The following is a 43520-nucleotide window of genomic DNA, read 5'->3' as shown; positions in this document are numbered from 1 at the left end:
GCTACCGCTTCGAGCGAACGGGAGAGATCAGCTTCCGGACGCCAGATTCAATATACAAGTAACCAAAGAAAGCAGCTTTTCAGGCCCGCGGTCACACGCACGTTGGGTAGTCCTCTCGTCACAGGCGGCACTCGCCTAAAGAGTGCCCTCAAACACCTAATCGGGCTTGGATCGCGCACGGTCTGCCGCCCGAAGGTGTTGAGGACACTGGTTCAGCACGAAACAGCTTCGGCACAGCGCTACGCGCTGCCGCCGGGTCCGCAAGGAAAACCAAAGGGCGGCGATTGCAGTGAGATGGAGACGTTAGTAGAGAAGCACATGCATCCCCGATGGACCGGTCGGCCGCGAAGCGGGCTGGAGCTATTTGGTGCTGAACCCGTTTGGTGTGTGGTGCGATGTGACGGACCGTGCGCGATCCAAGCCCGGTTGGGCCTATGAGGGCACTCTTTAGGCAGCCCACGATGGACGAGAGGACTACCCAAATTGCGTGTGACCGCGGGCGTATCAGTAGCTGCTTTCTTTGCTTACTTTCTTTGCAGCAGCAAAGAAAGTGAGTGCCGCCCCGCACAGGGGCAACGCTAATAGACCGCCGCGAACACAGGATTTCATAGAAGAAGCCGAATCTCCAAACATAAGGAACCCGAAATGAACATCACCCAAGGAACATTCTCCTTCCTGCCACCATTAACCGACGAAGAAATATCCGCACAGATCAATTACGCGTTAGAGCAAGGCTGGGCCTGCTCGGTGGAATACACCGACGATCCCCATCCAAGGAATACGTATTGGGAAATGTGGGGCCTCCCCATGTTCGACCTCCACGATGCCGCCGGCGTGCTGATGGAAGTGAACGAATGCCGCAAGACGTATCCGAACCACTACATCAAAGTAAACGCCTTCGACTCCGTCCGCGGATTCGAAACGATGCGCCTCTCGTTCATGGTGAATCGCCCAGCGGAAGAACGAGGCTTCCGACTCGAACGCCAGGACGACAGAAGCCGCATCCAGCGCTATGCGATCCGCACCTACGCAACCGATCGCCCGAGCGGCGAGCGTTATTGATGAGGAACACCGACCATGAACGCCGAAGCCACGCTCGAAGAAGCGCCGCAAGCGAAAGCGATGCACGCCGACCTGATGGCGCTCTATCGCGAATCGCGCATCGGCGAAGTACTGGCGGAACTGGACCGCGATCTCATCGGCCTCGCGCCGGTCAAGACGCGCATCCGCGAGATCGCCGCCCATCTGCTCGTGGAGCGCGCCCGCGAGACACTCGGTATCGCATCGGGTGCGCCCACGCTGCACATGTGCTTCTCGGGCAATCCCGGAACCGGCAAGACCACGGTTGCGCTGCGCATGGCGCAAGTGCTGCATCGCCTGGGCTATATCCGCCGCAATCATCTCGTCTCGGTGACACGCGACGATCTCGTCGGCCAGTACATCGGCCATACCGCGCCCAAAACGCGCGAAGTGCTCAAGCGTGCGATGGGCGGCGTGCTCTTCATCGACGAGGCCTATTACCTGTATCGCCCGGAAAACGAACGCGACTACGGACAGGAAGCCATTGAAATCCTGCTGCAAACGATGGAGAACCAGCGCGACGACCTCGTCGTGATCCTCGCGGGATACGAGTCGCGCATGGAGACGTTCTTTCATAGCAACCCGGGCTTTCGTTCGCGCATCGCGCATCACCTCGTATTTCCGGACTACGCGCCCGGCGAGCTTCTGCAAATCGCCGAGCACATGCTGAGCGACATGCACTACCGCTTCGACGACGCCGCCCGATGCGCCTTCGAAGACTATCTTGCGCATCGCATCAGACAGCCGAACTTCGCCAACGCGCGTTCGGTGCGCAATGCGCTGGATCGCGCGCGACTGCGTCAGGCGAACCGGCTGTTCGCCGCGGCCGAAAGCGGCAACGGTGTCGCCGATGCCAACGCGCTGATGCAACTCGACGCCAGCGATATCCGCGCGAGCCGCGTGTTCACCGATTCATAACTCGAAGGAGAACGCGATGCAGGATGGACGCACGACCTTATCGAAGTTCCTGATCGACACGCTCGACCGCAAGCCCGGACCCGAGGCGGCGAGCGGACTCTCCGCGCTGTTGATCGACGTGGCCGCATCGATCAAGACGATCGCGGCCGCATTGACGCGCGGTGCGTTGAGCGGACAGCACGGCTCGGCACAATCGATCAATACGCATGGCGAGGAACAAAAGAAGCTCGACCTCGTGACCAACGATATTTTCCTGCAGCATTGCGAATGGGACGGTCTGCTCGCGGGCATGGTGTCGGAAGAAATGGACGACGTCTACGCGATTCCCGAGCCGTATCCGCGTGGCGAGTATCTGCTCGCGTTCGATCCGCTCGATGGCTCGTCCAACATCGATATCAACGGCGTAGTCGGATCGATCTTCTCGGTGTTGAGGCGCGCGAGCGACGAAAGCGACGCGCCCAACGATGCAGCGTTTCTGCGTCCGGGCCGCGAGCAGGTTGCGGCAGGCTATGCGATCTACGGCCCGTCGACGATGCTCGTGCTCTCCGTCGGCAATGGCACGCACGGCTTCACGCTCGAACGCGATGTCGGCAACTTCGTGCTCACGCACTCCGATATTCGCATTCCCGAGGATTCGTGCGAGTTCGCGATCAACGCATCGAACGAGCGCTTCTGGGAACCCCCCGTGCGCCGCTACGTGCAGGAATGCAAGGACGGCCGCACCGGATGCCGCGCGCAGGACTTCAACATGCGCTGGATCGCATCGATGGTCGCGGAAGTGCATCGCATCCTCATGCGCGGCGGCGTGTTCATGTATCCGCGCGACTTCAAGACGCCAGCGATGGAAGGCCGCCTGCGTCTCCTGTATGAAGCCAGCCCGATGAGCTTTCTCGTCGAGCAGGCGGGCGGGCTGTCGATCACCGGGCGCGAACGCATTCTCGATGTCGAGCCGAAAGCGCTGCATCAACGCGTGCCCGTGATACTCGGCTCACGCAACGAAGTCGACCGCATTCAGCGCTATCACGGCGAATACGATCGCGGCGAGGACAAGCCGTTCACGTCGCCCTTGTTCAAGGAGCGCTCGCTGTTCCTGCCGGAAACGGAAGCCTGATCCCGCATCTGAAACGGCGCTCATCGATTACATTCAGGGAGACAAGCGCATGTCAGTCAAACATCCGATCGTTGCAGTGACCGGTTCGAGCGGCGCCGGCACCACCACCGTCATGAAGAGCTTCACGCATATCTTCAGGCGCGAAAAAATCAACGCGCAGATCGTCGAAGGCGATGCGTTCCATCGATACGATCGCCTCGGCATGCGCGAAGCGATGAAGCAGAGCGAACGCGACGGTCTCGTCAACTTCAGCCACTTCGGGCCGGAAGCGAATCTGCTGCTTGAACTCGAAACGCTGTTCGATACCTACGGCGAAACCGGCGGCGGCAAGTTTCGCCACTACGTGCACGATGAAGGCGAAGCCGTGCATTACAAGCAGGAAGCGGGCACCTTCACGCCATGGGAAGACGTCACGCCCGGCACGGACATGATGTTCTACGAAGGCCTGCATGGCGCAGCCGTCACCGACAAGGTCGATATCGCGCGTCATGCGGACTTGCTCGTCGGCGTGGTGCCGATCATCAATCTCGAATGGATTCAGAAGCTGCATCGCGATCAGACGATGCGCGGATACTCGCATGAAGCCGTCGTCGATACGATCCTGCGCCGCATGCCCGATTACGTGAACTACATCTGCCCGCAATTCTCGCGCACGCATGTGAATTTCCAGCGCGTGCCGACCGTGGATACGTCGAACCCGTTCACGTCGCGCGAGATTCCGCAGCCCGACGAGAGCTTCGTCGTGATCCGCTTCGCGAAGCCGAAGGGCATCGACTTTCCGTATCTGTTGACGATGCTGCACGACTCGTTCATGTCGCGGCCGAATGTGATCGTCGTGCCCGGCGGCAAGATGGGTCTCGCGATGCAGCTCATCTTCACGCCGATGATCCTGCAGCTACGCGACCGGCGCGCGCGCGCATGAAAGGTTTCTCATCATCGCATCCAAGGAGGCATCACATGAATGCCGTCGCTGAAGCATTGCCCCGACTTCATCGCTCACCCGACACGCGGCAGATGGCGAACGCGTTGCGCATGCTCGCCGTCGATGCCGTGAGCCAGGCCAACTCCGGTCATCCCGGCATGCCGATGGGCATGGCGGAGATCGCGGTCGCGTTATGGGGACGTCATCTGAAACATAATCCCGCCGATCCCGACTGGCCCGATCGCGACCGCTTCGTGCTGTCGAACGGGCACGGCTCGATGCTGCTCTATGCGTTGCTGCATCTGAGCGGCTATGACTTGTCCATCGACGAGATCAAGCGCTTCCGGCAGATGGGCAGCAAGACGCCCGGACATCCGGAATTCGGCGTGACGCCCGGCGTCGAAACGACGACCGGACCGCTCGGGCAAGGGCTGACGAACGCAGTCGGCATGGCGCTTGCCGAAGCGTTGCTCGCGCGCGAGTTCAATCGGCCGGGGCATGAGATCGTCGACCATCGCACGTATGTTTTCGCGGGCGACGGCTGTCTGATGGAAGGCGTGTCGCACGAAGCGGCGTCGCTTGCGGGCACGTTGCGGCTGAACAAGCTCACCGTGCTTTACGACGACAACGGCATTTCCATCGATGGCCACGTCGACGGCTGGTTCACCGACGATACGCCGAAGCGCTTCGAATCGTACGGCTGGCATGTCGTGCGCGCGGTGGACGGCCACGATGTCGACGACGTATCGCATGCGTTGCAGCTCGCGCGCGAGTCGGACCGGCCGACGCTGATCTGCTGCAAGACGGTGATCGGCCTCGGCGCGCCGAAGATGGCCGGCACGCACGATGTGCACGGCGCGCCGCTTCCCGCCGACGAAGTGGAAGCGACGCGGCACGCGCTTGGCTGGATGCATCCGCCGTTCGAGATCCCATCGCCGATACGCGCGCTGTGGGACGCGCGCGAGGCGGGCGCGGCGGCACAGGACGACTGGAAACGTCGCTTCGGTGCGTATCGCCGCGTGTTTCCGGGCGAGGCCGCCGAATTCGAGCGGCGCGTGCGCGGCGCGTTGCCCGCGAACTGGCGCGACACGGCGCATACGCTCGTGCGCGATGCGGATCGCGCGCGACAGAGCATCGCGACCCGCAAGGCGTCGCAACTCGCGATCGAAGGACTGGCGCGCGCGTTGCCCGAACTGCTCGGCGGTTCGGCCGACCTGACCGGCTCGAATCTCACGCGCTGGAAGGACGCGGTCGATGTAAGCGCCGCGCCGGAGAAGGGCAACTACATCCACTTCGGCGTGCGCGAGTTCGGCATGAGCGCGGTGCTGAACGGCGTTGCGCTGCATCGCGGGTATCTGCCGTTCGGCGGCACGTTTCTGACGTTCTCCGACTATTCGCGCAATGCGCTGCGCATGGCCGCGCTGATGAAGACGCGAACGGTGTTCGTTTTTACGCACGATTCCATCGGACTCGGCGAGGATGGCCCGACGCATCAGCCGATCGAACACGCCGCGACGCTGCGCATGATTCCGGGCCTCGACGTGTGGCGTCCGTGCGATACGGTCGAGACGATGCAGGCGTGGATCGGCGCGATCGAGCGCGACCGGCCTTCGTGTCTGCTGTTGTCGCGGCAGAATTTGCCGTTCGTGCCGCGCGACGAAGCGCAGATCGACGGCATCGAGCGCGGCGGCTACGTGCTCGCCGACTGGCCTTCGACTTGCGAGCGCGATGCGCGCCGCGTCGTGTTGATCGCGACCGGCTCGGAAGTCGCGCTTGCGCTCGCCGCCGTCGAGCCGCTGAAGAAAGAGGGCATTCTCGCGCGCGTCGTGTCGATGCCTTCGACGACCGTGTTCGATCGCCAGTGCAACGCGTGGCGCGAACGCGTGCTGCCCGAAGGCGTGCCGCGTGTCGCGATCGAAGCGGGCGTCACGGCGTTCTGGCGGCAGTACGTCGGGCTGAATGGCGGCGTGATCGGCATCGATCGCTTCGGTGAATCGGCGCCCGCCAGCGAACTGTTCGCGCACTTCGGCGTGACGACCGATGCGCTCGTCGACGAAGCGCGCCGCGTGGCCGCATGATTTTCGCGTTTTGCATGGAGACATCACGATGGCTTTCATCGCATTGAGGCAGTTGCTGGATCACGCGGCGGAGCACGGTTACGGCGTGCCCGCGTTCAACGTCAACAACATGGAGCAGGTCCACGCAATCATGCAGGCGGCCGAGGCGACGAGAAGCCCGGTCATCCTGCAGGCGTCGGCGGGCGCGCGCAAGTATGCGGGCGAGCCGTATCTGCGGCATCTGGTGTTGGCGGCGGTCGAGGCGCATCCGGATATTCCGGTGGTGCTGCATCAGGATCACGGCGCGAGCCCGTCGGTTTGCCAGCAGGCGATTCGTTCGGGCTTCACCTCCGTGATGATGGACGGCTCGCTCATGCCCGATCAGAAAACGCCCGCGGAATACGACTACAACGTGGACGTGAGCCGGCGCGTCGTCGAGGCGGCGCATTCGGTGGGCGTGTCGGTGGAGGGCGAGCTGGGTTGTCTCGGATCGCTGGAGACGGGGCGCGCCGGCGACGAGGACGGCGTCGGCGCACAAGGCGCGCTGAGTCACGATCGCCTGCTGACCGATCCCGACGAAGCGCGCGCGTTCGTCGAGGCGACGGGCATCGATGCGCTCGCGATCGCCATCGGCACGTCGCACGGCGCTTACAAGTTCAGCCGCCAGCCAACCGGCGATATTCTCGCGATCGATCGCATCGCCGAGATTCACGCGCGCATTCCGGATACGCATCTCGTGATGCACGGTTCGTCGTCAGTGCCGCAGGAATGGCTCGCGATCATCCGCGAGCATGGCGGTGAGATTCCGGCGACGTTCGGCGTGCCCGTCGATGAAATTCGGCGCGGCATCGCGAACGGCGTGCGCAAGGTGAACATCGATACGGATATCCGGCTCGCGATGACCGGCGCGATGCGGCGCGCGATGGCGTCGGCGAAGTCGGAGTTCGATCCGAGGCATGCGCTGAAGGCGGCGACGGCGGCGGCGCGGGATTTATGCGTCGAGCGGTTCGAGGCGTTCGGCTGCGCGGGACACGCGGATCGCATCAGGCCGATGGGACTCGAGGCGATGGCGAAGCGGTATCACTGAGAGGAGCGCCGCTCGGTAAGACGGGCGGCTTCAGGCAGATCCTTCTGCGCTTCTTCGACACTGAAAATATACTCATGTCCTCGGATAGTTAAGGAGAACTTCGATGCTATCCGAGTGCAATCGCCCCACCAATATGCCAAACCGCCAATCGAAACAATTGGGACCTATTTCATGCCTACCGAATCACCGACAGCCATCCCCGCATGTTCCATCTCGGCCCTGCGCAATCGAAGATCGTACGACATGAGCAGCGCCCGCATCTGCGGCGACATGCCGTGATAGTGAACGAGAAAGCTCGACGGCACACGAAAGCCCCACGGCGTGTTGATGTCAACGAGGCTGCATATGTCTTCGCTGCCCAACGATGCCTGCTCCGAGACCGCGCAATTGAAATGCCATTGATCCCCGCCGCCCGATACGAGACTTTGCTTGTCATCGACGTTCTCGACGCTTGCGATGACCCGATCGAGTAGCGCGGCATTCGCAGGCGTGCGGCGAAAACCCATCACGCCTGAATTGAAAATCCAGGTGCCGACATCGCGCGCAAGAACGAGATCGCGGCTGCTGCAGAAAGACTCGAGTGGCCGGTCGAGATCGTTGACGAGCGTGTCGGCGTCGAGCCAGAAAGCCCATTCGTGATGCGGGAGGTTTTCGCGCAGCAGGAAAGGCTTGACCCAATTGCCGCGCATCGGCAGGCGTTCGGCGATGCGGCGCGGAACCTCGCGATGCACGTACAAGGTATAGCCATGACGTTCGCAATACTCACGCAGGTTCGCTTCTGCGATGCGTCCGTAGATCGCTGCCTCTGGCGTGTAGACGGTCGTGATCGACACGGGCCGTCCGGGATTGCAGGTGCTCATGGCCGTCATCGTGCTTTCATCGGATGCGCCGTCCTCGAACGCACGCGCATGGTTGTTGCGATGTGCATTGAGATGCTCGATGAGCGCTTCCCGCAGCCGGGGATGCACGCATGTTCGCGAGAGATCGGCGTGCTCTTCGGCGATAGCGAGCGCGAATACGCGAAACCGCGGCCATACGGGCATGAGGGGGCCACTGGCGGCGAGCACCGCGTAGATCGGGTTCCGCGCGTTACCGCAAACGCGAGGAAACGTGCATGCATCGAAGGCATCGAGCAGGTCGGTTTCGATTGGCGGTATAGGCGATCCGAACCGGCAGCGATTCACGACTTTCAGCAGCTCGGCGCGCACCCGATCCGTGTTGCGCCAGATTTGAACATCGGGTTGAGGCCGCACGTCCTTGATACGGGTGAGCAGCCAGTCGCGTTCGCCGAGCACGAAGTCGAGCGGCACCGGCTCGACGATCGCAGCGTTCTCGCTCAGCAACAAAACGATCTCGCCCTCTTCGGCGCGGTGCATTTCGGAGAGCAGCGACTCGTACTTGAAGAGCCATTGCGCCGGCGCGTTCCGATAGATGTCTGCCGCGTCGATGACGATATGGCGATACCCATGCAAGGCGGCATAGTGTCGATGATTGTCGAGCGCTGCGCGGGAGGGGTGAAGAAAAAGACTGATGACTTGCATGATGGCGGCGCCGCTCCGTTGAAAGGAGAGCTGCGCGAAGGCTTAAAGGCGTGGAGAAATGTTCAACGGCGGATGCGAAGTACAAAAAACTAAGGATTACGCTGTAGTTCATGTTGTTAGCGGAACCGCATTTTAGGCTATTTGCAGTCAACCATTGAATAGTTCGAGCAACCTTTTTGGAGCGATGTCATCATGCCTACCGAATCACCGACTGCCGAACTCGGCGCGATCGCATCCGGTTTCGTGCTCCCCGCGACCGACGGCAGCATGCACACACCTCATTCTCTGAAGGGTGAGAACGGCCTCGTGATCGTCTTCATGTGCAATCACTGTCCCTACGTGAAGGCCGCGATGCCGAACCTGATCCGCGATGCGCGCGCGTTGCATGAAATCGGCGTCAACGTGGCAGGCATCAATTCGAACGATGCGGCCGTCTACACCGACGACGCCTTCGATCGCATGATCGCGGTCGCCGAAGAATGGAACCTGCCGTTTCCGTATCTGCACGACGAAACGCAGGAAATCGCGCGCGCGTATGGCGCGGTCTGCACGCCGGAGTGCTTCGGCTTCGACCGCGAATTGCGCCTGAAATATCGCGGCCGAATCGATGCGTCGCGCAAGCAGGCTTTGCCCGATGCGCGCCGCGATCTCTTCGAAGCGATGCGCGCAGTAGCGATAAACGGCGAAGCGCCCGAAGCGCAATATCCCGCGCTCGGCTGCTCGATCAAATGGAAGCCTTAGCTTGTCTTTTTTGTGCTGCCGGGCGCATGCCACGCCATCAGGTCTTCATCGGGCCGATCGACTTCGCATCCCCAATCGAGTTGCTCATCCTGATCGAAGCGCTTGCCCAGCTGCCACGCGATTTCCGCGCGCGCGAGCTGCACGCCGAGGTAGAACGCGTGCCCGCCATCGTTTTCGATCTTCAGCGCGGGATAGAGCGCGAACGGATCGACGGCGACGTGATGCCCGTCGCGGTTATAGACATGTATGCCGTCCGCCGATACTTGCACGCGAAAATTCGGATCGCGCACGGCGGCGGCGAATGCGGCGATCTCTTCGGCATCGTACGGAAACGGCCGCTTTGCGTGCAGCGCGGACAGATCGGCGGATATGCCTTTGGGCAGCGTCTGCGTTTCGCGCGCGGCGTGCATCACGCGACGCGCGACATCGGCTTCGCGAACGGCGCGGCGCGCGTGCAGGCTGACCGACGTCGTCAGCACGGCGGCGATGCGCAATTCCGCCGCCATGCCGAACAACACTGCGTTGATGCCGCTCGTGTCGGCCTCGGTCAGCTCGGTCACATTGCCGACGCCCATCATGATCGGCACTTCGGGATGACGCTCGCGCAACGACACGTAACGCGCGATGGACGCCGCGAGTCCGAACGGAATCGGATCGAGAATCGGATCGGCGAGAAAGGCGCGGCCGCGCCTCGTCATCGCGTCGATTGCGGCATCGAGCGATGCGACGTCCGCGGGCTCGCGCGGCACGAGTATCGGCGTCGACGCAATTTCATCAGTTATCCATAGCGTATCGACGTTGAGGCTCATCACATAGTCCGCGCCCGCGCGCCCGCCGCGCACGAGTTCCTCTTCACGCATCGAATCGACGCTCACGCGATAGCCTTGCTCTTTAAGCATCGCGACCGCGTCCTCGAGATGAGCAAACGGCGTTTCCGGCAGACAGCCGATATCGATTACATCCGCGCCTTGCCGCTTGTATTCGCGCGCGCGCGCCGCGATGCCGTCGAGATCGAGACGCGGCGCATCGACGATCTCCGCGAATATCTCCGTCTCGTAGCGCGACAGATCGACATGCCGCGCCTCGCGTCCGAAGAATTGCGGCAAGTCCTTCACCTCTTCGGGACCGCGCTCGACCTTCACGCCGTAATGCGCGGTGAGGGCGTCGAGATCGCCGCGGCATCGGCCGGGCACGATCATGCGAGTCGTGCCTTCGCTCAAGGGCGTCGCGACGCGCCGGCGGATCATGTCGGCGGTCATCAGGCCCGCGACCTGAAGGCCGATCTCGCGCACTTCCCATGTGAACGGCGATCCTGCGGCCGCAGGCGCGATGCTTTCGAGCACTTGCCGAAGGCTCGGCTCCGCGAGCCGTCCCGTCAGGAAGACGATGTGTTCCATGCGAGCTTCAGGTCCGCCAGGCGTTGATCGAGCGCGGCTTTGAGATCGTCGAGCGAGCGGGCCACGGTGGTATGCGCGAAGCGCGCGAGCCGCTCGACGTTCTCGAACTCGATCGCGCGCGGCCTCACTTCGACCCATTCGTGCGGGGCCTGCGTGATGACGGAGGGCGCGGTATCGCATGCGAACACGATGCCCGGCACGCATTGCTTGCCGGCTTGCGCATAGAGATTGGTGGGCAGGGTGTCGGAGATGCCGAACGCGCATTTGGCGACGGTGTTGCTCGTCGCGGGCGCGATCACGACCGTGTGATATTCGCCGCTATAGATCATGCCGACGGGCACGCTGCTCGCGCTGTTGTCGCGCAACACCTTGAAGTGCTCGCGCAGTTTCGCGACAGTCCAGCCGTAGAGCGGCAGCACTTCCTCGCCGGCAGACGAGAGAAACAGATCGACGCCCGGAAGCTGCCGTGCGAGCGCGATCGATTCTTCGAGCATATGGCCCGAGCCCGTCACGCACCACGCAAAGCGCGCGTCGGGCTTGAACTCGTCGAGCCGGCGGGCGGGCGTGGGTTGCGTCATGCGTCGGATGCGCCCGGCGTATCGTGCGACAGCCGGATATGCAGACGATGCATCTTGCGATACAGCGTATTGCGGCTGATGCCGAGCACCTTCGCGACATTGCTCACGTTCCAGCGATGCTCGTCGAGCAACTGAAGCACGGTCTCGCGCTCCTTGACCTGGATCGCGTTGAGCGACGACGTATCGGCATCGTCGGCGAGATGCGGCGCTGCGGTTATCGGCGTGCGTGCGGCGGTTTGCGTGACCGGCGCGACGCCGTTCGCGATCTCTGGCGGCAGATGCGCGCAGCGAATCTCGGGGCCGTCGCAGAGTGCGATCGCCATCTGCAGCACATGCCGCAACTGGCGGATATTGCCCGGCCACGGATAGTTCAAGAGCGCCTGCTTCGCTTCGGCGGAAAGCGCGGGCGGTTCTTCGGCTTCGGTCTCGAGAATATGGCCGATGAGCGCGAGCGCATCGGCGCGTTCGCGCAGCGGCGGCAGATTGATCTCGATACCGTTCAGCCGGTAATACAGGTCCTCGCGGAACATGCCGGTTTGCACGAGCTCGACGAGATTGCGGTGGCTCGCGCTGATGAGCTGAAAGTCCACCTTCACCGTCGTTTCCGCGCCGAGCGGCGTGACCTCGTGTTCTTCGAGCACGCGCAGAAGACGCGCTTGCAAGGCGAGCGGCATGTCGCCGATTTCATCGAGGAAAAGGGTGCCGCCGTTCGCCTGCACGATCTTGCCGCGACGGCCTTCACGCTGCGCGCCGGTGAACGCACCGGCGCGATATCCGAACAGTTCGCTTTCGATCAGATTCTCCGGCAGCGATGCGCAATTCACCGCGACGAACGCACCGGTTCCGTTAGGGCTGATGCTGTGCAGCGCATTGGCGAAGACTTCCTTGCCGGTGCCTGTCTGGCCGCGCAGGATGATCGGGATCTTCCGCTGGATCACGCGCGCCGCGAGTTGAATCTGCGAGGCCATGCGCGGATCGCCGAACTCCAGATGCGCGAGCTTGTCGAGGCGGCCCGCCGATGCCGGCTCGCGCGCGTCCTTCTTCGACGCTTTGGCGCGCGCGCCGGGCGCGGACAGATCGCGCGATGCCGGATCGTTCATCAGGATGCGCGTTGCGCCCTTCGCGCCTTCGCGCGACGTCTGCGCAGTGAGGAAGAAGCGGCTGTTCGCCTTCGCGCTGTAGACCGTCACCGGATGGAACGAGCCGCGAATGCTGCGCGCGATCATGTCTTCGAGCGACGCATTGAACGCTTCCTCGATGCGCTTGCCGCACAGCTCGGCGGGCGAGCGCAGATCGAGCTGGAAGAGGGCGCTGCGGCTTGCGGCGAGCACGACGCCGTCGTCGCTGACGGCGAGCTTGCCCGCATGCAGAGTGCCGACGAACTCGGGCCGGCTATGAAAGTGGATCATGTTCGCGTGCCGGTAGCGCGCATCGATCAGACGATTTTCGATCATCTGCCGCGACATGCCGACGAGCACGAGCGAATGCTGCTGCAACAGCTTCGAGCGGCTCGTGACATCGAGCACGCCGACGACGGTGCCGCGTTCATCGAAGATCGGCGCGGCGGAGCACGTGAGCGATGTATAGCGTGGATAGAAATGCTCGTGCTGACAAACGGCGATGCAGTCGCGCTCGATGAGGCACGTGCCCATGCCGTTGGTACCGGCTTCGCGCTCGCTCCACATCGCGCCGACGCGCAGGCCGTCGGCGGCGACGGCTTCGCCGAACGGCACCGACGACACCTGATGCACGATGACGCCATCGGCATCGACGAGCACGACGGCGAGTTCAGGATCGGCGAGTTGCTGATAGAGCGTCGTCATTTCGAGCTTCGAGCACGCGATGAGATCGCTCGCGGCTTCGCGACGCTCGTTGAGTTCGTGCTGCGCGAGCACGGGCGGCATGACGAAGCGGCCTGGATCGAGCCTGAATTCCGTGAGGCATCGCAGCCACGATTGCGCGACCGAATCGCTGGCGCGGCGCGCGGCCAGCGGATTATTGACGATGTTCAGCACTTCCCGGACATGCGTGTCTACGTCAGCAAGTGACGACATGGGGGCAAGTCTCCGTTGCGCCGCATTCCGGTGCGCGTTTCGCGCGGCCGTTCGACGCCGAATCTGTTGTGTTTTACGCTGGCGCTGCGGCCAATCGTGCCTGAAGGCGCGCCTCGTGGCCGGATGATCGGGAGATTTCAGGTGCTGTCTGCGGACCCGAACGACCGGTTCTCAAAAACTGTACATCCTTAGGCGCGTAGGTTCAATAAGTAGTCGCATAGAGTGATGCGAACGCGCCCGCTTTTTGCTTGCCATTCGCGGATGGATTCGGCGATTGGCGCCGGGTCTCTTTTCTATAAAGGGCCGCATTCGCGCGGTGATGAACATATGGGCCGATTCGAACCGATCCGCGAAGCTGCGCATGTTGCGCCGCAACCTGATGCGTCCCTATCGCATGCTGCAATGGACATCGTTTATATCGAGGGACTGACGGGGCAGACGGTTATCGGCATCGACAAGAGCGAGCTGCATGATCCGCAGCCGGTGCGGATGAGCCTCGCGATCGGAGTGCCGTCGTTGCGCGCCTGCGTGACGGATCGGATCGAGGACACGGTCAACTATGCGGCAGTGCGGGAGGCGGTTCACGGGCTGCTTGCGTCGCATGGATTGCAGTTGCTGGAGGCGCTGGCGGAGCGCATCGCGCAGATGCTTATCGCGGATTTCGGTGCGCATTGGGTAAGGGTTACGCTGGCCAAGCCAGCCAAGTTCGATGATGTCGATGCTGTGGGTGTTGTGATTGAGCGACGACGTAGCGTCGATGTGCGGGGCGGCGGTTCTGTTAGCCTTGCTTGGATCGGGCGGGGGTATGTGCCGGGGTGATGGGTTTTTGGTTTTTTTTCGCTTTTGGTTTTTGGCTTTGGTTTTCGCCGGATCCCGGTTTCGCGTCGGTCTATTAGCGTTGCCCCTGTGCCGCCCCGCACAGGGGCAGTGCTAATAGACCGACACGATCACGGGATCCGGCGAAATCAAGAGCGCGAGAGAAAACCGCAAGCAAAAAGAACTTCACTTGGCAGCAGCCTTCTGCTGAATCCCACAAGCCTTATAAGCATCCCTCTGCAATTCCCGATACTTTTTGGTTTGAGCCTTCGCGCGATCCACGCGAAACTCTGCCCCACCTTCCCCACCCAACGTAGCGTACTTAGAAAACGTAGATTGCTCGACGTAATCGTCATAAGTAAGCACCTTGGCGATCTTGTCGATCGCACACGAGCACTTGTACACGTTGGCGAAATCGTGCCCGTTATCGTCCATGCATCCGAGCACGTATTCCACGCGCCCTTCGGTCGGATAATCGTGCGTCTTCGCCGGCGGCGGCCCGCCACCCGCGCCTGTCGCGGCGAACGAAAGCGGCGAGATCAGCGAGAGGCAAAGAAGCACCGACAACGCGCAGCAACGTGGGGTCATGCGAAGAGCCTCGTGGTTATGAAACGAACAACGCCAAGACAGCCGGCACGCAAAAGACCCACACGCACCGGCCCCAAACAACAAATCAGCTCGGCGAGAACGGATGCGACATCGTTCCCTTCTTCGATACTACATCCTGGGCCGATGGCTCGCCCGCCACCGCGCGCGCAATCGCTTCCTTCGTCGCCTGATAGTTGAAGTCGTGAATCTTCTGGTCGTTGTCCGCTTCCCAGTGAATGAACACGCCGACGCAAATGAACAGGTCGTCGGCTTCGTCGGCGGGAATGACGCCGCCTTCCACGCTGTCGGCGACAGCCATCGCCACCGCGCGCTGCGCCGGGCCGAACATCTGCACGGCCTGCTTCGCGCCCTTGATCGTCACCTTGTTGAAGAGAATCGTGTTCGGCTTGGTCAGCAGATTCGGCGCAACCACGGCGAGCAGCGACGTGAAGCCGTCCTTGTTGTTCGTGAGCGCGTTGCAGAACGCGGTCTCGGCAGCGGAACCTCGCGGTCCGATGATCAAGTCGATGTGTGCCACCTCGTTGCCATCGCCGACGAGCGACTCTCCTACCAGGACGCGGTTGATCTTGGCCATGCTGTTCCTCCAGTGATGTGTGGTTCTAGGGATAGCGACTTGCTCTCGACTCGCGACGGGCACCTCTTTAGCCGCGCAAGGCTCGCGGTCCCACCGGATTGCCGATGCGACCGCTCAACCGCGAACTTCCTAACATGTTCCGTGCCAATTTCCGGTCCGCGCGGGCAGACTTCATGCATTCGCCGATGACGTCGTCAACGCGACGAAAAGCGCCGCCACCGCGAGGTCCGCGCTCGTGCCGGGATTGATGCCGCGCGCCTTCAGTTCGGCATCCCATCGATCGAGCGCGGGCGACTCCGCGGGACAACCCGCCGCGTGCCAGTTCGCGCGATGCATCGCCGCATCGCGCGTGACACTTTGCGCCATCGCCGCGCCCTGCTTGCGCACAATGTGCGAATCGGGCCAGCCGGAAAGAAACGTCAGGAACGCTTCCAGCATCGCGCGATGCTCCGTCGCCGACGACACGGCGCCCACCGCATCGAGGCCCGCGCCGAAGATATCGGCGAAACCGTTCTCATACTGACGCGCAATGCTGTCGCGATCCGCCGCGAGCGACATCGCCGCGCGCAAGGTCACGGTCGGCGGCGCATGCACGGGCTGCTCGGGCGCGTCGCCGAGGCCGCCCGGATTCGCCAGCGCGATCGCGCGATACGCGAGGCGCGCATCGTCGACGTCCAGTTCCGCGAGCACGCGCTCGGTCGCCGCGCGCCAGCGCGATGCATCGATCGGAGCGTCGCCATCGAAACGTTCGAGCGCGGCGCACAAAGGCGCGGCGAGCAGCACGATGCCCAGATTCGTGTTGCAGCCGACCGCGTCGAAAGTCCGCCGCACGGCGTCGAGAATGCGCGCGCCCACGCGTGCGCGCGGCGTGAAGAGTCCCGCCGCCGCCGTGCCCGCGCTCGCGATGAATTGCGCCGATGTCATGTTGTGCCCCGCGCTCGCGACGCTCACGTTGCCGGGCTTCCTGGTCTCGACATCGAGCCGGCACGCGCGCAGAAACGCGGTGCGCGCGGCGTCAGACGCGCTCATCGCCGCTGGCGAGCGCAAGCGGGCCTTTCGATGCGGCCAGCTTGCGATCGAGAAAATCGTCGACGAGCAGCGCCGCGATATCGCGCGGCGTCACCGATTGCAAACCGCGCCACGCCGCGACGCCGTTCACTTCGAGCACGACCGGCCGTCCGCCTTCCGACGGAATCAGATCGACGCCCGCGTAGTCGAGACCGAGCGCCTGTGTCGCGCGCACGGAGATGTCTGCGAGCGCGGGCGTGATTTCGGCAGGCTCGCATTTCGCGCCGCGCGCGAAGTTGTGGATCCAGTCTTCGCCGCCGACGCGCTTCATCGCCGCGACCGCCTTGCCGCCGATCACGAGCACGCGCCAGTCGAAGCCAGGCGCACCCGCATCGACATAACGCTGCAGATACGCGACCTGACTGAAGGGTTCCAGCGACGGCAGCGTCACGCCGGGCTTCTTCAGCCCTTTGCCCTGCGAACCGAAAAGCGGCTTCATCACGACTTGCCGGCCCGCCGCCGCCTCGCGCATCAGCACGCGCTGCGCATGCGACGGCGATTCGCTTGCCCACGTCGCGGGCGTCGGCACGCCGTATCGGTTGAGCAGAAAGCTCGTCATCGACTTGTCGACGCTGCGCTCGATCGCGCGCGCATCGTTATAGACGGGCACGCCGCTCTCGCGCAGCGCATGCAGGATGCCGAGCCGCAACGTCACCTGCTCGAACGTGCCGCCCGCGATGCCGCGCACGAACACCGCGTCGGGCAGCGTGTGGCCGAAGCCGGGAATCGCGAGACCGTGCGGTTTCCATGTCGTGTCGATGCGGCAATCCGCGAGATCGACGCAACGCGCTTCGACATCGCGCGCGCGGAATGCTTTCTTCAGGCGGCCGGTGTGCCAGCCTGTCTCATCGGTCATGATGGCGACGCGCAAGCTCATGACGCGCTCCATTGCGCGTCGAGCAAAGGCTTGTCGACCTTGCCGCCGTGATACGTCGCGCCGCTTTCGAGACTCGACACCCACGCTTCGGCGGGCGCGAAGAGCGCCGGATCGATCTGATAGAAGTCGTAGTTGAACGACGTGAAGATCTCCGCGAACGGGCGCCCGTAATCGCGCGCATTCGACGACGGCAATTCGGCGGCGAGCCGCTTCGCGACCGCATCGCTTTTGACCGTCAGATGCACGCGGCCGCCGTAGAGGATCGCGTCGTTGGTGCGGCCCATCGCCTGGATGCCGTCGGGCGCGGGCGGCGGAAGCGGCGCGCTGCCGCTGCCTTCGACGATCTCCGCGAGATCGACGCCCAGCACATGCGTCTTGTGCAGCGCGACTTCCACGACACGCGCGACGACCTGCACCGTGCCCGCAACAGACTGTGTCGGCGTCACGGCGATGACGAGCTTGTCCGGCGCGAGGCCGCAATCGTTGAGCACTTTGTCGATGACAACTTGCGGCGGCAGCCGGTCCACTTCCATCACGAGCGCACCGCGATCGTGGCGGTCGCGATAGCCCAGTTCGTCGAAGAGCGGTTCCTTGCACGCGAGCGCGCGCGCCGGCCCCGAGCCGAGCGAGAAAAATTTCTTGCCGCCCGTTTGCTCCTTGGTCGCGGAAAGGCTCCAACCCGCGTACTGACTCGCGAGGCACGCGAGCACCGGGTTGCTCGTATGCACTTCGATGAAGCTCGGCCAAAGCGGTGCGTCATCGAACGCGCTGCGCCGCGCGACCCGCCCGAGCCCGCCCATGCAGATGCGCGCAATCAGGATGCCCGCGTCGGCGCTGCCTTTGGCGTTCACGCCCGCATCGACGATGACGGTGCCGCCATCGGTGCGCGTGACGTCGACGTGAAGACGCGCGGCATCGTCGATGAGACGCGCGACGAGCCGCTCGCTCGATGCGTTGACGCTCACCGCCGAATCCGCCTGGAAAGTTGAAGTCATGGTCTCGATAAGAGTTCGATGCGTTGCAAAAGGCGCGCATGCTCGCGATCCAGCGCGTCGCGCAGATCGGAGAACGCGGGCGCGGACGCGGTCATCGTGCAGACCGGCTGGCCCGCTTCGATGCGCGCGCCGACGAGCGGCACGTCGTGACACGCGGGATCGTCGAAACATGCGTCGCTGAACGCGGGCGACGCCGTGAAGCCTTCGTGCGCGAACACGACGCGCTGCCCCGCATGGAGCGGCGGGGTGCGAGCGGCGGTATCCGGCGCGTGCGGCAGCTCGCCGTGCAGACACGCATCCAGATGCGCGCCGATCAAACCGCGCGGCCAGGCGTCGGGCCAGGCGGCTTCATAGAGCGCCATCGTCGATGACGGGCGCGTGTTGATTTCGAGCACGCTGAACGTGTCGCCGTCGAGCAGAAAGTCGATGCTGTTCAGCCCCGTCAGATCCGTTTGCCAGACGATTCGATCAATCGCTTCGACGATGCGCGCCGCGATGCGCGCGGACAATCGCACCGGCCCGAGCGAGCCCGCGTGCACGAAGGGCAGACGTCCCGCCGCGACCGTCAGTTGCTCCGCGAAGCCGATGACCGCCGCCTCGCGATGCGCGGCGACGAAAAGCGCGGACATCGAACGGCCCGGCGCGAGCCGCTGAAAATACGCGCCGGCGGGCGCGCGCCCGACATCATCGGCCCATTCGATATGCGTGCCGCCGCAGCCGTCCGAACGTTTGACGAGCCAGCCGCTGCGATCGGCGGGCGGCGTGTAGCGCACTTCCGGATGCGCGATGTGCGCTTCGTCGAGCAGCGCGAAGAAGCGGCGCGGATCGCGCACCGCCGCCGCCTGCGCGCCGTTGCCGATGAAGCGCGGCATGTGCGGCGCGCGGCTCAGTTCGCCCGCGAGCGGCTCCAGTCCGCTCGTCACGATTAGACCGAGCATGCGCGGCAGGCGCGCGGCGTGTTCGAGCGCATCGAAGAGACGCGCGCGATCGATCGACAGACCCTTGCCGCCAATATCGAACCACATGCCCGCGTGCTCGCGCGTGTCGCGATCGCCGAAGATATCGAGCGCGACGACGTTCAGTCCCGCGCGCGCCGCCGATTGCGCCAGAAGCCGCGCCGACAAACCCGCGACGGCGATGCGCGGTGCGCGGGATAGCTCGCCTGCGATCATGAGCTTTGTCCCGCGACGATCGCGCGGGCTTCGTCGAATGCTTCGGGAAAGCCGAGATAAACGGGCTTGCCGCCGGTGCGCATGCGCAAAAACAGCCGATGCTCTGCCTGATATTTGACGTTGCCGATCGCGAGCGCGCCGATGCCGACCGCGTCCGCGCGTGCGGCGCCCGCGAGCGGCTTGCCGTCGTCCATCACGTTGACGCCGGCGATGCCTTCGGGCGGCACGGCGTTCACATCGGCGGCGATCAGCACGTTTTTTGCGTGGGCGAGATCGGCGGATGTCATCACCTGTACGCCCGCGACCGCCGTCGCGAACACGACTTCGGCGCGCGCGAGTTCGCGATGCAACTGATCGGGCGAGCCGGTCGCGACGCCCGAAGTCGCGATATCGAAGCGGCGATTGATTTCGTCGCTCACTTGCGTCGCGCGCGACTGGCTCGAATGGCTCGCGACGACGACATCCGCGCCGAGCGATGCGGCCATCGCCGCGGCCACGCGTCCGACCGCGCCGGTGCCGCCGAGAATGAGCACGCGCTTGCCGCCGAGATCGACGGAATGCGCGGCGCGCAGATGCTTTTCCGCGAGCGCGACGAGCGCGGCGGCGGTCGTGTACGCGCCGCTCGGATCGGCGAAGACGGAGACTTCGAACGGCGGGACCATCGCGTTGCGGGCTTTTTCGAGCATGTCGGCGGCGAGCATCACGTCGCGTCCGCCGATGAAGATGCCCGTGCGCGACACGCCTTTTGGCCCGCGCGAGAAGATCGCGTCCTGCGTGAGCTGCACGACGATGTCTTCATCGACATTGCAGTAGGGCACGAGGATCTGATAGCCCGCGTCGGCGGCCATGTTCACATCGAACGGACTCATTTGCGGCGTGCTGGTGAACATGTGCAGGACGTAGGGTCTTTCGGTGGCTTCGGGCATGGCGATGGACTCGTTGGGCGTGGTGGATGGTTCGATGTGCGTTCCGTGCTCAGGCCGCGTCCGCGCCGTGATGACGATGACCCGCCGCACGCCACGTCGCGCCGCGATTGCGTCCGGCGGCGATCGTGAACGCGAGCGGTGCGCCTTGCGAGACGCGCTGCGCGGCGGCGAGCGCGCGTTCGGCGTCCTGCGCGCTCGCGACGAACGCGAAGCCGACCGGCCCCCACGATGTCTGTCCGATGCCCGCTTTCTGCTCCGCGGCGACGGCTTCGAGCGCGCGCGCGACGGCGGGGCTCGCGAACACGCCGCCTTGAACGGGCGCGAAGTATTCGCCGATGGTGTGTTGCAGGTCGCAGATGGCGTCGGCGTAGGTGTCGAAATCGTGTTCCGCGACGGCGGGCAGGACGCGCATCAGCACGAGATGCGAAAGGTGCGCGGCGAGCGATGCGGGGAAGGGTGCGAGCGATGCGAGGCCGCGTTTCTCTTCGTCGCCGTGGAGGCCTTCGCGCGAGGTGTCGTCGATGAGCAGGACGCGCCATGCGTCCGGGAATGGCTGGCGGGCGATGAGCGGCGGCAGTTTCGTCGTGGAGGTGTGGCGGGTATTGCGCGCGTCGCGGCCGCCGTCGACGATCAGGCCGCCGTGATCGAAGCCATGTATGCCGATGCCGGAGCGCGCGCCTCGCGCGAGGATTGTGGCGATATCGGCGGTGGTGGCTTCGTGGCCTCGTACGCGGGCGTAAGCGGTTCCCAGGGCCAAGGCCAGCTGCGTGCCGGAGCCTAAGCCCGTGTGGGCGCGCGGGGTTTCGTGTACCTCGATGTCGATCGTTGGGCCTTTGCCCAGTGCTGCTTCCAGTTGCTCGACGTGGTGTTCGATGCGTTCGCGTTGTGCTTCGGTGGTTGCGCCTTCGATGTGCGCATCGCGTCTGGATGCTGGTGCTTGCCTCGCCGTTATGCGCGTGCCGTGCGCGTCGATCGCAAGACCCACGCTGCCGAAGACGCGGCCCAGCGAGCCATTCGGATCGATGAAGCCAAGATGCAGGCGCGCAGGCGATTCGACTGTGATCGCCGTGGGCGGCGAGATGCGTGCTGGTTGAGTCGGCATCGGGATGGGCTTCCTTTTTCTTGGCGGGATTTTTTTGGGGCTTTGGGGTTAGGCAAATCCTGTACCAGTTTTTTTGTTTCGCCGGATTCCGTGGTCTGTCGGTCTATTAGCGTTGCCCCCTGTGCGGGGCGGCACTCGCTTTCCTTGCTGTAGTCGCCGGATCCCGGTTTCGCGTCGGTCTATTAGCGTTGCCCCTGTGCGGGGCGGCACCTACTTTCTTTGCTGCTGCAAAGAAAGTAGGCAAAGAAAGCAGCTTTTCAGGCCCGCGGTCACACGCAATTTGGGTAGTCCTCTCGTCGCAGGCGGCACTCGCCTAAAGAGTGCCCTCATCACAATAACGGGGCTTGGATCGCGCACGGTCCGCCGCCCAATAACTTCGAGGGCGCTGGTTCAGCACGAAATAGCATCGGCACAGCGCTACGCGCTGCCGCCGGGTCTGCAAGGGAAACCATCGGTTTGCGCGCGCAGTGCGATAAAGATGTTAGTAGCGAAGCACGCGCCGACCCGATAGACCGGTCGGCCGCGCAGCGGGCTGGAGCTATTTGGTGCTGAACCAGTTGGTATGTGGTGCGATGAGACGGACCGTGCGCGAGCCAAGCCCGATGGGGCCTATGAGGGCACTCTTTAGGCAGCCCACGATGGACGAGAGGACTACCCAAATTGCGTGTGACCGCGGGCGTGTCAGTAGCTGCTTTCTTTGCTTACTTTCTTTGCAGCAGCAAAGAAAGTGAGTGCCGCCCCGCACAGGGGCAGTGCTAATAGACCGACACGAATACGGGATCCGGCGAAAGCGAAAGCGAAATCAAAAGCGGAACCGAAAGCAAAAGCAAACCTCAACCCTCGTCATACTTGATATAGCGGAAGCGCTGATCATCCGAGGGAGTGCCCTCGAGCGGCCCATCCTCCTTCCCGGGCTGCCATTGAATGACCTCTTCGATCTTCGAAGCAAGAGCAAAGTCCTTATCCGTGATGCCTTTAGCGGAATGCGTCTTGAGCTTGACGATGACGAACGCATAAGAAACCGTGAGATCCGGATGATGCCAGGCCGCTTCGGCGAGATGCGCCACCGTATTCACGACCATGAGCGTCCCCTTCCAGCTTTCCGTCTTGAACTTGCGCCTGAGCCACCCATCCTCGACATACCAGTGCTGGAGCACACCGGTCAGACGCTGCTTGATCTCCTCATCGGAATAGACCTTCTCGGCTTGAGCCATGGCGAAGCCTCCGCAAAATTATCGACGCAAGACCCAGTATGCGCCAAACAAAACATGCTGCATCGCGTCATGTCACACGCGCCGCATGACTGTTCGCGTATTTGACACAGTATGTGTCGCCACCCGACAGAAATTCGTCCACTAACGACAGCATCACCCGTCGAATTCCCGATTTAAAGCAACAGAAGTTAAACCGGCATGGAATATGCAATTGGCCTCTCTACGCAAACGTCCGGCTATGTACTGGACGAAGCGCAACTCGTTACCTGCATTTGAAGGCGCGCACGATGCAACCCGGTAGCGTGGTCATCCCTGGGTCGGAGGCATCACCATTCTGGAGGAGACATGAACTTACGCACCCTGGTTCTTGGACTGGCGGTGGCAGCGACGGCAGGCCTGAATTCTTATGTCGCTCAGGCCGACTCGCAGCTCGACAGCCTGATCAAGAATCCCTCGAACTGGGCGGCGCAAGCGGGCGATTACTCGAATCACCGCTATAGCACGCTCAAGCAAATCAACGAAAACAACGTCGGCAAGCTACAGGTTGCCTGGACCATGTCGACTGGTGTGCTGCGCGGTCATGAAGGCTCGCCGCTCGTCATCGGCGACACGATGTATATCCACTCGCCCTTCCCCAACAAGGTTATCGCCATCAACCTGAAGGATCAGACCTTCATCTGGCAATACCAGCCCAAGCAGGACAATCAGGTCATATCGGTGATGTGCTGCGATACGGTCAACCGTGGCCTTGCATATGGCGACGGCAAGATCTTCCTCCAGCAAGCCGACACCAAGCTCGTCGCGCTCGACGCAAAAACCGGCGACGTCGTATGGACCGCGACCAACGGCGATCCGAAGAAAGGCGAAACCAACACCAACGCGCCGCACGTTTTCGGCGACAAGGTCCTGACCGGCATCTCGGGTGGTGAGTTCGGCGTGCGCGGCCGTATCGTCGCGTACAACATCAAGGACGGCAAGGAAGTCTGGAAGGCCTACAGCACCGGTCCCGACAACGAAATGCTGATGGACCCGCAGGCGACCATGACCTGGACCGACGGCAAGATGACGCCGGTCGGTGCCGACTCGTCGCTCAAGAGCTGGCAGGGCGACCAGTGGAAGTACGGCGGCGGCACGACATGGGGCTGGTACGCATGGGATCCGAAGCTGAATCTCATCTACTACGGCTCGGGCAATCCGGGCACATGGAACCCGACGCAGCGTCCGGGCGACAACAAGTGGTCGATGACGATCTTCGCGCGCGATCTCAACACGGGCCAGGCGAAGTGGGTCTATCAGATGACGCCTCACGACGAGTGGGACTATGACGGCGTCAACGAGATGATCCTCTCGGACCTGAACATCGGCGGCAAGACCGTGCCGGCGATCGTTCACTTCGACCGCAATGGCTTCGGCTATACGCTGAATCGCCAGACGGGCGAACTGCTCGTCGCGCAGAAGTACGACCCGGCGGTGAACTGGGCCGATAGCGTCGATCTGAAGAGCGGCCTGCCGATTCGCAATGCGAGCTACTCGACGCAGAAGGCCGGTCCCGATCACAACGTGAAGAACATCTGCCCCGCAGCGCTCGGCTCGAAGGATCAGCAGCCGGCCGCATTCGATCCTGGCTCCAAGCTCTTCCTCGTGCCGACGAATCACGTCTGCATGGACTACGAGCCGTTCCAGGTCGATTACGTGTCGGGTCAGCCGTTCGTCGGCGCGACGCTCTCGATGTATCCGGGCCCGAACGAGAAAGGCGCGATGGGTAACTTCATCGCGTGGGATGCCTCGAAGGGCAAGATCGTGTGGTCCAAGCCGGAGAAGTTCTCGGTGTGGTCCGGCGCGCTCGCGACCGCAGGCGGCGTCGTGTTCTACGGCACGCTCGAAGGCTACATCAAGGCAGTGCGCATCAAGGACGGCAAGGAGCTGTGGAAGTTCAAGACGCCATCGGGCGTCATCGGCAACGTGTTCACGTACCAGTACCAGGGCAAGCAGTATATCGGCGTGTACTCGGGCATCGGCGGCTGGGCCGGCATCGGCATGGCGGCGGGTCTCGAGAAGTCGACGGAAGGCCTGGGCGCGGTCGGCGGCTACAAGGAGCTCGCGAAGTACACGGCTCTCGGCGGCACGCTCTTCGTGTTCGCGATTCCGGGCGGTTGATGTTTCTTCGATGTGAATGAGTCGATGTGCGATGCGCGGCGGCTGCAACGGCCGCCGCGCCGCAGCAACACGAAGCACCTCATATACAAGACATGTTCAAGGAGTCAGACGTATGAAAGGCCGATCACTCTTGATGCTGACGATGACGCTCGCTGCTTCGTCCGCTTCCTTTGCACAGACGCCGCCTGCGATGCCTGCGCAAATCAAGCCGGTCGCGTATAAGGTCGTCGATGGCAACAAGGTAGACAGCGACACGCTGCAGGGCTGGAAGACCTGGCGTGCGCTCGCGTGCGAACGCTGTCACGGGGCGAAGCAGGAAGGGATGGTCGGCCCGTCGCTGATCGATGCTTTCAAGACGCTCGACAAGAATGAGTTTCATCGAACCGTATTCGGCGGTCGCGTGGACAAGGGTATGCCCGACTTCAGCGCGAGCCAGATGATGCAGAAGAACTGGGAGAACCTCTATGCGTATCTGAAGGGGCGCTCCGACGGCAAGATCAACCCGGGCGATCTGCAGGCAATCGATGCAAAATGAAGACGTTGCATGGCCGATTGGCGGCTGACGTCTGATGACTGCTCTCATACCCGGAGGTGTCGATGTCTGATCGTAATGCAAGCCGCGCCGCTTCGTTCCGATTCGTAGCCACGTTATGCGCGGCATTCGCGACGTTCTCGGCGCAACAGGCGTTCGCGCAAGGTGCGCTCGCTCCGCCGCCCGATCTGCCGAACAACGATGGCGCGGACGGCATCCTGCGCGTGTGCGCCGATCCGAACAACATGCCGCTCTCCAACAAGAAGGGCGAGGGTTACGAGAACAAGATCGCGAGTCAGATGGCGAGCGATTTCGGCTACAAGCTCGAATATACGTATTGGCCGCAACGCATGGGATTCGTGCGCAACACGCTGCGCGAGAAAGTGCCGCAGACGGAGCGCTTCAAATGCGATCTGATCATCGGCGTGCCGAAGGGTTATGAATTGACCGCGACGACGCGTCCGTATCTGCATTCTACTTACGCGATGGTGTTTCCGAACAAGCCCGAATACGCGAGCATCAAGACTCCATCGGATCTGATGAATCTGCCGCCGGATCAGTTGAAGAAAATGAAGCTCGGCGTCTTCGTGAAGAGCCCCGCCGTGGACTGGCTGCTTCGCCATGATCTGATCGCTCAGGCTGTGTCGTATCAGGGGCAAAGCGGCGATCCCGAGGCGTTTCCCGGCGAGATGATCGAACGCGATCTGGCGAAGGGCGACGTCGATGCGGCTTTCGTATGGGGGCCGATCGCGGGCTATTTCGCGAATCGTTCCGATAACAAGGTGCGTCTCGTGCCGTTCCCGGCCGGTCAGCCGATTCGCTTCGACTATGAGATTTCGATGGGCGTGCGTTATGGCGAAAAGGCGTGGCGGGACAAGGTGGATAACTGGATTGCATCGAACCAGCCGAAGATCGATCAGATTCTGACGAGCTATCAGGTTCCGTTGTTGCCGTTGCAGCCGGAAAGCGCCCAATGAAGCGGATATACGCGGCTTCTCTTTGCGCGTGGGTTATCGCGCTGGGCAGTGCGATGCCGCGCGTCGCGATGTGTGCGGACGCGCCCGTGGCTTCGGCGCCGACGTCCGTCGATATCAAGCCCGCTGAGCAGTTGCTCTTCATGCAGCCGCATATGACCGGTGTCGAGGCGCAGACCGAGCTCGATTACGCGGTGGATTATTCCGGGCCGCCGTCGAAGGTCAATGACACGTTGCGCGTGCTCGTCGTGAGTCAGGGCAACAGCAAGAACGACGCGAAGGTTTCCGATCGGACGGGGAATGTCAACGTGCCGGGCGGCTTGCCTTGCAATCCGGTGATCATCTATTTTCTGGAGCATGACATCGCGGAGATGGAGCAACTGACGGGCGGTCAGCGGCGCTATTTCCAGCAGCGCGTGAGGATGGCGCTTGCGGCGGGGCCTGCTATCACGCCGGTGTCGAGCGAAGCGCTCGGGCTTGGCAAGCATGCGAAGGCGCAGCAGATCGTCATTCAGCCTTATTTGAACGATCCCAACGCCGAGCGGTTCACCAAGTACCTCGCCAAGCGCTATACGTTCGTCATGGCCGATGACGTGCCCGGGCGATTGCTCATGATTCGCACCGAAGTGCCCGGTGATGGGAACGATTTTGCGCATCCGCTGCAGAAGGAGACGATTGCTTTTCAAGGGACGTTCAGGAATATGGGCGCGCCGGGGAAGCCCTCGAATGCGCCTCGGGCTAGTCGGTGATTTTTTTTTCTTCTTCGCCGGATCCCGATTTCTTAGTGGTCTATTAGCGTTGCCCCTGTGCGGGGCGGCACTCACTTTCTTTGCTGCTGCAAAGAAAGTAAGCAAAGAAAGCAGCTTTTCAGGCCCGCGGTCACACGCAATTTGGGTAGTTCTCTCGTTGCAGATGGCACTCGCCTAAAGAGTGCCCTCATCACAATAACCGGGCTTGGCTCGCGCACGGTCCGCCGCCCGAAAACGCTGAGGACACTGGTTCAGCACGAAACAGCTTCGGCACAGCGCTACGCGCTGCCGCGGGGTCTGCAAGGGAAACCAACGGGCGGCGAAGGCGGCGAGATTGAGACGTTAGTAGAGAAGCACATGCATCCCCGATTGACCGGTCGGCCGCGAAGCGGGCCGGAGCTATTTGGTGCTGAACCAGCGCGTGGTGTGGTGCGATGTGACAGACCGTGCGCGAGCCAAGCCCGATTAGGTGTTTGAGGGCACTCTTTAGGCAGCCCACGATGGACGAGAGGACTACCCAAATTGCGTGTGACCGCGGGCGTATCAGTAGCTGCTTTCTTTGCTTACTTTCTTTGCAGCAGCAAAGAAAGTGAGTGCCGCCCCGCACAGGGGCAGTGCCAATAGACCGACACGATCACAGGATTCCAAAGAAGCCGCAGCGAACCAAACCCGCCCAAAACGACCCCGTGAATTTCATCCGCTCCCTAACCCTGCGTCAGCTGCAAATCTTCGTGATAGCAAGCCGCTGTCCAAGCTTCGCCCGCGCAGCGGAGGAACTGCACCTCACCCAACCAGCGGTATCGATGCAAATCCGGCAACTCGAAGAAGCGATCGGCTTACCGCTATTCGAGCGAGTCGCGCGACGCTTATCGCTGACCGAAGCCGGCGAAAGGCTCTCACATCACGCGAGCCGCATACTCGGCGAAATCAAAGACGCCGAAGACGCCATGATGTCGCTCACACAAGCCGATAGCGGCGCGATAGCGGTGAGCATCGTCAGTTCGGCGACGTACTTCGCCCCCAAGCTTCTCGCGCTCTACAGGCAGCAATATCCCAAGGTCGATGTGCGCTTCTCCGTCGGCAACCGAGAAACGCTCTTGCGTCTCTTGCAGGACAATGCAACCGATCTAGCCATCATGGGCCGCCCGCCGCCCGAACTCGGTACGACCGCCGAGCCACTCGCCTATCATCCGCATGTGATCGTCGCGCCGCTGTCGCATCCGCTGCGTCATGCAAAACAATTCGACCTTCAGGAACTTGCGAACGATACGTTCCTGCTACGCGAACCCGGCTCGGGCACGCGCGCCGTCGCCGAGCATGTCTTTCGGCAGAACCTCTTCGTGCCCGCGCATAGCGTCACGCTCGGCAGCAACGAAACCATCAAGCAGGCCGTCATGGCGGGCATGGGCGTGAGCCTCATCTCGCTGCACACGCTCTCGCTCGAACTGCGCACCGGCGAAATCGCCGTGCTCGACGTGAACGGCACGCCCGTCGAACGCACGTGGCAACTCGTGCATTCACGCTCGAAACAACTTTCGCCGACTTGCCTCGCTTTTCGCCGCTTCCTCCTCGAACACGCCGAACCGTTTCTGGAGCGCGAATACGCGCAGTTCTGCCTGCGCAGACCCAGGCGGCTCGCCGAAGCAAGCGACGTCCGATGAACGTCGCATCGGCCTGCCGTCGCATCACGTTCCTCGTACTAATTGCGTGTGCAACTATCGCGCGTGCGCAGACCGCGCTGCAGGTCACGCAGATCGCGCCCGGTAACTACGCGCATCGCGGTCACGACGATGTCGCGACGCACGAGAACGGCGGCGATATAGCGAATGTGGGCTTCATCGTCGGAACACGCTGCGTCGCGGTGATCGACACAGGCGGCACGCTCGCGGAAGGCCGCGCGTTGCGCGCCGCGATACGCGCTGTCACGCCGCTGCCGGTCTGCTATGTCATCAACACGCACATGCATCCGGATCACATCTTCGGGAATGCGGCTTTCAAGGACGATCATCCGCAATTCGTCGGCAGCGTGACGCTCGCGCAAGCCGAAGCCTCGCGCGCGGACAACTACATGCGCGCGCTCAATCGCGAGTTGGGTAGCGCGGCAGCGGGCAGCGAAATCGTCGCGCCGACGAAGACGATCGACGGCACGGGCACGCTCGATATCGGTGGACGCACGCTCACGCTGCGCACATGGAAAACCGCGCATACCAACAACGACTTGACGGTATACGATGAGAAGAGCGGCACGTTGTGGACGGGTGATCTGCTGTTTGTGCACTGCATTCCTGTGATCGATGGCAGCGTTATCGGCTGGCTCGACGACATTGCGCGCATTCGACAGATGAATCCGCGTCATGTCGTGCCGGGGCACGGTCCGCTCGATCCGCCTTGGACGCAATCGCTCGACGCCGAGGAACGCTATCTCGCCGATCTGGCGCGCGATGTGCGTGCTGCGATCAGGAAGGGCGAAACGATCGGGCAGGCAGTCGATAGCATCGGTCTCGGCGAGAAAGACAAGTGGCTTCTCTTCGACATGTATCACCGTCGCAATGTGACGGCCGCTTATGCGGAGCTCGAATGGGAGCAGTAGTGCAGGACTGGAGGGACATCATGAAGACAACATGGTCCGGCGTTCGCGCGATGACGGTCGCGAGCCTCGCCGCCGCGGCGCTCTCGCCGTATGCCGCGCAGGCGGCGCAGCCCGACGACGATCCCGACAAGGTGGCGCGCTGGATCGACTTCAGGGAAGGGACGTTCAAGGGCCGCACGATCGACACGCACGGCGATGCGGTCATCAAGCTCGACGCCCCCGCGCGCGCAGCCGATGCCGCCGTCGTGCCGATCGCGATCAACGCGCAGTTTCCGCAATCGCCCGCGCGTTACATCAAGAAGCTTTATCTCTTCATCGACGAAAATCCCGAGCCGTATGCAGGATCGTTCGAGTTCACGCCGGAATCGGGACTCGCGACGATCGAAACGCGCGTGCGCGTGGAGGACTACACGTTCATGCGCGCGATTGCTGAGACGAACGACGGCAAGCTCTATAGCGCCGTTCGTTTCGTGAAGGCGTCGGGCGGATGTTCCGCACCCGCCGACAAGGACGAAGACGCGGCCGAGCGGACAGCGGGACAGGTCCGTCTTCAGGCCGAAGGTCACGCCGTGGCGGGCAAGCCCGAACTCGCGCAACTGATGGTGCGTCATCCGAATCGAACCGGCATGGCGATGAACCAGGTCACGCGCAACTACGCGTCGGCGTATTTCATTCGCAAGGTGTCGGTCACCTATGCGGATAAGCCGGTGATGACCGCGAACGTCAACTTCTCGATTAGCGAGAACCCGAATTTCCGCTTCTATTTCGTGCCGAGCGGAAGCGGCGAACTGAAGGCGTTTATCGAGGATACGAAGAACAAGCATTGGGACGGCGCCGTGGCGGTCAACGCGCAAACGGGCAGCGCGCAGACATCGGCGATGAAATGACGGTGCGCCGCTTGCGAGCGCTGTTCTTCACGCTGCTCTTGGCTGTCAGCACGCTCACGCATGCGGCGATGAGCGGCATGCCCGCACCTGTCGCCATTGCGCCGGGCGTGTACGCGTTCATCGGCGACAACGATGCCGTCGCGCCCGCGAATCACGGCATCGTCGCGAACAACGGCTTCATCGTCGGACAGAACGGCGTGATAGTCATCGACACAGGTTCGTCTTATCGCTATGGCCGCGCGATGATCGAAGCGATCCGCAAGGTCACGCCGTTGCCGGTGAAGCTCGTCATCATCACGCATCAGGCGCCCGAGTTCGTGTTCGGCGCGGCCGCGTTTCGCGACGAGGGCGTGCCGATCCTCGCGCACGCGCGCGCCGCGCAATTGATTCGCGAACGCTGTTCGATTTGTCTCGCCAATCTGCGCAAGACGCTCGGCGAAGATGAAATGGCCGGCTCGCGCGTGACCGTTCCCGATCAGACGGTAAACGGCACGACGGAGATCGAAAGCGGCGGACGCAAGCTGCAACTGCTGCACTTCGGTCCTGCCAGCACGCCCGGCGATCTCGCCGTGCTCGACACGCAAACCGGCGTGCTGTTCGCGGGCGGGCTCGTATCGAATGGACGCATACCCGAGCTGCGCAACGAGCAGATTTCCGGCTGGCTCGCCGCGCTCGAGAACCTGCGCGGGCTCGACCTGAAGACGGTTGTACCCGGCTTCGGCAAGCCCTTGCGCGGCGACGACATCATGCGGACCGGCACGTATCTGCGCGAGCTCGAAGCCGCGGTGAAGCAAGCCTACACGAGCGGCGTCGGACTGACCGAAGCGATGCACACCGTACAGGTGCCCGCGTTCAGGAACGACAAGCTCTACGCGACCGCGCAGCCGCAGAACGTGCAGCGCATCTATCTGCAACTGGAAAAGCAGTAGCGCGTTGACGCAACCTTTCTTCCAACGCCGTAAAACTACCAGGAGACACAACGATGGCCCAGCTCGTAGCGCTATATAAAAATCCGTCCGACCCGCAGGCATTCGACGACTACTATGCGTCGACTCACGCGCCGCTGGCAAAGACGCTGCCGGGCCTGCGGCGCTATGAGATCAGCGCGGGACCGGTCGTGGCGGCATCGGGAGAATCGCCATATCACCTCGTCGCGCTGCTTCAGTTCGATTCGCTGGAAGCGATCCAAGCCGCGTTCGACTCGCCCGAAGGCCAGAAGACCGCCGGCGATCTCGCGAATTTCGCGCAAGCCGGCGTCGATCTGCTGATGTTCGATTCGAAAGAAGCCTGACCGACCTTTATGCCTTCGGAGATGCAACCGCGTCTCCGAAGCGCGTCTCTTTCCTCAGCTTATTTCCCCGAACGCAAGACCCGCGTCGCCGAATGGGGATGCTGCACGGTTTTATATCCATCGATACAATACGTTTTCTATCGGACGATATAAAACGTCCGTCCTTCAATTCGATGGAGCGGGATCATGGCGCGACCGCGCAATTTCGACGAGGACAGCGTGCTGCATGCCGTTGCCGAAGCGTTCTGGACGCACGGCTACGACGGCACGTCCACACGCGACCTCGTGCAGTACACGGGCCTTACACAGCCGAGCCTCTATAACGCTTTCGGCGACAAGCGCGCGCTCTTTCTGCGCGCGCTCGATCACTATCTCGAACACACCTTGCGCGAGCGCATCAACAGGCTCCAATCCACGATGACGCCCGATCGCGCGATCAGCGCGTTCTTTCGCGAGGTCGTCGAGCGTTCGGTGTCGGACGAGCATCGGCGCGGCTGCATGCTCGTCAATGCGGCGCTCGGCGCATCGCCGGAAGACGAAGCGTTTCGCGAGCTCATCGCGGAGGAGATGTCGCTGATGCGCGCGTTCTTCGAGCGCTGCCTGAAGGCCGGATTCAAGAGCGGCGAAATCGAGCGCGTGATGCCGGCCGATGCCGCCGCCACGAATCTGCTCGCGGTGCTGCTCGGCGTGCGCGTGCTCGCGCGCGTCGATCCGAAGCCCGCGTTGTTGATCGGCGCCGTCGCGCCGACGCTGGCGATGCTGAGGCTGCCGCCGCTCGGGCTCAGCGTCGGCAAGCGTTAAGGCCTTCGTATCCATTCACGTCACGTTGTCCGTCCGCGTGCAAGCGCTGCGGCCGGGGGAGTCGTCATCATGTCGGAACAAACGGTATCGGCCGTCAGCGCCGATCAGCCCACTGCGCTCGATGCCCGCACTTTCTTCGCGATGCTCGCGGGCTTTTGCGCGAGTCTCGTCGCCATCGGCCTCGCGCGCTTCGCCTACACGCCGCTGATTCCGCCGCTGATCGAGGCGCACTGGTTCACGTCTTCCCAAGCGGTGACGCTCGGCGCCGCTAACTTCGCGGGCTATTTCGCGGGCGCGCTCTTCGGCCGCGCGATCGCCCATGCGCTCACGAATCGTCACGCGCTGCGGCTGCTCATGGCGATCGCGACGGTGGCCTTCTTCGCCTGCGCGTTTCCGCTGTCGATTGCCTGGTTCTTCGCGTGGCGGTTCCTTTCGGGCTTGTCGGGCGGCGCGATCATGGTGCTCGTCGCGACGACGATCCTGCCGCATGTTCCGCCCGCGCGTCGCGGCTTCGCGAGCGGGATGATCTTCGTCGGACTGGGCTTCGGCATCGCTGCATCGGGGACGCTGATTCCGAAGCTCCTTCATCACGGATTGCACGATACGTGGATGGGGCTCGGCGTGTTTTCGCTGATATTGACGGCGATTGCGTGGTTCGGATGGCCCGCGTCGAACCCACCTGCCGTCGCAAAGCAAGATGCGGCAACGCATTCGAACCCGCACGGCAATACGCGTTTGCGCCTGCTGTATGGGCAATATGCGGCGAACGCGCTCGGCCTCGTGCCCGTGATGATCCTGCTCGTCGATTGCATCGCGCGCGGCTATGGCCGAGGCGCCGAAGTGGGCGCGAGCTATTGGGTGCTGTATGGCGTCGCGGCGATCTTCGGGCCGCTCGTCTGCGGCAATGCGGGCGATCGCATCGGCTTCGGCATGGCTTACCGTTTTGCGCTGCTGGTGCAGGCGTGCGCGGTGGCGTTGCTGGCTTTATCGGCGAATCCGTATGTGATCGGTGTCGCGACGGTGGCGCTCGGCATCTCGACGACCGGCATCGTGCCCCTCGCGCTCGGGCGCGTGCATGAACTGCTGCCGCACGATCATACCGAGCAGCGTGCGGCATGGAGCAGGGCGACGTCGGCGTTCGCGTTGTGTCAGGCGCTTGCCGGATATGGCTACTCGTTTCTGTTCTCGCATACGCATAACGATTACGCGCTGATTTTTGCGTGCGGAGCGTGTGCGCTGGCCGTTGCGTTCATTGCGGATATCGTCGTGAACCGCAAGCGCGCCGCGAGCTAATCGATGTGGCCGGAAGTCGAATCGTCCGCTTCGACTTCGGGGTCTGCGACGCTCAAGTCCTCGCGTCGATGATTGATGACGAGAAACACGCTCATCAGCGCGAGGAAGGCACCGACCAGCATCGCGGCATTGATGAAGACACGTTCATAGCCGAGCTCGGCGACGTTGATGAACGGATAGGGATAAAAGTCGGAGAGACGTCCGCGCCACAGCGTGATGCAAAGATAAGACAGCGGATAGACGAGCCAGAGCGCGCATCGTTTCAATGAAAGGTGAAAGCGCGGCACGAAGAGATACCAGTACAAGGCCGCGAGCGCGGGCACGATGGTATGCAGCGATTCGTTGACGAGCGCGCGATAGCCCGATGGTGTCCATAGATAGCGCAGCAACGCGTTATAAGCGATACCGACGAACACGATATATACGACGACCGCCGTGACGACGGTCGGTTTGCGGAAGAAGCGCGCCAGGGGGAATCGCGCGCGTGTTGCAACGCAGGTGAAGCAGAACGCGGTCAGCGATACGGTCAGGTTCGTCAGGTAGCTGCTCATGCGCGCGAGGCCGTCGAAGACGGTGAAGCCGCGATTGACGAGACGCGCGATGGTGATGTCCGTCTGCGCCGCGAACGCGAGCCACGCGATCATCGCGATGGCGGCGGCCAGCGCGAGCGATGCGGTGCTGGGCGTGTGAAGCGGCAACTCGGGTTCTTGCCGGGGAGGTTGGCGGGACGTGTTCGACATGACGCCATTTTACGTGCGCGCCAGGCGACTGCACCGACGATCGCGTCAGCCGTCACCGCATGAAGCGTGGAAGGCCAAAGATCCAGCCTGGCGCCCGTTCGAGACACGTCCGATTCTGGTGCACGGCAAAGTCGACTTATAAGTATCCGTGCTTCGCCCTCGAGGAAATCCAGACATGATGTGGCGGGGATTTCCCGGATGCGCACAACAACGTTCGTCTCGCTTGGAAGTGCGGCGGGGCGCAATCGATACGCACGGAGTGCCTCGCCGCGACCCGCTCACCCGAGCCTGACAACCGCATCCCTCAACGCCGTCCTCAACCCTTCCTCGACCACCGGGTGATAAAACGGCATCCGCAGCATCTCATCGACCGTGAGCTTCATCTGCAACGCCCACGCCAGCAAATGCGCGATGTGTTCCGCATCCGGCCCAATCCATTCCGCCCCGACGAAGCGGCGGCTCGCGCGATCGACATACACATGCATCAACCCGCGATTTCTGAGCATCACGCGGCTGCGGCCTTGATCCTCGAAACTCACTTCGCCCGTCACGAACGACTCGGGCTTAAGGTCGACATGACGCGAGCCGACCATCGCAATGCCCGGATCGGTGAACGCAATTGCAATCGGCGCGCGACGCTCGACCGCTTCGACATGCGGATAACGCGCGGCATTCGTGCCCGCCGCGCGGCCTTCGTCGGCGGCTTCGTGAAGCAAGGGCAGCACGCCGTTCGCATCGCCGGCGATGAAGACCGGATGAGCGCCCGCCTGCAGCGTGAGCGGATCGTAGACCGGCAAGCCAACGTCATCGAGTGCAAGCGATGTATTGCTCAAAGCCAGCCCGCCGACATTCGGCTTGCGCCCGGCAGCGACGAGCACGTAATCAAAGGTTTCCTCGATCGACTCGCCCGCATCTGACACATAGCGCAAACGCACTTCATCTCCTTCGCGCACGGCGGCCTGCACTTGCGCAAACGGCTCGAAACGAAACGCTTCGCTGAACACACGCCCGGCATACGCACGCACATCGGGATCGGTGAAAGGCCCGACGCGCCCGCGCGCGCCCAGCAGCGACACACGCACGCCGAGCCGCGCCAGCGCCTGACCGAGTTCGAGGCCGATGACGCCCGCGCCGATCACCGCAACGCGCTTCGGCAAATCGTCCCACGCGAACACATCGTCGTTGATGATGGCGCGATCGCCGAGCGCGCGATACATCGACGGCATAACGGGACTCGACCCCGTCGCGATGACGATGCTCTTCGCCTGCACCTTCGTATCGTCGCCCACTTGCAGCAGGTTATCGTCGATGAAGCGCGCGTAGCCGGTGAGCTTGTCCGCATCGGGCATCGCATCGACGCCCGCGACGACGAAGCTGACGAAACGATCGCGCTCGCGCTTCACGCGCGCCATCACTTCGCGCCCGTCGATGCGCAGCGCGCCATCGATATGCACGCCGAACGCCGCCGCGTGCGCCGCGTGATGCGCGGCATCGGCCGCTGCGATGAGAAGCTTCGACGGCATACAGCCGACGCGCGCACACGTCGTGCCGTGCGCGCCGCCTTCGATGAGAATCGCCGAAGCGCCCGCAGCCTTCGCCGCGCGATACGCCGAAAGTCCCGCGCTGCCCGCGCCGATGATGGCGACATCCGTATGGATCGTGTTCATGATGAAGTTCCGAGTGATTGATGCAGTTGCGGATCATCATGAAGCGCGGCACGCAAAACGTGAATGCTTGTTCGTATCGCTTTTCTGCTCGATCGTCTCAACTCGCGACGCATCGAAGTGATGTATTCATCTAGACGTCTCATGCGCGTCACTATCTCGTCATGTTCGCTTCCTAGAATCTCCCGAACGTTTCAGCGCGCCATGTGAGCGCGCCCATCGAGGGAAGCTATGGACGCAATTCGCATCGAGCGTCTCACCAAGACGTTCCGGAATGGCCGCAAGGCGCTCGACTCCGTCGATCTGCGCGTGGAAGAGGGCGAGATGGTCGCGCTCATCGGCGCTTCCGGATCGGGCAAGTCGACGCTTCTGCGGCACATCGCAGGCTTCACGGCATCCGACCCCGCGCCGTCGCACGTCACGTTGCTCGGCCGCCCGATCCAGCAGAACGGCAGGATCGTGCGTGAAGTGCGCTCGATACGCCGCGACGTCGCCTTCGTGTTTCAGCAGTTCAATCTCGTCGGACGTCTTTCAGTGCTGACGAACGTGCTGATCGGCGCGTTGTCGCGCGTGTCGTTGTGGCGTCGTATGTCCGGGCGCTTTCCGCGCGACGAACGCTCGCTCGCGATGGATTCGCTCACCGCGATGGGCATCGGCGAACACGCGTTCGAACGCGCGAGCAATCTGTCGGGCGGTCAGCAGCAGCGCGCGGCACTGGCACGCGCGCTCGTGCAGCGTGCGCGCATCGTGCTCGCGGATGAACCGATCGCATCGCTCGATCCCGAATCGGCGCGACGCGTCATGGAACTCATGCAGACGCTCAATCGCGAGCGCAAGCTGACGGTCGTCGTGTCGCTGCATCAGATCGATGTCGCGATGAAGTACTGCCCGCGCACGATCGCGTTGCGCGATGGCCGCGTCGTCTTCGATGGCGCGAGCGAGCGTCTCACGCCCGAGGTGCTGCACAAGCTCTACGGATCGTCCGCCAGCGAACTGCTTGCGCATCACGTAGCGCGGACGCACGCCGCGGAACTTCAACTCAACGTCAACTCCTGGATCGCATCATGAAAAAATTTCTGGCCGGCGCCGCGCTCGCGTCTTGCCTGCTGACGCAATCCGTTCTTGCCGAGACGATCAACTTCGGCATCATCTCGACGGATTCGTCGGCCGCGCTCAAGCAACGCTGGCAACCGCTCATCGACGATCTGAACAAGCAGACGGGTCTCGACGTGAAGGCCTACTTCGCGACCGACTACGCGGGCATCATCGAAGCGATGCGCTTCAACAAGGTGCAGATCGGCTTCTTCGGCAATGCATCGGCGATCGAAGCGGTCGATCGCTCGAACGGCGAAGTCTTCGCGAAGGTGAAGTACAAGAACGGCGAAGCGGGCTATTACTCGCTGCTCATCACGAACGCGAACAGCAAGTGGAAATCGCTCGATCAGGTGCTGAAGAACACGAAGGAAATCAATCTCGGTTTCGGCGATCCGAACTCGACGTCGGGCACGCTCGTGCCGTCGTATTACCTCTTCGCGAAGAACGGCATCAACCCGAAGTCGTCGTTCAAGAGCGTGCTGCCGTCGAGCCATGAGGCGAACATGCTCGCGGTCGTCAACGACAAGATCGATGTCGCGACCAACAACACCGACATGCTCGACACCATCAAGACGCAACATCCCGAGCTGTATCCGAAGGTGCGCGTGTTGTGGAAGTCGCCGCTTATTCCATCGGACCCGCTCGTATGGCGTCGCGATCTGCCGCAAGCGACGAAGGACAAGCTGCGCAACTTCTTCGATCACTACGCGGAAAAGGACCCGCGCGAACAAGCGGTGATGACTGCGATCTCGGGCTATTCGGGCTTCGCCGATTCGTCGAATGCGCAACTCGTGCCGATTCGTCAGATGGCGCTCTTCCAGAAGAAGCAGCAGGTGCAGAACGACGCGCATCTCGACGACGCCGACAAGAAGGCGCAGATTGCCGCGCTCGATCAGAAGATCGCCGCGCTCGACACGACGGCGGCGAAGTAAATGAAGCCGCTCGACGTAACGACGTTCGAGGCCGGCATCGTGCGGCCCGTGCGGACGAGTGCACCGAAGCGCAGCTGGACATCGATGTTCGGCTGGATCGTTCTGATCGCCGTGCTGGGTCTGTCATGGCAGAGCGCGGACATGCGCCCGCTCGATCTGCTCGGCGCATCGGGCAACATGAGCCAGTTCGCGCGCGACTTCTTTCCGCCCGACTTCACGGAATGGCGCACGTACGTGCATGAAATGATCGTGACGCTCGCGGTCGCCGTGTGGGGCACGGCGCTCGCGCTCGTCTGCGCCGTGCCATGCGGGCTGCTATCGGCGCTGAACATCGCGCCCGTATGGATCTCGCAACCCGTGCGCCGCCTGATGGACGCGTGCCGCGCGATCAACGAAATGGTCTTCGCGATGTTGTTCATCGTCGCGGTCGGACTCGGGCCTTTCGCCGGCGTGCTCGCGTTGTGGGTTCATACAACAGGCGTGCTCGCGAAGCTCTTCGCCGAAGCGGTCGAAGCCGTCGATGCGCGGCCCGCCGAAGGCGTGCGCGCGACCGGCGCGAGCAGTCTCGATGAAATCGTCTACGGCGTGCTGCCGCAAGTGTTGCCGCTGTGGATTTCGTTCGCGCTGTATCGCTTCGAGTCGAACGTGCGCTCCGCGATGGTCGTCGGCATGGTCGGCGCGGGCGGTATCGGCGTCGTGCTGTATGAAGCGATCCGCTCGTTCAACTATGCGCAGACGTCGGCGGTGATGCTGATCGTCATCGCGATCGTGTCGATGATCGATCTCGCTTCGGGGTGGGTGCGCGAACGCGTGATTTGATTGCGCTTGCAACTATCGATGCCGAGCGCCTCATCAGGCGCTCGCGTCGTTTTCAGGCGTGGTTCGTACGCGCGAGCAGCGCGAGCAATTGCGTGCCGGCGTCTGCGAGCATGCCCGAGTTGTCGATCTTCACGACATGCGCGTGCGACGGCAGTTCGAAGGCCGGACGGCGCGCGAGACGCGCTTCGATCTGCCGGGCGTCTTCGCGTCCACGACGCGCGAGGCGCGCGGCAAGCACGGACGGCGCTGCATCGATATGCACGAAGCGCGCATGCGGATAACGTTCGAGCGCGAGTTCCGCATGCTGGCGCGAGCCGTTCACGACGACTGGCCTGCCGCGCGCGAGCCACGCATCCAGCTCGATGCCGATGCCATACCGCAGCCCGAGGCTTTCCCAATGCATCGCGAAGAGGCCGTATGACAGTCTCGAAGCGAATTCGTCATGCGAAAGGGCGATATGGTTCTCGCCGTCCGCGACCGCGCGCGTGATGTAGCGATGTGCGAACAGCACCTGTGCGCCGATGCGTTCGCGCGCGAAGCCGAGCAGCGAGTCCTTGCCCGCGCCTGACGGTCCCATCACGTAGACCAGTTTCGTGCTATCCACTTCGGTCATGCCACTTCCCGTGCGTTGTTGAACGGCAGGCGCTGCCATAGCGCGAACGGCGCGCCCGGCTGCGGCTCGATGAAAAGCGCCGCGCCGTGCACCGGCAGCGGGCCGAGCGTATCGATGCGCGCCTTCCATTCCGACATGATCGACGCGCGCGCGTTCGCATCATCGAGGGAATCGGAAAGGGTCATATGGAAGCGATATTCGTCGAGGACATACGGATAACCCCATTCGCGCAGCAATTCGATCTGCCGTGCGCTCATGCCATCGAGGATGCGCCGCTCGATGCTTTCCCGCGATGGCATCGTACGCAACGCGGAGAGCGCCTTCAGTGCGCTCGCGGCCAATGCTCGAAGGGTTGCGTCGTCGGCGGGCGCGGCGGGCTGTAGCGCGACGAAACGGCCCATTTCCGTGGGGCATACCGGCATCTCGAAGCGCGGCGTCGAACTGGCCCACGCACGCGCACATGCCAGCACGTCCGCGAGCTCGACACCCGGGGCCATATGAAACGGCGCGACGAGCGTCGCGTGCCAGCCGTAACGGCGCGGGGCGTGCGTCACGGCATGCGCGGGCGTCGCGGTTTCGCGGCCGCTCTCGGGATCGCGGCCGAGCCATTCGCAACCTTCGCGCCACCATGCGGAAGCGGCAGGCGGCGCGTAGTAGAGCGCCACGCGCGGATGAACGGCGGCGCTCATCGATCGTGCTCGACCATCAATTGCACGCGATCCGCCGCGAAATGCGTGATGCCGTATTTGATCGGCACGCCGTCCTCGTCGACATCGACGTTTTCGACCCACAACACCGGCTGCTGACGATTGATCTGCAAGCGCCGCGCCACGTCCGACGAAGGCAGCACGCTGCCGATGCGGCTCCATTTGCGCATGTAATCCTTTACGCCGAACGTCTCCAGCGCGGCACTGACACCGCCCGCCGCTTCGATGACCGCGGGCAGATCGTTGAAGCGCGCGGCTGGGTACCAGTTGCGCGCATACGTCATCGGAATGCCGTCGGAGTCGTGGCGCGTTTCGATCTGATAGACGAGCGTGCCGGCGCGCACGCCGAGCGCCTTCGATACGGTCGGATCGGCCTTCACGCGCTCCGAACTCAGCACGACGCCAGCCGACGTGTGCTTCTGGCGGCGCAGATTCTCGGTGAAGCGCGTGCGCCGGCCGATCTGATAATCGATCGCGCCCGGCTGCACGAACGTGCCGCGCCCCTGCTCGACGCTCACGAGACCCGTTGCGGCAAGCCGCAGCATCGCGCGGCGAACCGTATGACGGTTCACGTCGAAACGCTTGGCGAGTTCCGCCTCGCTCGGCAGGCGTCCTTCGTCGCCGAAGCTCTTCGCGGCAATCTCGGCGGCGAGTATCTGCTCGATCTGCCGCCAGACCGCGACCCCCGCGCCGCGCTCCACGGCAACGCCAGGCGCCGCATTTTCGTTGGATGTCATTGCGCTGTCATTCCTGTCGGTTTGAATATCGTTCTCCCGGATTGTAGTGCGCAACTCGTGATGGAAATGTGAAAGCCTCACTACACGACCAAACGTCTAGACGACTAGACTAGACAACGAGTAGCATGACGATGATCCGATCCTTCCAGACAAAGGGAATGCGATGAGTACTTCAATGGAGCCGCGCGCAACGCGAGGCCGCCGCGAATGGATGGCGGTGCTTGCCCGCACGCCGCGCGAGGCGCTGCAACATGCGCTCGAAGCGGCGCTCGAAGGCGCGCGGGTGCCCGACTACGAGTGGCTGCGCGCGCCGGATATCGGGCTTGCGATGGTGCGCGGGCGCATCGGCGGCACGGGCGATGCGTTTAACCTCGGCGAAACGACCGTCACGCGCGCCACGCTTCGTCTCATCGCCGATGACGGCAGCGCGCCGGTCGGTGTCGCCGTGCACATGGGGCGCGACAAGGAACGCGCGACGCTCGCCGCGCTCGCGGACGCCCTCCTGCAGATGCCGCGCTTCGCCGACAAGTTGCAGACGCAACTCATCGAGCCGCTGGCTGCGCGCATCGCAGATGAACGACGCCGCAAAGAAGCCGAAGCGGCCGCGACGAAGGTCGAATTCTTCACGATGGTGAGAGGCGAATGATGCGAATCGACATGACCACGCTCGTGCCCGGCTTCAACGACACGGTGCACGACGCGCAACGCGTGTTCCGCGCATTGCTCGATGCGCTGTCGCGGCCCGGCAGCATCGTTGCGATCGATGCCGCGCTGCCGGACAACCATGCGATGCGCGACGGCCTCGCCGGGCGCGTGCCGCTCGCGGCGTTCGCGTCGCTGCTCGCGCTGACGGATTATTCGACGCCGGTTTTCATCGAGCGCGAAGACAACGTGCTTGGCGATGCGCTGCGCTTTCACGCGAGCGCGCGCTTGACGCGCGATCGCCGCGAGGCCGCATTCGTCTATATCGACGATGCGCGCGACATGCCTTCGCTCGATGCTTTCTCGCACGGCGAACCCGAATCTCCCGAGCATGCCGCGACGCTCTTTATCCATGTGCCGTCGCTGACCGAAGGCGAGCCGCTCGTGTGGAGCGGTCCGGGCATCGCGCAATCGCGCAGCGTCGCCATTGCGGGCCTGTCACGCGAGTTCTGGCGTCAGCGCGCGGCGCTCACGGCGCTCTTTCCTTGCGGCATCGATTGCTACTTCGTCGCGGGCGGCGCGCTCGTCGGCCTGCCGCGCACGACGCAAGTGGAGGTGAACTGATGTACGTCGCGGTCAAAGGTGGCGAACGCGCCATCGAACGTTCGTGGGACGTGCTCGCGAAGAAGCGTCGCGGCGATGTTTCCGTCCCCGAGTTGTCCGTCGCGCAGATTCGCGAGCAGATGCGTCTTGCCGTCGCGCGCGTGATGACGGAAGGCTCCGTCTACGATGAAGACCTGGCCGCGCTCGCGATCAAGCAGGCAGCCGGCGATCTCGTCGAAGCGATCTTTTTGCTGCGTGCGTATCGCACGACATTGCCGCGTTTCGGCTACACGCTGCCGATCGATACTGAAGCGATGTGTGTCGAGCGCCGCATCTCGGCGGCCTTCAAGGACATTCCCGGCGGACAGATGCTGGGCGGCACGTACGACTACACGCAACGCCTGCTCGATTTCACTTTGCTCGCCGAAGGCCAACAAGTTGCGAATGCAACTATCTCGGCGAAAGAGACGGACGCGAGCGCGATGCCGCGCGTGTTGTCGATGCTGGACAAGGAAGGCCTGATCGAGCAGGAACGCGCGCACGAGAACGCGCCCGAGCCGGGCGATCTTTCGCGCGAACCGCTGTCGTTTCCCGCCGATCGCTCGACGCGCCTGCAAAACCTCGCACGCGGCGACGAAGGCTTTCTGCTCGCGGTCGGCTATGCGACGCAGCGCGGCTACGCGCACAGCCATCCGTTTGCGGGCGAGATCCGTCATGGCGAAGTCGCGGTGGAAATGATGGTCGATGAACTGGGCTTTGCGGTCGAGATCGGCGATATCGACATCACCGAATGTCAGATGATCAATCAGTTCGCGGGCAGCGGCGATGTGCCGCCGACGTTCACGCAAGGCTATG

Annotated in this window: 43 protein-coding genes (1 of these 43 cut by a window edge); 25 read left to right on the top strand and 18 right to left on the bottom strand. The window is 63.0% G+C overall.

The genetic code is table 11. The annotated features are described in order from the left end of the window. Nucleotides 1-645 precede the first annotated feature (645 nt). Genes NCT05_RS21920 through fba form a run of 6 tightly spaced genes read left to right on the top strand, consistent with a single transcriptional unit; the run spans nt 646 to nt 7175 of the window. Entirely contained in the window at nt 646-1062 is a 417-nt protein-coding gene (locus tag NCT05_RS21920; RefSeq protein WP_008354337.1) for a ribulose bisphosphate carboxylase small subunit, read from the top strand. A gap of 15 nt (nt 1063-1077) precedes the next feature. After that, on the top strand, nt 1078-1998 hold the full coding sequence (gene cbbX, locus NCT05_RS21915) for a CbbX protein (RefSeq protein WP_008354338.1): 921 nt from the start codon (nt 1078-1080) through the stop codon (nt 1996-1998). A 16-nt stretch (nt 1999-2014) separates the two neighbouring features. Beyond that, nucleotides 2015-3109, top strand: coding sequence for a class 1 fructose-bisphosphatase (locus NCT05_RS21910; RefSeq protein WP_008354339.1), 1095 nt, complete (start codon nt 2015-2017; stop codon nt 3107-3109). 49 nt (nt 3110-3158) lie between these two features. Continuing rightward, a complete protein-coding gene (locus NCT05_RS21905; protein WP_175982833.1) occupies nt 3159-4031 on the top strand; it encodes a phosphoribulokinase in 873 nt (290 codons plus the stop codon). 35 nt (nt 4032-4066) lie between these two features. Then, entirely contained in the window at nt 4067-6109 is a 2043-nt protein-coding gene (tkt, locus tag NCT05_RS21900) for a transketolase (RefSeq protein WP_250503155.1), read from the top strand. Nucleotides 6110-6137: 28 nt separating this feature from the next. After that, nucleotides 6138-7175: a class II fructose-bisphosphate aldolase gene (gene fba / locus NCT05_RS21895; protein ID WP_008354342.1), complete on the top strand. Its 1038-nt coding sequence runs from the start codon at nt 6138-6140 to the stop codon at nt 7173-7175. Between the two features lie 164 nt (nt 7176-7339). On the opposite strand, the gene NCT05_RS21890 is transcribed toward fba, so the two are convergent. Then, entirely contained in the window at nt 7340-8716 is a 1377-nt protein-coding gene (locus NCT05_RS21890; protein ID WP_250503154.1) for a glycosyltransferase family protein, read from the bottom strand. 192 nt (nt 8717-8908) lie between these two features. On the opposite strand from NCT05_RS21890, the gene NCT05_RS21885 reads away from it, so the two are divergent. Further along, nucleotides 8909-9457, top strand: coding sequence for a thioredoxin family protein (locus NCT05_RS21885; RefSeq protein ID WP_175982836.1), 549 nt, complete (start codon nt 8909-8911; stop codon nt 9455-9457). On the opposite strand, the gene NCT05_RS21880 is transcribed toward NCT05_RS21885, so the two are convergent. From NCT05_RS21880 to NCT05_RS21870, 3 genes are read right to left on the bottom strand one after another with little or no spacing between them, the layout of a single operon-like run. Then, nucleotides 9454-10854 (bottom strand): DUF6513 domain-containing protein, encoded by a 1401-nt coding sequence (locus tag NCT05_RS21880; protein WP_250436150.1) that lies wholly within the window; start codon nt 10852-10854, stop codon nt 9454-9456. The two genes, NCT05_RS21885 and NCT05_RS21880, sit on opposite strands and share 4 nt — an antisense overlap. Next, the gene (locus tag NCT05_RS21875) at nt 10833-11432 is read right to left on the bottom strand and encodes a flavoprotein (protein WP_250460606.1); all 600 of its coding nucleotides are present in this window, start codon (nt 11430-11432) and stop codon (nt 10833-10835) included. The genes NCT05_RS21880 and NCT05_RS21875 overlap by 22 nt, the downstream gene beginning before the upstream one ends. Then, nucleotides 11429-13486 carry a sigma-54-dependent Fis family transcriptional regulator gene (locus NCT05_RS21870; protein WP_250436148.1) on the bottom strand — a complete coding sequence of 686 codons (2058 nt, stop codon included), beginning with the start codon at nt 13484-13486 and terminating at the stop codon, nt 11429-11431. Before NCT05_RS21870 ends, NCT05_RS21875 begins: the two co-directional genes overlap by 4 nt. Nucleotides 13487-13813: 327 nt before the next feature. Between NCT05_RS21870 and NCT05_RS21865 the strand changes: the two genes are divergently transcribed. Further along, complete coding sequence (locus NCT05_RS21865; RefSeq protein WP_250503153.1) at nt 13814-14305, top strand: dihydroneopterin aldolase; 492 nt, start codon at nt 13814-13816, stop codon at nt 14303-14305. A 183-nt stretch (nt 14306-14488) separates the two neighbouring features. Here the strand turns inward: NCT05_RS21865 and NCT05_RS21860 are convergent, their stop codons facing one another. The 9 genes from NCT05_RS21860 to NCT05_RS21820 form a co-directional block, all read right to left on the bottom strand. Beyond that, the gene (locus tag NCT05_RS21860) at nt 14489-14890 is read right to left on the bottom strand and encodes a hypothetical protein (protein WP_008354350.1); all 402 of its coding nucleotides are present in this window, start codon (nt 14888-14890) and stop codon (nt 14489-14491) included. A gap of 85 nt (nt 14891-14975) precedes the next feature. After that, a complete protein-coding gene (gene fae / locus NCT05_RS21855) occupies nt 14976-15485 on the bottom strand; it encodes a formaldehyde-activating enzyme (protein WP_008354351.1) in 510 nt (169 codons plus the stop codon). 171 nt (nt 15486-15656) lie between these two features. Next, on the bottom strand, nt 15657-16514 hold the full coding sequence (locus NCT05_RS21850) for a triphosphoribosyl-dephospho-CoA synthase (RefSeq protein ID WP_175982838.1): 858 nt from the start codon (nt 16512-16514) through the stop codon (nt 15657-15659). Continuing rightward, nucleotides 16501-17430 (bottom strand): ATP-grasp domain-containing protein, encoded by a 930-nt coding sequence (locus NCT05_RS21845; RefSeq protein WP_250503152.1) that lies wholly within the window; start codon nt 17428-17430, stop codon nt 16501-16503. The genes NCT05_RS21850 and NCT05_RS21845 overlap by 14 nt, the downstream gene beginning before the upstream one ends. Next, on the bottom strand, nt 17427-18425 hold the full coding sequence (mch, locus tag NCT05_RS21840) for a methenyltetrahydromethanopterin cyclohydrolase (RefSeq protein ID WP_250503151.1): 999 nt from the start codon (nt 18423-18425) through the stop codon (nt 17427-17429). Before mch ends, NCT05_RS21845 begins: the two co-directional genes overlap by 4 nt. After that, entirely contained in the window at nt 18422-19597 is a 1176-nt protein-coding gene (locus tag NCT05_RS21835) for an ATP-grasp domain-containing protein (protein WP_008354355.1), read from the bottom strand. Before NCT05_RS21835 ends, mch begins: the two co-directional genes overlap by 4 nt. Next, nucleotides 19594-20523 carry an NAD(P)-dependent methylenetetrahydromethanopterin dehydrogenase gene (locus NCT05_RS21830; RefSeq protein ID WP_250503150.1) on the bottom strand — a complete coding sequence of 310 codons (930 nt, stop codon included), beginning with the start codon at nt 20521-20523 and terminating at the stop codon, nt 19594-19596. The genes NCT05_RS21835 and NCT05_RS21830 overlap by 4 nt, the downstream gene beginning before the upstream one ends. A gap of 49 nt (nt 20524-20572) precedes the next feature. Further along, entirely contained in the window at nt 20573-21625 is a 1053-nt protein-coding gene (locus NCT05_RS21825; RefSeq protein ID WP_008354358.1) for a beta-ribofuranosylaminobenzene 5'-phosphate synthase family protein, read from the bottom strand. A gap of 833 nt (nt 21626-22458) precedes the next feature. Continuing rightward, a complete protein-coding gene (locus NCT05_RS21820) occupies nt 22459-22839 on the bottom strand; it encodes a 4a-hydroxytetrahydrobiopterin dehydratase (RefSeq protein WP_250503149.1) in 381 nt (126 codons plus the stop codon). 345 nt (nt 22840-23184) lie between these two features. On the opposite strand from NCT05_RS21820, the gene NCT05_RS21815 reads away from it, so the two are divergent. From NCT05_RS21815 to NCT05_RS21765, 11 genes are all read left to right on the top strand, one after another. Next, nucleotides 23185-24996: a methanol/ethanol family PQQ-dependent dehydrogenase gene (locus NCT05_RS21815; RefSeq protein WP_008354360.1), complete on the top strand. Its 1812-nt coding sequence runs from the start codon at nt 23185-23187 to the stop codon at nt 24994-24996. 112 nt (nt 24997-25108) lie between these two features. Beyond that, complete coding sequence (locus tag NCT05_RS21810) at nt 25109-25531, top strand: c-type cytochrome (protein WP_250440783.1); 423 nt, start codon at nt 25109-25111, stop codon at nt 25529-25531. Nucleotides 25532-25593: 62 nt separating this feature from the next. Beyond that, entirely contained in the window at nt 25594-26505 is a 912-nt protein-coding gene (locus tag NCT05_RS21805) for a substrate-binding domain-containing protein (protein ID WP_008354362.1), read from the top strand. Beyond that, nucleotides 26502-27251, top strand: coding sequence for a hypothetical protein (locus tag NCT05_RS21800; protein WP_008354364.1), 750 nt, complete (start codon nt 26502-26504; stop codon nt 27249-27251). The genes NCT05_RS21805 and NCT05_RS21800 overlap by 4 nt, the downstream gene beginning before the upstream one ends. A gap of 686 nt (nt 27252-27937) precedes the next feature. Then, nucleotides 27938-28912, top strand: a complete 975-nt coding sequence (locus NCT05_RS21795; protein ID WP_250503148.1) for a LysR family transcriptional regulator — start codon at nt 27938-27940, stop codon at nt 28910-28912. Further along, nucleotides 28909-29841 (top strand): quinoprotein relay system zinc metallohydrolase 2, encoded by a 933-nt coding sequence (locus NCT05_RS21790; RefSeq protein ID WP_034473493.1) that lies wholly within the window; start codon nt 28909-28911, stop codon nt 29839-29841. The genes NCT05_RS21795 and NCT05_RS21790 overlap by 4 nt, the downstream gene beginning before the upstream one ends. Before the next feature lie 20 nt (nt 29842-29861). Continuing rightward, nucleotides 29862-30728: a quinoprotein dehydrogenase-associated SoxYZ-like carrier gene (locus NCT05_RS21785; protein ID WP_250503147.1), complete on the top strand. Its 867-nt coding sequence runs from the start codon at nt 29862-29864 to the stop codon at nt 30726-30728. Beyond that, nucleotides 30725-31657, top strand: coding sequence for an MBL fold metallo-hydrolase (locus tag NCT05_RS21780; protein ID WP_250503146.1), 933 nt, complete (start codon nt 30725-30727; stop codon nt 31655-31657). The genes NCT05_RS21785 and NCT05_RS21780 overlap by 4 nt, the downstream gene beginning before the upstream one ends. Nucleotides 31658-31710: 53 nt before the next feature. Beyond that, the gene (locus NCT05_RS21775; protein ID WP_008354369.1) at nt 31711-32019 is read left to right on the top strand and encodes an EthD family reductase; all 309 of its coding nucleotides are present in this window, start codon (nt 31711-31713) and stop codon (nt 32017-32019) included. A 186-nt stretch (nt 32020-32205) separates the two neighbouring features. Further along, nucleotides 32206-32820, top strand: coding sequence for a TetR/AcrR family transcriptional regulator (locus NCT05_RS21770; RefSeq protein ID WP_250503145.1), 615 nt, complete (start codon nt 32206-32208; stop codon nt 32818-32820). Nucleotides 32821-32889: 69 nt separating this feature from the next. Next, nucleotides 32890-34113 carry a YbfB/YjiJ family MFS transporter gene (locus tag NCT05_RS21765; RefSeq protein ID WP_175982847.1) on the top strand — a complete coding sequence of 408 codons (1224 nt, stop codon included), beginning with the start codon at nt 32890-32892 and terminating at the stop codon, nt 34111-34113. Here the strand turns inward: NCT05_RS21765 and NCT05_RS21760 are convergent. Next, nucleotides 34110-34853: a Pr6Pr family membrane protein gene (locus tag NCT05_RS21760; protein WP_250440779.1), complete on the bottom strand. Its 744-nt coding sequence runs from the start codon at nt 34851-34853 to the stop codon at nt 34110-34112. The two genes, NCT05_RS21765 and NCT05_RS21760, sit on opposite strands and share 4 nt — an antisense overlap. A 278-nt stretch (nt 34854-35131) precedes the next feature. Then, a complete protein-coding gene (locus NCT05_RS21755) occupies nt 35132-36520 on the bottom strand; it encodes a dihydrolipoyl dehydrogenase (protein WP_008354374.1) in 1389 nt (462 codons plus the stop codon). Between the two features lie 228 nt (nt 36521-36748). Between NCT05_RS21755 and phnC the strand changes: the two genes are divergently transcribed. The 3 genes from phnC to phnE all read left to right on the top strand — a co-directional run bounded on the left by phnC (nt 36749) and on the right by phnE (nt 39363). Then, nucleotides 36749-37585, top strand: coding sequence for a phosphonate ABC transporter ATP-binding protein (gene phnC, locus NCT05_RS21750; RefSeq protein WP_250459707.1), 837 nt, complete (start codon nt 36749-36751; stop codon nt 37583-37585). Beyond that, on the top strand, nt 37582-38544 hold the full coding sequence (gene phnD, locus NCT05_RS21745) for a phosphonate ABC transporter substrate-binding protein (RefSeq protein WP_250459709.1): 963 nt from the start codon (nt 37582-37584) through the stop codon (nt 38542-38544). Before phnC ends, phnD begins: the two co-directional genes overlap by 4 nt. A gap of 84 nt (nt 38545-38628) precedes the next feature. After that, nucleotides 38629-39363, top strand: coding sequence for a phosphonate ABC transporter, permease protein PhnE (phnE, locus tag NCT05_RS21740; protein WP_250503157.1), 735 nt, complete (start codon nt 38629-38631; stop codon nt 39361-39363). Between the two features lie 52 nt (nt 39364-39415). Here the strand turns inward: phnE and phnN are convergent, their stop codons facing one another. Genes phnN through phnF form a run of 3 tightly spaced genes read right to left on the bottom strand, consistent with a single transcriptional unit; the run spans nt 39416 to nt 41420 of the window. Beyond that, nucleotides 39416-39976, bottom strand: a complete 561-nt coding sequence (phnN, locus tag NCT05_RS21735) for a phosphonate metabolism protein/1,5-bisphosphokinase (PRPP-forming) PhnN (RefSeq protein WP_250503144.1) — start codon at nt 39974-39976, stop codon at nt 39416-39418. Then, nucleotides 39973-40665: a DUF1045 domain-containing protein gene (locus NCT05_RS21730; RefSeq protein ID WP_250503143.1), complete on the bottom strand. Its 693-nt coding sequence runs from the start codon at nt 40663-40665 to the stop codon at nt 39973-39975. Before NCT05_RS21730 ends, phnN begins: the two co-directional genes overlap by 4 nt. After that, a complete protein-coding gene (phnF, locus tag NCT05_RS21725; RefSeq protein WP_034473492.1) occupies nt 40662-41420 on the bottom strand; it encodes a phosphonate metabolism transcriptional regulator PhnF in 759 nt (252 codons plus the stop codon). The genes NCT05_RS21730 and phnF overlap by 4 nt, the downstream gene beginning before the upstream one ends. A 163-nt stretch (nt 41421-41583) precedes the next feature. On the opposite strand from phnF, the gene phnG reads away from it, so the two are divergent. The 3 genes in view from phnG to NCT05_RS21710 are tightly spaced (each overlapping or abutting the next) and all read left to right on the top strand, a layout consistent with a single transcriptional unit that may run on beyond the window. Further along, a complete protein-coding gene (phnG, locus tag NCT05_RS21720; protein ID WP_034473491.1) occupies nt 41584-42066 on the top strand; it encodes a phosphonate C-P lyase system protein PhnG in 483 nt (160 codons plus the stop codon). Continuing rightward, entirely contained in the window at nt 42063-42686 is a 624-nt protein-coding gene (gene phnH, locus NCT05_RS21715; RefSeq protein ID WP_175982855.1) for a phosphonate C-P lyase system protein PhnH, read from the top strand. The genes phnG and phnH overlap by 4 nt, the downstream gene beginning before the upstream one ends. Continuing rightward, nucleotides 42686-43520, top strand: the 5' portion of a protein-coding gene (locus tag NCT05_RS21710; RefSeq protein WP_250503142.1) for a carbon-phosphorus lyase complex subunit. Its footprint extends 266 nt past the window's final position; the window shows 835 of its 1101 coding nt (coding positions 1-835); its start codon is at nt 42686-42688; its stop codon lies off the right edge, out of view. Before phnH ends, NCT05_RS21710 begins: the two co-directional genes overlap by 1 nt.

It is taken from the genome of Caballeronia sp. AZ7_KS35, assembly GCF_023631045.1.
GTDB classification, from domain to species: Bacteria; Pseudomonadota; Gammaproteobacteria; order Burkholderiales; family Burkholderiaceae; genus Caballeronia; species Caballeronia zhejiangensis.
Note: the sequence above shows the minus strand (reverse complement) of the source record. Positions and strands in the feature narration are given on the sequence as shown.

Excerpts from the sequence above, each read along its gene's own strand:
- NCT05_RS21730 (WP_250503143.1), bottom strand. The coding sequence starts at position 40,665 with ATGAGCGCCGCCGTTCATCCGCGCGTGGCGCTCTACTACGCGCCGCCT.
- NCT05_RS21905 (WP_175982833.1), top strand. The coding sequence starts at position 3,159 with ATGTCAGTCAAACATCCGATCGTTGCAGTGACCGGTTCGAGCGGCGCC.
- phnH (WP_175982855.1), top strand. The coding sequence starts at position 42,063 with ATGATGCGAATCGACATGACCACGCTCGTGCCCGGCTTCAACGACACG.
- NCT05_RS21860 (WP_008354350.1), bottom strand. The coding sequence starts at position 14,890 with ATGACCCCACGTTGCTGCGCGTTGTCGGTGCTTCTTTGCCTCTCGCTG.
- NCT05_RS21825 (WP_008354358.1), bottom strand. The coding sequence starts at position 21,625 with ATGCCGACTCAACCAGCACGCATCTCGCCGCCCACGGCGATCACAGTC.
- NCT05_RS21760 (WP_250440779.1), bottom strand. The coding sequence starts at position 34,853 with ATGTCGAACACGTCCCGCCAACCTCCCCGGCAAGAACCCGAGTTGCCG.
- NCT05_RS21865 (WP_250503153.1), top strand. The coding sequence starts at position 13,814 with ATGGGCCGATTCGAACCGATCCGCGAAGCTGCGCATGTTGCGCCGCAA.
- NCT05_RS21920 (WP_008354337.1), top strand. The coding sequence starts at position 646 with ATGAACATCACCCAAGGAACATTCTCCTTCCTGCCACCATTAACCGAC.
- NCT05_RS21800 (WP_008354364.1), top strand. The coding sequence starts at position 26,502 with ATGAAGCGGATATACGCGGCTTCTCTTTGCGCGTGGGTTATCGCGCTG.
- NCT05_RS21790 (WP_034473493.1), top strand. The coding sequence starts at position 28,909 with ATGAACGTCGCATCGGCCTGCCGTCGCATCACGTTCCTCGTACTAATT.
- NCT05_RS21910 (WP_008354339.1), top strand. The coding sequence starts at position 2,015 with ATGCAGGATGGACGCACGACCTTATCGAAGTTCCTGATCGACACGCTC.
- NCT05_RS21755 (WP_008354374.1), bottom strand. The coding sequence starts at position 36,520 with ATGAACACGATCCATACGGATGTCGCCATCATCGGCGCGGGCAGCGCG.
- mch (WP_250503151.1), bottom strand. The coding sequence starts at position 18,425 with ATGACTTCAACTTTCCAGGCGGATTCGGCGGTGAGCGTCAACGCATCG.
- NCT05_RS21885 (WP_175982836.1), top strand. The coding sequence starts at position 8,909 with ATGCCTACCGAATCACCGACTGCCGAACTCGGCGCGATCGCATCCGGT.
- NCT05_RS21785 (WP_250503147.1), top strand. The coding sequence starts at position 29,862 with ATGAAGACAACATGGTCCGGCGTTCGCGCGATGACGGTCGCGAGCCTC.
- NCT05_RS21830 (WP_250503150.1), bottom strand. The coding sequence starts at position 20,523 with ATGCCCGAAGCCACCGAAAGACCCTACGTCCTGCACATGTTCACCAGC.
- NCT05_RS21780 (WP_250503146.1), top strand. The coding sequence starts at position 30,725 with ATGACGGTGCGCCGCTTGCGAGCGCTGTTCTTCACGCTGCTCTTGGCT.
- NCT05_RS21820 (WP_250503149.1), bottom strand. The coding sequence starts at position 22,839 with ATGGCTCAAGCCGAGAAGGTCTATTCCGATGAGGAGATCAAGCAGCGT.
- NCT05_RS21890 (WP_250503154.1), bottom strand. The coding sequence starts at position 8,716 with ATGCAAGTCATCAGTCTTTTTCTTCACCCCTCCCGCGCAGCGCTCGAC.
- NCT05_RS21770 (WP_250503145.1), top strand. The coding sequence starts at position 32,206 with ATGGCGCGACCGCGCAATTTCGACGAGGACAGCGTGCTGCATGCCGTT.
- NCT05_RS21835 (WP_008354355.1), bottom strand. The coding sequence starts at position 19,597 with ATGATCGCAGGCGAGCTATCCCGCGCACCGCGCATCGCCGTCGCGGGT.
- NCT05_RS21845 (WP_250503152.1), bottom strand. The coding sequence starts at position 17,430 with ATGAGCTTGCGCGTCGCCATCATGACCGATGAGACAGGCTGGCACACC.
- phnC (WP_250459707.1), top strand. The coding sequence starts at position 36,749 with ATGGACGCAATTCGCATCGAGCGTCTCACCAAGACGTTCCGGAATGGC.
- NCT05_RS21815 (WP_008354360.1), top strand. The coding sequence starts at position 23,185 with ATGAACTTACGCACCCTGGTTCTTGGACTGGCGGTGGCAGCGACGGCA.
- NCT05_RS21850 (WP_175982838.1), bottom strand. The coding sequence starts at position 16,514 with ATGAGCGCGTCTGACGCCGCGCGCACCGCGTTTCTGCGCGCGTGCCGG.
- phnG (WP_034473491.1), top strand. The coding sequence starts at position 41,584 with ATGAGTACTTCAATGGAGCCGCGCGCAACGCGAGGCCGCCGCGAATGG.
- tkt (WP_250503155.1), top strand. The coding sequence starts at position 4,067 with ATGAATGCCGTCGCTGAAGCATTGCCCCGACTTCATCGCTCACCCGAC.
- NCT05_RS21765 (WP_175982847.1), top strand. The coding sequence starts at position 32,890 with ATGTCGGAACAAACGGTATCGGCCGTCAGCGCCGATCAGCCCACTGCG.
- phnE (WP_250503157.1), top strand. The coding sequence starts at position 38,629 with ATGTTCGGCTGGATCGTTCTGATCGCCGTGCTGGGTCTGTCATGGCAG.
- NCT05_RS21805 (WP_008354362.1), top strand. The coding sequence starts at position 25,594 with ATGTCTGATCGTAATGCAAGCCGCGCCGCTTCGTTCCGATTCGTAGCC.
- NCT05_RS21875 (WP_250460606.1), bottom strand. The coding sequence starts at position 11,432 with ATGACGCAACCCACGCCCGCCCGCCGGCTCGACGAGTTCAAGCCCGAC.
- phnN (WP_250503144.1), bottom strand. The coding sequence starts at position 39,976 with ATGACCGAAGTGGATAGCACGAAACTGGTCTACGTGATGGGACCGTCA.
- NCT05_RS21870 (WP_250436148.1), bottom strand. The coding sequence starts at position 13,486 with ATGTCGTCACTTGCTGACGTAGACACGCATGTCCGGGAAGTGCTGAAC.
- phnF (WP_034473492.1), bottom strand. The coding sequence starts at position 41,420 with ATGACATCCAACGAAAATGCGGCGCCTGGCGTTGCCGTGGAGCGCGGC.
- fba (WP_008354342.1), top strand. The coding sequence starts at position 6,138 with ATGGCTTTCATCGCATTGAGGCAGTTGCTGGATCACGCGGCGGAGCAC.
- NCT05_RS21880 (WP_250436150.1), bottom strand. The coding sequence starts at position 10,854 with ATGGAACACATCGTCTTCCTGACGGGACGGCTCGCGGAGCCGAGCCTT.
- NCT05_RS21775 (WP_008354369.1), top strand. The coding sequence starts at position 31,711 with ATGGCCCAGCTCGTAGCGCTATATAAAAATCCGTCCGACCCGCAGGCA.
- cbbX (WP_008354338.1), top strand. The coding sequence starts at position 1,078 with ATGAACGCCGAAGCCACGCTCGAAGAAGCGCCGCAAGCGAAAGCGATG.
- fae (WP_008354351.1), bottom strand. The coding sequence starts at position 15,485 with ATGGCCAAGATCAACCGCGTCCTGGTAGGAGAGTCGCTCGTCGGCGAT.
- NCT05_RS21810 (WP_250440783.1), top strand. The coding sequence starts at position 25,109 with ATGAAAGGCCGATCACTCTTGATGCTGACGATGACGCTCGCTGCTTCG.
- phnD (WP_250459709.1), top strand. The coding sequence starts at position 37,582 with ATGAAAAAATTTCTGGCCGGCGCCGCGCTCGCGTCTTGCCTGCTGACG.